This window comes from Salinispora oceanensis, from assembly GCF_000383575.1.
GTDB lineage: Bacteria > Actinomycetota > Actinomycetes > Mycobacteriales > Micromonosporaceae > Micromonospora > Micromonospora oceanensis.
On record NZ_KB911579.1, the window covers coordinates 1,703,791 to 1,760,219 of the forward strand.

Genomic DNA, 56,429 nt, shown 5'->3' on the forward strand with positions numbered 1-56,429 from the left:
ATGTCAACGCCGATGGCAACCCGCGGAACGATCACCATCCGAGGGTACGGGTCAGCGGTCGATCGCCAGCAGGTGCTCGGCCAACGCCAAATCGAACGGGCGGGTGACCTTCAGGGCGTGCTCGGAGCCGGGTACACAGACCACCGGCACCCCGAGCTTCTCGACCAGGCCAGCGTCGTCGGTGAGTGGATCGGTAGCGGCGGCGTGTGCAGTGGTCAGCACCGCCCGCCGGAACCCCTGCGGCGTCTGCACCGCCCGCAGCACGGAGCGATCGACCGTGCCGAGGACCTCTTCGCTGACGCCGACCTCCTTGATGGTGTCGACCACCGGCAGCACCGGGATCACCGCGTCGTGACCGGAGCGGACCGCGGCGGCGACCGACTCGACCAGCTCGGGTGGGGTGAGCGCTCGGGCCGCGTCATGCACCAGCACGATCTCCGGGCCGGCGGGGACCGCGGCGAGCGCGGCGGCGACCGAGGCCTGCCGTTGCGCTCCGCCCGGCACCACGGTGACCGGCGCCACCGGGGCCAACAGTTCGCGGACCGCACCCACCTCCGCCGCCGGGGCGGCCACCACCACCGTGTGCACCGACGCGGCGGCGGCGAGCCGACGAACCGCGTGCACCAGGAGCGGCTCCCCGCCCAGCAGCCGAAGGGCCTTCGGCTGGCCGGGACCCAGCCGTACGCCGGCACCGGCCGCAGGCACGAGGACCGCGACGTCACCGCGCGGATCAAGCTGCGCGGTCACGTCGCGGTCCTCGGTGAATTTCCTCATGGCAGATCGGGTACGACGATCAGGTGCGGATCAGGCTTCGGTCAGCACCTTGTCGAGCAGCGTCTCCGCCTCGTCCTTGGTGCTCTTCTCGGCCAATGCGACCTCACCAACGAGAATGTCCCGGGCCTTGGCGAGCATGCGCTTCTCGCCTGCGGAGAGCCCCCGCTCCCGCTCCCGACGCCACAGGTCGCGGACGACCTCGGCCACCTTCAGCGGATTACCGGAGGCCAACTTCTCAAGATTCGCCTTGTAACGCCGTGACCAGTTGGTCGGCTCCTCGGTGTGCGGAGCCCGGAGAACGTCAAAGACCTTGCCGAGGCCCTCTTCGCCGACCACCTCGCGCACACCCACGATCTCGGCATTCTCCGCGGGAACCCGGACCGTGAGGTCACCCTGCGCGACCCTGAGAACGAGGTACTGCTTCTCCTCGCCCTTGATGACCCGAGTCTCGATTGCCTCGATGAGTGCGGCCCCGTGGTGGGGGTAAACAACGGTCTCGCCGACACTGAAAACCATAGGTTCGAAACCCCTTTCGCTGTGTCTAGGGTAACACGCTCAGACACCGGTGTCTCACCGCTGCCCTGACTGTTGGCGCAGCTCAGGGGCCCTGTGAGAGGGATTTCTTCAGCTTGACAGACAGCCAGACCGAAGCAATGAACACGCTCCGTAACGGCAATATGCCGTTACGGCTGAGTGACGGAACCCGGGATCCAAGGCGATGCGCTCGACTCATGGTAGCCCGCACCGCGGACACTCGCCCATGCCTGGTGGGAGCGGGCCCGGTACGGCAGGCTGAACGAGAGCCCGCCGCCGGCTCGCCATGAATCCAGGGGGTTCGATGGGCAGGCCCGCCGCAGACGACGACTCCGACCTGCCGGACCTACCGCCCGAATGGGGCCGGGTGGTCGTACCGGACAACGCCGCCGAGCTCTCGGCCGAGGCCGCACAGGTCCGCCGGGAACTGAACCGGCCCACCCCGTCCGGTTCGATCCTGCCGGCGCTGCTGGCGCTCCTGATGGCCATGGTCGCCGTACTGGCCGGGCTGAGCGCGACCATCTGGGCCCAGTCCGCCCCCACCCCGTCAACCCCCGCCACCCCCGCACCACCAGCCGACCTGATCGGGCGGACCATGCCCGCGTTCGAACTGGTGGACAGCGGTGAACCGGTGCCGCTGCGGGGTCTGCTGCCCGCCGTGATCCTCCTCACCGACACGTGCGCCTGCCCGACCGAGGTGGCCGACACGATCGCCGTCGCGCCGCCCGGGGTCACCGTGATCGCCATCAACCCCGACCCCGCCGTACGCGAGTCGCCCCCCGCCCTTCGTGCGCTCGACGACCCAGCCGACGGGTTACGCGCCTTCCTCCGCCTGCCGCCCCGGGCCGGCGTGATCAGCGCGCTGCTCGTGGACCGCTCCGGCACGGTGCGGAAGATGCTCCCCGAGCTCCACTCCCCCGCCGACTTCGAACCCGAGCTGGCCCGCCTCGCCAGCTGACCGTTCGAGGAGGCCCGCATACAGGGTCAGGCCCGGGCCGAAGGCCAGCATCACCACCCGTCCCGGCGGCGCGAGCGCTCGATGCAGTCGGTCCAGTACCAACAGCACCGTCGGCGACGAACAGTTGCCATGGTCGGCCAACGTCTCCCGGGACGCTGCCAGGGCGGCCGACGGCAGGGCGAGTTCCCGCTCCACCACGTTGAGGATGCGGGGGCCGCCCGGATGCACCGCCCAGCCGTCCACCTCCGACCGACGCGTGCCGTGTCGGGCGAGCAGGCCGTCCACCAAGGCCCGTACCTGCGTGGAGAGCACCTGCGGCACCTTCGGCGACAACCCCATCCGGAACCCAACGTCGGTGACGTCCCAGGTCATGTGGTCGGCGGTGGAGGTGTCGGTCACCGAGGCGACCTCCCGCACCCCGTACCCGGGGCCACCGGGCACGACCACGGCGGCCACCGCGGCGTCGGAGAAGAGCGCGTGCGAGACGATCTGCTGGGTGTCCACCCGGGCGGTGGAGGGCTGAATGTGCAGGCTGGTCAGCTCGGCGCAGAGCAGCAGGGCGGGTCGGCCCCGGGCGGTCACGAAGTCACTCGCCACGCCCAGCCCCGGCAAGGCGGCGTAGCAACCCATGTGGCCGACGAAGACCCGCTGCGTGCCCGGCGCCATGCCGAGGTCCCGGGCAAGAAGAATGTCCAGCCCCGGGGTCGCGTAGCCGGTGCAGGAACAGACCACGAAGAGCCCGACGTCGCCGGCGGCCAGACCGGCGGCGGTGAGTGCCCGCCCCACCGCCTCCTTGCCCAGTGGCAGCGCCTCCACCTGATAGCGCCGCATCCGCCGCTCGGTCGACCAGTCGGAGACATCCTCCAGCACCGGGTTGACCGCGGCCTGCCGGCGGTTCACCCCCGAGTTGGCGAAGATCCGTTGGGCCAGGGCCCGGGTGGTTCCGGAGAAGTGTCGCGCGAAGAAACCCTCCCACAGCTCACCCTGGTCGGCCGACGGCGGATGCGCCGTGCCGATCCCCGCGATCACCGGCACGGCCATGATGCCCACCCTTCGTTCTGATCTCCCAGCACGTTCACCAACGAGGGGCCGACCCGTCGCGGTCCGGGTCGCCACCGAGCACGGCGATGCCGAGCCAGTCCGCGCAGACGTCGGAGGTGGCGGGGTGCAGCGAGCCGCAACGCGCATCGCGGTAGAGCCGCTCCAACGGATGCCCCCGCCGGGTGGCCGCGGTGCCGGCCGCCTCCAGCACCGAGGCCGCGACGTCGGCCGCGGTGGTGCCCGCCAACAGCTTCGCCCGCCAGACCCAACGGTTCGTCTCGGCGTCACCCGGCGCCTCATCCACCCGCCGGGCCGCCTCCGCCACCACCAGGTCCGCCGCGGCCACCGCCGCGTCGGCGCGACCGAGCCGGGCCCGGACCGCCGGCAGACCGCCCAGGTCACGGGCGTTCAGGTGCTCGGCCGCGGCGTCGATCGCGGCCCGCGCGACCCCGACGTAGACCGCGGCGTAGCTCGCGACCAGCCAGTGCGGCATCAACTGCGCGACGACCAGAGCCAGCCCCTCGACCCCGCCGAGCAGCCGGTCTGCCGGCGCCGTCACCTCCAGGTGCAGGTCGTGCGAGGCGGTGGACCGCATGCCCAGCGAGTCCCAGGTCTCCTCCACGGTCAGTCCCTCCCCCGCCGGGACGAGAAACTGGGAAACCACCGAAGGATCAGCCGCACTACGGGCGGCCACCAGATAACCGTCGGCGTGGCCGGCACCGGAGCAGAAGGTCTTACTCCCCTTGATCCGCCAGCCGCCGGCAACCGGTTCGTACACGGTGCTGAGCCGCGAAAGCCGGGCCCCCGCCCCACGTTCGCTCATCGCCACCGCGTACCAGGAGCCATCCGCGGCGGCCCGCAGCAGCCGGTCCCGCGCCGCCAACGCCTCGTCCGGCAGGCCAAGCGTCTCGGCCAGCTCCTCGGTCACCGCGCCCAGCGCACCGGTAACGGAGGCGTGCATGTTGAACACCAGTGCGGTGGCGCCGTTTCCCCGGGCCAGCTCGGTCGCGACTGCCGCGTACTCCCCGAAGGTGGCGCCCAGGCCGCCGAGCTCCCGCGGCACCATCAGGCCGAACAGGCCCGCCTCCCGGAGGTCGTGGAAATCGGCGGCCGGGAAGGCGCCGTCCCGGTCGTGGTCGGCCGCCCGAGCGGCGAATCGCGGCGCCAACCGGCGGGCCACCTGCACAGCCTGCGTCATACGGCCGTCCCCTCCTCGGATACATCCGTCCGCGTCTGATCGCGCTCGCGCCGACCCCAGCCCTGGTAGAGCACCGCCGTTGACCAGGTCGGCACGATGCGTGGGGGCATCCCGCCCACGCCCCTCGCCCGCCGGGCCAGCCAGCCGAGCACCCGGGTCAACTGCGGTCGAATCCCGCGCAGCCGCAGGTCAACGCCGTACCGGGCACACTCGGCAACCAATGCGCGGGCGTCCACGAACAACCGTGGGTCGTGGATCCCCCGTGGGACCGTGGGCAGCCGCTCACCGATATGGACGGCGAGCAGGCGACTCAGCGCGGTGTCATTGAGCGTGTCGAGGACGAGTAACCCACCGGGGCGGAGTAGTCGGCAGGCCTCGGCCACCACCGTTCGCCAGTCGGGAACGTGCTCCAACAGCTCGCCCGCGGCGACCACGTCGGCACAGCCGGAGGCGAGCGGCACGGCGGTCGCATCGGCCTGGACCACCGCCACGCCATGTGCGGCGGCTTGGCGCAGCGCCGAACCGGTGAGGTCGACCCCAACGTGTCGATAGCCCTTGCCGGCGAGGTGCGGGGCGAGTAGCCCGGCACCGCAGCCGAGGTCGACCAGGAGCGCGGCGGGGCGCGACGCCGCAGGCACCAACGCCGCCCGGGACTCGGCCAGCCAGTGCAACATGGCGAAGGCGCCATCCGGCCGCCACCATTCTCCGGCCAGGTCGTCATACTGGCGCGGATCATTGCGCGGCAGGGTGCGGCCCGCGTCTGGCATGGACCGAGCGTGGCACGACTGCCCGGTAACGACCAGACTTCCCTCATGACCTCCTCAGTGCTACGGCGTGTCGCGCGGGTACTGACCCGGACGGAGCGAGCCGGACTCACAGCCGGCGACGCCGGCTCGGGAGCGACCCGCACCCGGCTGGTAGTCGCCCTGCTCCGGGCGAGTCACCCCGAGCCAGCAGCCGCGGTCACCACCGTGGCCGGCCTGCTCGCCTGGGGCGTCGGGGCCCCGCCGGCAGGGGTGGTCGCCGTCGTGCTCACCGTGGCCGCGAGTCAACTCGCCGTCGGGTGGACCAACGACGCGCTCGACGCGAAGCGGGACATCGTGGTCGGGCGGCCCGACAAGCCGGTCGCCGCCGGTCTGGTAAGCCGTCGCACGACCGCGCTGGCCGCTGCCGCGGCCACGCTCGCCACCCCGGCGCTCGCGCTGACGACGAACCGGGCCGCCGCGGCCGTGGCCACGGTCGGGCTGATCTCCGCGCTGCTCTACAACTGGCCGTTGAAGTCCTCGCCGCTGTCGGTCCTGCCCTACACGGTCTCCTTCGGGTCGTTGCCGGCGTTCGTCGTGCTGGCCCTGCCGGGCGCGGGAACGCCACCGATCTGGCTGGTCACCGCCGCGGCCCTGCTCGGGGCGGGCGCGCACTTCGCGAACGTGCTGCCCGACCTTGAGGACGACGCCCGCACCGGGGTCCGCGGGCTGCCCCACCGGCTCGGTGCCGGCGGCAGCCGGACCGCGGCTATCGGGCTCCTGCTCGCCGCGACCGCCACCCTGGTCCTCGGGCCGCCCGGACCACCGTCGCCGGTCGGGCTCGCCACAGTGACCGCCGCCGTCCTGATACCACCGCTACTCTGGTGCCTGGAGCGCCTCACCAACCGCGCCAGGACCCGGTCGGTGGCCGCCTTCCGAGCGGTCTTGATAATCGCACTCATCGATGTATTCCTGCTCGTGACCAGCGGACCGTTGATCTGAGCGCCCCCACAGCGGTGGCATCCCCGGGTCGGCGTGCGGAACTGGATCAGCCCCAACTACCCTGGAGCGCGGTCTGCACGGGCATGGCCGCCGTGTCCGGCGTACGACCGGGCCCGATCATGACGAGGAGGACCGACGTGACGCGCTCGATCAGGGGTTCCCGCCGGTCGGCCCTGCTACTGGCCGGGTTGGCGACGAGCGGGCTACTGCTCTCCGGATGCAGCGCCGGCCAGGTCGCCGAGACCGCCGGAACCGTACCGTCGGTTCAGGGCGTCAACGTCGCGAGCGAGAACGGCGACTTCGCCGTTCGTAGCCTGCTGATCGCCTACCCGGGGGTGGACGGCTACCAGGCCGGCGACGACGCGAACCTGGACGTGGTCCTCTACAACGACTCGCCGGACCAGGTCACGGTGACCGTCACCACCGAGGGCGCCCGGGACGTCATCCTCAGCGATCCCCACGCCCCGCGCGGTGCGGGCTCGTCCACGGCGCCGACCGAGACCGGGTCTCCCGTTGGCGACTCGGCCCAGATCACGGTGCCACCGCTGAGCTACGTGCAGCTCAATTCGGAGGCGTCAACGGTGCTGCGGCTGATCGGCCTGAACAAGCCGCTGCACGTCGGTGAGGCCGTCTTCGTGACCTTCGACTTCGGCGGTACCACGATCCGGGCAGCGGCCCCGGTCTCGGTGCCACTCAGCCCGGCCGCTCCCCCGGAGCCGATCATCGAGCGCCACACCGGCTTCGAGGAGCTGGAGGACGGGCACGGCGGTGCGGGTGGCGCCGGGCACTGATCACCGACGCGACGGTTAACGTCCTGGTGTGACCACCTCCCGATCCTCCCGCGCCAGCGCGACCGGCGGCCGCTCCCGCGCCGCCCGCGAGCCCCGCCCCGCCTACGAGTGCGACGCCTGCGGCCACCAGCCACCGAAGTGGGTCGGCCGCTGCCCGGAGTGCGGCGAATGGGGTTCGGTCGTCGAGTGCACCCTGACCGGCCCGACCGTCTCCGGCCGGGTGGTCAGTTCCCGGCTGCCGGCCGAGCCCGCGCGGCCGATCGCCACCATCAGCGCCGCGCCGGCGCGCGCCCGCCCGACCGGCGTCAGTGAGCTCGACCGGGTGCTCGGCGGCGGCCTGGTTCCGGGCGCGGTGGTGTTGCTCGCCGGTGAGCCGGGGGTCGGCAAGTCGACCCTGCTCCTCGACGTGGCGCAGCAGTGGGCCGCCGGCGGCGCCAACCCATCGCTCGTGGTCAGTGGCGAGGAGTCGGTCAGCCAGGTCCGGTTGCGCGCCGAACGGATGGGCACCCTGCACGAGCAGCTCTATCTGGCGGCGGAGAGCGACCTGGCCGCGGTACTCGGGCACCTGGACGCGGTCAAGCCGGGGCTGCTGGTACTGGACTCGGTGCAGACGATCTCGACCACCGGCACCGAAGGAGTGCCCGGTGGGGTAACCCAGGTCCGCGCGGTCACCGCGGCCCTGGTGGCGGTCGCCAAGGAGCGGGGCATCGCGACCCTGCTGGTGGGGCACGTCACCAAGGACGGCCAGGTGGCCGGCCCGCGGGTGCTGGAGCACCTGGTTGACGTGGTGCTGCACTTCGAAGGGGACAAGCACTCGTCCCTGCGATTGGTGCGGGGGGTGAAGAACCGGTTCGGCGCGGCGGACGAGGTCGGCTGCTTCGAGATGCACGAGGGCGGCATCAGCAGCCTGGCCGATCCGTCCGGACTCTTTCTCACCCGCTACTCGGAGCCGGTTCCCGGCACCTGTGTCACGGTGGCGATGGAGGGGCGACGTGCTCTGGTCACCGAGGTGCAGGCGCTGATCGGGGCGACGGTGGCCGGGTCGCCTCGGCGGACGGTCTCCGGGCTCGACTCAGCCCGACTCGCGATGGTCCTGGCGGTGCTCCAACGGCGTACCGAGCGGTTGACCCTGCACGATCGGGAGGTCTTCGCGGCCACTGTTGGCGGCATCCGGGTCGTCGAGCCCGCCGCCGACCTGGCGGTCGCCCTGGCGGTCGCCTCCGGCGGGCTCAACCTCGCGATCACGCCACACCTGGTGGCGATCGGGGAGGTCGGACTCACCGGTGAGGTACGGCGGGTGGGGGCGGTGCCGCGCCGGCTGGCCGAGGCGGCCCGGCTCGGCTTTCGGCTCGCGCTCGTACCACCGGGCTGCGGTCCGGAGAGCACCGGCGTCCGCACCGACCAGCTACGAGTGATCGAAGTCAGTGATGTCCGAGCCGCGCTCCAGGCCGTCGCACGGGCATCTGCGGAGTAATCCTCAGCTCCCATCAGTACGGGAAGTATTCCGATAAACCGTCTATAAGACGGTGTAATCGGTTAATCCAGGCAGCACGACACATCACAGTAACCGCGGCAGCACCCAGGGCAGAGCAGTCCGTAGACTGTCCCCGTGCCGACCGACCGCGACACCACCAAGCCTGCCGGCGCGACACCGTACGCCCGCACCGGTGCCGTGGGTTCGCCCGCCCGTCCGATCAGCGTGCACGTGACCGGCGGCGCGGCCAGTGACCCGCTGCGCGCCAACCTGGCCCTGATGGCACCCGGCACCGCCCTGCGGGACGGACTGGAACGGATCCTCCGCGGACGCACCGGCGCCCTGATCGTTCTGGGCTACGACAAGGTCGTCGAAAGCCTCTGCACCGGCGGCTTCCCACTCGACGTGGAGTTCTCCGCCACCCGCGTCCGCGAGCTGTGCAAGATGGATGGTGCCGTGGTGCTCTCCAGCGACGGCAGCCGGATCGTCCGGGCGGCAGTGCACCTGATGCCCGATCCCGCGATCCCCACCGAGGAGTCCGGCACCCGGCACCGCACCGCCGAGCGGGTTGCCCGTCAGACCGGCTACCCGGTCATCTCGGTGAGCCAATCCATGCGGATCATCAGCCTCTACGTCAACGGCCAGCGGCACGTACTGGACGATTCGGCCGCCATCCTCTCCCGGGCCAACCAGGCACTCGCCACGCTCGAGCGTTACAAGCTACGCCTGGACGAGGTCTCCGGCACCCTCTCCGCCCTGGAGATTGAGGATCTAGTCACCGTTCGGGACGCGGTCGCCGTCGTCCAACGGCTCGAGATGGTCCGTCGGATCGCCGACGAGATCGCCGGATACGTGGTGGAGTTGGGCACCGACGGCCGGCTCCTCGCGCTGCAACTCGACGAGCTGATGGCCGGCGTGGACGCCGACCGCACCCTGGTCATCCGGGACTACCTGCCCACCGGCCGCAAGTCACGCACCCTCGACGAGGCCCTGGTCGAGCTGGACCTGCTGACCGCCGCCGAACTGATCGACCTGGTCGCTGTCAGTAGGGCGATCGGCTACCCCGCCGCCGCCGACGCGCTCGACGCCGCGCTCAGTCCCCGTGGGTTCCGGCTACTGGCCAAGGTGCCACGGCTGCCGGTAGCGATCGTTGACCGCCTGGTGGGGCACTTCGGCAGCCTTCAGCGACTACTCGGCGCGACCGTGGAGGACCTGCAGGCCGTCGAGGGTGTTGGAGACGCCCGGGCAAGGGGCGTCCGTGAAGGCCTTTCCCGGCTCGCCGAGGCATCGATCCTGGAACGCTACGTCTGACCGCCGGTGGCATGTTCAGTGATGAGTCGACGCACAATCGGCTCGGTCGGCGTTACCGCCCGCCGGTCAGCCGAGGCGCGATGCGGTCGACCAGTGTACGGCTCGGTCAGCCGGTGACCTTGAGCTCCACGGGCTCGCTCAATTTCGTGCCGACCCGGGCGAAAACCTGATAGGTGCCGGGCGGCGCTTCAGGGCCGACGGCGACCCCACCCTTACAGCGGGTGTCGTCGTTGCCGTTCCAGGTGACCCGATAGGACCGTTCGAGGTCCGGCGTGAACGACTGGACATCCGAGCCCTCGCCGACGCCACAGCTGTCGGAGGACCAGATCTTCGCCGCCCCATCCTTGAGGAACAGCTCCTGTAGGTCCGCACCGACATCCCGGCTACAGGTCCGGCCCGAGCTATTTTGGATCTTCAATTGCAGATCAACGGCACCGCCCTGGTCCACCGACCCCGGCTGGGGGACAGCGGTCACGCGGATCTCGTCGTCACGGCAGGTGCCGTCGTCGGGTACCGGGGGCGCCGGGGGCGGGTCATCCACCTCAGCCCCCTCGGACGACTCGGAGTTGGGCGACTCCTCCCCGCCAGCATCGCCCGAATCCTCCGGCGGGTCCGGCTGCTCAGTGCTCTTCGGTGGGTCGGAGTCGGTCCCGGAGTCACCGGAGGGCTGCTCCTGCCCGCTGGCATTCTTGTTGGCGGGCTCCTCCGAACTGCCGAACGAGGAGTAGAAAACGACAACCAGAAAGAGAAACACCGCTCCGAGCACAACGGCGCGACGCCGCCAGTAAACGGCGGGGGGCAGGGGGCCGACCGTCAGACGCATGATGTCCTACCCTAGCGGCGTCCCGTCCGGCAACCGACAGCGACGCGCCGGCCCAGCCCAAGCCGACGGAAGCATTTCTCCACTTACGACGATGCAGGTTGCCGAAGGTGCAGGCAGCAGAACGGAAGGTGACCTCCGCCGGCGCGGCCAGGTCACCTTCTCCGGCAGACCAGTGGCCGCAGCCGGGCCGGCGATCAGAGGTAAACCTTGCGCTGGTACACCGCGTGGGCACCGGCAACCCGGTCCAAGAACAGCAGACCCGCACAGTGGTCGATCTCGTGTTGCAGGGCCCGCGCCTCGAACGCGTTGGTGACCAACCGAACCGTCGCTCCGGTCCCGGGCAGGGCCCCCTCGACCACCAGGTGACCGGCGCGTTTGACGTCACCGGTCAGATCCGGCACGGACATGCAGCCCTCCCGTCCAGCCTTCCATCGGCTGGCCTCCACCACGACCGCATTGCACAGCACAAACGCACCGTGCACGATGCCGGCCTTCGGATGGCCGGTGACATCCACCGCGAAGACCCGGGCACCGACCCCAATCTGCGGGGCGGCCAGACCGACGCAGCCCGGAGCGACGCGCATCGTGGCGACCAGATCGGCGGCGAGGCGTACCGTCTGCTCCGCCGTCGGATCCACCGCACCGCCCTCCCGGCTGAGCACCGCGGCCGGGGCAGACACCACCGGTCGCACCTGGCCCGGTGGGCCCAGCACGTCCAGCGTCCAGTCGCCGAGGCCGGCGCGCTCCTCGCGGTTCACAACAGGTCCGGGTCGGCCGGCCGAAGGGTGACCTCCACCCCGAGGTCGGCGGCGGTTGCCGCCAACCGGGCCGTCACCTGCTCGACCACACCCGGTGGCAACTCGACCTCAGCGAGGACGACGTAGAGCGCGCCAGCGAGTCGGGTACTCAGGTCCGTGACGTTGCCGCCTGCCTCCGCGAGCACCCGGGTCATGGCGGCGACGATGCCCATCCGATCAGCACCATGCACCGCCAGCACGTACGGCGCACCGTTCGACGTCTGCTCCCCATCCGGCACCACCGCGCGTACCGTCGCCAGTAGCTGACCGTCGGCGGCGAGCGGCGCCAGCGCGGCCTCGGCCTCGGCGACGGCCGGGCCCACGCAGATCAGCGTCATCGCGAAATGCCCCCGGAGCCGGGTCATGGTGCTGTCGGTGAGATTCGCACCGAGCCGGGCGAGTCCCTCGGCGACATCGGCCACGATGCCGGGCCGATCCCGGCCGATGACGGTGATGGCAAGCTCACTCATCCCCGGATTCTCCCCGACCAGCCCCAGAGCACCATCAGGTACTGCCCGGTTGACCACTCGTCGGGACTGGTAGCGGGGCTGGCCGCCGCGGGAGCGCGCCTCCCGGGGCGTGACATGATCGACCGACGATGACTGAACCGACCTTCACCACCCAGGTCAGCCGGTGGTACACCCAGCATGCCCGGGACCTGCCGTGGCGGCACCCCGAGGTAGGCGCCTGGGCCATCCTCGTCAGTGAGGTGATGCTCCAGCAGACCCCGGTCGCCCGAGTGCTGCCCGCCTGGACGGACTGGATGGCCCGCTGGCCCACCCCGGCCGACCTGGCAGCGGAGCCGCCAGCGGAGGCGATCCGGATGTGGGGACGGCTCGGCTACCCGCGGCGGGCGGTTCGACTGCGCGAGGCCGCGGTGGCGATGGTGGAGCGGCACGGTGGGCAGGTGCCGAACCGGCTGGAACAGCTGCTTGCCCTACCGGGAGTCGGCACATACACGGCGCGGGCCGTGGCCGCGTTCGCGTACGGGCAGCGGCACCCCGTCGTGGACACCAACGTACGACGGGTGATCTGTCGGGCGGTCGCAGGTGAACCGGACGCCGGCCCTGCCACCCGCCCAGCCGACCTGGTCGCCGCCGAGGAGCTACTGCCGGCGGAACCGGCCGCCGCCGCGCTGGCCAGTGCCGCCTTCATGGAGCTGGGGGCGGTGGTCTGCACGGCCCGGTCGCCACGTTGCGGGAGTTGCCCGGTCGCCTCGATCTGCGCCTGGCGGGCCTCCGGGGAGCCGGCGCCGGCCGGCCCCACCCGACGTCCGCAACGGTACGCGGGCACCGACCGCCAGGTTCGTGGACTGCTACTCGGCGTACTCCGGGAGGCACCCGCCCCGGTGCCCCGGCAACGCCTGGACCAGGTGTGGGCCGACGAGACACAGCGTTTTCGGGCGTTGGCCGGCCTGGTCAACGACGGCCTCGTGGAGCAGGTCAACGAGGCGTACTTCCGGCTGGCTGGGGACGGACCGCCGATTCTCCTCAGCTGAGCACGAGTAACGGCCCGATGGCGATCGCCATCGGGCCGTTACTCACTCGGCTGGACCTGCCCGGCGCCTATGCCGCGTCGTCCGCCCCCGTCGCGGCGCCGCCAAGGTCGGCTGGGACCGCGTCCGGCAGCTCGGCCGGCTTGTCGGTGCCGCGGAAGGTGAGGCTGGAGGAATCGATATTGGTCGGATCGCCGTCGCAGTCAACGATGACGATCTGGCCCGGGTTCAGCTCGTTGAACAGAATCCGCTCGGAGAGGTTGTCCTCAATGTCGCGCTGGATCGTGCGGCGTAGCGGCCGGGCACCGAGGACCGGGTCGAAGCCCTTCGTCGCCAGGTACTGCTTGGCGTTGTCGGTGAGCTCCAGCCCCATGTCCTTGTTGCGCAGTTGGGTCTCGATCCGGCCGATCATGATATCGACGATCGAGAGGATCTCCCGGTGGCGCAGCTGGTGGAAGACGATGGTGTCGTCGATCCGGTTGAGGAACTCCGGCCGGAAGTGCTGCTTGAGCTCGTCGTTGACCTTCTGCTTCATCCGGTCGTAATTCGAGTCGGAGTCATCAGAGGCCTGGAAGCCCAGCGAGACCGCCTTGGCGACATCGCGGGTACCGAGGTTGGTCGTCAGGATGATGACCGTGTTCTTGAAGTCCACGATCCGACCCTGACCGTCGGTGAGCCGCCCGTCCTCAAGGATCTGCAGCAGCGTGTTGAACACGTCCGGGTGGGCCTTCTCGATCTCGTCGAAGAGGACCACGCTGAACGGCCGCCGACGGACCTTCTCGGTCAGCTGCCCGCCCTCGTCGTAGCCGACGTAGCCGGGAGGCGCACCGACGAGCCGGGACACCGTGTACCGGTCATGGAACTCGGACATGTCCAGCTGGATCAACGCGTCCTCGCTGCCGAAGAGGAACTCCGCGAGGGCCTTGGACAACTCGGTCTTACCAACCCCGGACGGGCCGGCGAAGATGAACGAGCCAGACGGCCGCTTCGGGTCCTTCAGACCGGCCCGCGTACGGCGGATCGCCTTCGACACCGCCTTGACCGCGTCCTCCTGGCCGATGACCCGCTTGTGCAGCTCATCTTCCATCCGCAGCAACCGGGAGGTCTCCTCCTCGGTCAGCTTGTAGACCGGGATACCCGTCCAGTTACCGAGCACCTCGGCGATCTGCTCGTCGTCAACCTCGGTAACGACGTCCAGGTCGCCGGCCTTCCACTCCTTCTCCCGCTGCGCCTTCTGGCCCAGCAGCTGCTTCTCGGTGTCCCGCAGCTGCGCGGCTCGTTCGAAGTCCTGCGCGTCGATCGCGGACTCCTTGTCCCGACGCACCTGCGCGATCCGCTCATCGAAGTCCCGCAGGTCTGGCGGCGCGGTCATCCGCCGGATCCGCATCCGCGCGCCCGCCTCATCGATCAGGTCGATCGCCTTGTCCGGCAGGAATCGATCCGAGATGTACCGGTCGGCCAGGGTCGCCGCCGCCACCAGGGCCGCATCCGTGATCGACACCCGGTGGTGCGCCTCGTAGCGGTCCCGCAGACCCTTCAGAATCTCAATGGTGTGCGGCAACGATGGCTCACCCACCTGGATGGGCTGGAACCGGCGCTCCAGCGCGGCATCCTTCTCCAGGTGCTTGCGGTACTCATCCAGCGTCGTCGCGCCGATGGTCTGCAACTCACCCCGCGCGAGCATCGGCTTCAGAATGCTCGCCGCGTCGATCGCGCCCTCGGCGGCACCCGCACCCACCAACGTGTGGATCTCGTCAATGAACAGGATGATGTCACCACGGGTACGGATCTCCTTGAGGACCTTCTTCAACCGCTCCTCGAAGTCACCCCGATACCGTGAGCCGGCCACCAGTGCACCCAGGTCAAGGGTGTACAGCTGCTTGTCTTTCAGCGTCTCGGGCACCTCGCCCTTGACGATCCGCTGCGACAGGCCCTCCACCACGGCGGTCTTACCCACACCCGGCTCACCGATCAGCACCGGGTTGTTCTTCGTCCGCCGGGACAGCACCTGCATGACCCGCTCGATCTCTTTTTCCCGACCGATAACCGGATCAAGCTTGCCCTCACGAGCCGCCTGCGTCAGATTGCGACCGAACTGGTCCAACACCAAGCTCGTCGAGGGAGCGGCCTCACCCGGCGCCGTCCCCGCCGCCGCCGGCTCCTTGCCCTGATAACCCGACAGCAGCTGGATCACCTGCTGACGAACCCGGTTCAGGTCCGCCCCCAACTTCACCAGCACCTGCGCCGCCACGCCCTCACCCTCACGGATCAGGCCCAGCAGAATGTGCTCGGTGCCGATGTAGTTGTGCCCGAGCTGCAGCGCCTCTCGCAGCGACAGCTCCAGCACCTTCTTGGCCCGCGGGGTAAACGGAATATGACCACTCGGTGCCTGCTGGCCCTGCCCGATGATCTCCTCAACCTGCTGACGCACACCCTCCAGAGAGATCCCCAGACTCTCCAGCGCCTTGGCGGCCACGCCCTCACCCTCGTGGATCAGGCCCAGCAGAATGTGCTCAGTACCAATGTAATTGTGGTTGAGCATCCGGGCCTCTTCCTGGGCCAGGACAACAACCCGACGCGCTCGGTCGGTGAACCGCTCGAACATGCCCTCGTGCTCCTCACATACCGTGCGCCTCGATGATCTAGATCGTGGCGGGGCCGCTGCGTGAACGCCCGGGATGGGCGTCCGTGCCTTTTAACTCTATCGCCGCGGGCCGACTCCGCTGGGGTCCTGTCTCCCCCGGTGGTGCCGGATACGCTCTGTTTTGCCCAACCGTCCACGCTCAGCAGGTGTTCCGGTAGCAGCGCTGCTACGCGCAGAGCGAAATTCGACCGCCGCCGGATCGACCCCGCGACACCCCCGAAACCCGCCACCGGACCAGAAACAGCCCACCCGCCCCAAGCCAAGGGCGACACCGCGGGCCCCACCGGCGGTAGCGCCGCCCAACCCGCCAACGCCGGGCCGAGACACGGCAACGCCGGGCCGAGACACAGCAACGCCGGGCCGAGACACAGCAACGCCGGCCCGGAGTCTGCACTCCGGGCCGGCGTCCGCCAGATGCCGAATCAGTGGCCGGCGCGAGCGTGGTACTCGTCCACGATCTCCTGCGGGATGCGACCCCGGTCGGAAATCTCCTTGCCGGCCTTCTTGGCCCAGGCCCGGATCGCCTTGTTCTGCTCCCGATCGGCGGTGGCACCGCCCCGACCCCGGGCAGCCCGGCCGCCCACGACCACGCCGCCCCGGCCCACCTTCGTGCCGTTGGCGACGTACGCGGCGAATACCTCCCGCAATTTCTCGGCGTTGACGCTCGACAGGTCGATCTCGTACTGAACGCCGTCGAGGGCGAACTTGACGGTCTCGTCAGCGTCCCCGCCATCCAGGTCATCGACCAGCTTATGAATGATCTGCTTGGCCACGTCCCACATTCCTTTCCAGCAGGGTGCAGCGGTTCTGCGAATCCCGCAAGAGCACAATAACCCGGATGCCGCTCCGCGCGTCAATAGGATCCGGTTACGAGTCGGGTAGCCCGACCGTCACTCCGGTCGGACCAGCGGGAAGAGGATGGTTTCCCGAATTCCCAGGCCGGTCAGCGCCATGAGGAGCCGGTCGATTCCCATTCCCATACCACCAGACGGTGGCATTCCGTACTCCAGGGCCCGGAGAAAGTCCTCGTCGAGCTGCATCGCCTCGTCGTCGCCCCGCGCCGCGAGCCGCGCCTGAGCCACCAGACGTTCCCGCTGAACCACCGGATCCACCAACTCGGAGTAGCCCGTACCCAGTTCGAAGCCGAGTACGTAGAGGTCCCACTTTTCGGTCAGGCCCGGCTCAGTGCGGTGGGCCCGGACCAACGGGCTGGTCTCCTCGGGATAGTCCCGCACGAAGGTGGGCGCCAGCAGACCCGGGACGACCAACTCCTCGAACAGTTCCTCGGCCAGCTTGCCCGGACCCCACTTCGGGTCGACCGCCAAGTCCACCTTGTCCGCGTACTCGACCAGGCGGGTCCGCTCCGTACGAACCGTGACCTCCTCTCCGAGCGCTTCGGAAAGAGATCCGAACAACGTCACGGAACGCCACTCACCGCCGAGGTCAAACTCACGACCGTCCGCGTGGGTCACCACCGTCGAGCCGCCGACCGCGAGCGCCGCCCGCTGGATGAGATGACGGGTCAACTCACCGATCGTGTCGTAGTCGCCATACGCCTGGTAAGCCTCGAGCATCGCGAACTCCGGCGAGTGCGACGAGTCAACGCCCTCATTGCGGAAGTTACGGTTGATCTCAAAGACGTGATCTACGCCACCAACGAGCGCGCGCTTGAGAAATAGTTCCGGAGCGATTCGTAGATAGAGGTCAGTGTTGAGGGCATTGCTGTGGGTCACGAATGGGCGAGCAGCCGCACCGCCGTGCAGCAGCTGGAGCATCGGGGTCTCCACCTCGAGGAAGCCCCGATCGTGCAGGGACTCCCGCAGGCTACGGACCGCGGTCGCCCGGGTACGCACCATCTGCCGGGCCTGCGGACGAACGATGAGGTCAACGTAGCGCTGCCGGACCCGGGCCTCCTCGCTGAGCGGCTTGTGCGCCACCGGCAGCGGGCGCAGGGCCTTCGCGGTAACCGCCCACTCCTGCGCCAGCACCGACAGCTCACCGCGCCGGCTGGTGATCACCTCACCGGTGACCCCGACGAGGTCCCCGAGGTCCACCAGCTGCTTCCAGTCCGCGAGCCGCTGCGCGCCGACCCGGTCCAGGGAGAGCATGGCCTGCAGCTCGGTCCCGTCGCCGTCCCGGAGCGTGGCGAAGCAGAGCTTGCCGGTGTTCCGCACAAAGATCACCCGGCCGGTGACCGACACCTGGTCCCCGGTGGCCGTGTCGGTGGGCAGGTCGGCGTAGCCCTGGCGGATCTCGGCGAGCGTGCTGGTCCGCGGATAACCGAGCGGATACGGTTCGATCCCCTCGGCGAGCATCCGGTCCCGCTTCTCCCGGCGGACCTTCATCTGCTCCGGAAGGTCGTCGGCGGGGTCAACTGGTACGGCGTTCTGCTCGATCACGGCGCGCTTCCTCAGGCAGGGAATTCGGGCGGGGTCAGCCCCCGAGCGTACTCAAGGGCTCTCGCGGGGGACATCGGATAGCCAGCCGCCATGACCGAACCCACGCCCGCACCAGCGTCCGGGGGGCGAAGACGACCGATAACGACCGCGGTAGCCGGAGTCACCCAGCGCTGACTACCGGTCGTACCGTACTCGGGAGGTCCTGGCTCACACGTTACGGTCGTAGACCATCCGGAGCCCGATCAGAGTGATCATCGGCTCATGATGGGTGATCGTCCGGCACTCCTGCATCACCAACGGGGCCAGCCCGCCGGTGGCGATCACCGCCTTGACCGTGCCCAGCTCCTCCACCATCCGCTCAACGATCCGGTCCACCTGCCCGGCGAAGCCGAAGTAGAGGCCGGCCTGCAGACATTCGACCGTGTTCTTACCGATCACCGACCGCGGCCGCGCGGCCTCGACCTTGCGCAGCTGGGCGGCGCGGGCCGCGAGCGCGTCGAAGGAAATCTCGATGCCGGGGGCGAACGCCCCGCCGAGGAACTCGCCCCGCCCACTGATCACGTCGAAGTTGGTGGTGGTGCCGAAGTCGACGACGATCGACGGACCGCCGTAGAGGTTGTACGTCGCGAGCGTGTTGACCACTCGGTCGGCGCCGACCTCCTTGGGATTGTCGATGGCGAGCTGTACCCCGGTCCGCACCCCGGGCTCAACGATCATGTGCGGCACATGGGCGTAGTAGCGGTCCAGCATCGTACGCACCGACCGGAGCGCGGCGGGCACCGTCGAGCAGGCCGCCACTCCGCTGATCTCCACGTCGGCGCCGGAGAGCAGGCCCCGGAACATCAACCCCAACTCATCCGCGGTCGACCGCGGATCGGTGTTGATCCGCCACGAGTGCACCAGCTTGTCGCCATCGAAGGTCGCCAGCACGGTGTTGGTGTTTCCGATGTCGATGCAAAGCAGCACACCGACAGCCTAGACAACCGCCAGCGCGGGCCGGAGCCCACGCCGCGGCGGGCCCCCTCGCCCGCCGCCCGATCGCCGGGTCCCACCCCGAGGGCCACCGGACCGACCGGCGGCCCGCTCCCTCACTCCGTCCGTAGGTCCAGCGCGATATCCAGAATCGACGACGAGTGGGTGAGCGCGCCGACCGACAGGAAGTCCACCCCGGTCGCCGCCACCTCGGCCGCCACGGCCAGCGTCAGCCCCCCGGTCGCCTCCAACTCGGCCCGCTCCCCGACCGCGCTCACCACCTCACGCAGCAACTCCACCCCCATGTTGTCGACCAGCAGGAAGTCGGCGCCCGCCTCCACCGCCTCCACCGCCTCGGCCAGGGTGTCCACCTCCACCTGCACCCCCACGCCCGGGAAGGCCGCCCGGACCCGCCGGTACGCCGCGGCCACCCCACCGGCCGCCAGCTTGTGGTTGTCCTTGACCATGGCCACGTCGTGCAGGCCCATCCGCTTGTTGGTGCCGCCGCCGGCACGAACCGCGTACTTCTCCAGCGCCCGCAGGCCCGGGGTCGTCTTCCGGGTGTCCAACACCATCGCCTTCGTGCCGGCCAACGCGTCGGCCCAGGCCCGGGTGTGGGTGGCGACACCGGACATGCGGGAAAGCAGGTTCAGCGCGGTGCGTTCGGCGGTGAGCAGCAGCCGGGTCGGGCCGGTCACCGTGGCCAGCACGTCGCCGCGGGCCACCCGCTGCCCGTCCTGGGCGACGAGCGACACCGCCACCGTACGGCCGGCTCCGGTCACCTCGCCCACCAGCTCGAAAACCGCGGCGGCCACCGGCAACCCGGCGACCACCCCGTCGGCGCGGGCGACCACGTCCGCCGTGTCAACCTGGCTGTCGGGGATCGTGGCGACACTGGTCACGTCGAGAAACTCCGGCCCCAGATCCTCCAGGAGCGCGTCGGTGATCACCCGTCGTACGCGCTCCGGGTCCAGCCCCACCGCCCGCAACAAGCCCTCGGTCTCCCCGGTCACGTTCCCTCCCCACGCTCAGCAACCCCGAACCCCCGCCACCCTTGCATCAGCCGGCCCTGCGGATCAATGGCGCCGACCAGGTGGCCACGCCACCGCTCGTCGGCCACCGGAAAGTCCTCCCGCCAGTGGCAACCCCGGGTCTCCTGCCGCGCGGTGGCGGCAGCCACCAGCACGGTCGCCACGGTCAGCAGATTCGTCGCCTCCCAGTCCGCGGTGCGGGGAACTCCCTCGGCGTCACCGAGCGCGGCCAGGGCAGCCGCCGTGTCGGCCAGGGTGGCCGCCGACCGCAACACGCCCGCGCCCCGCGTCATCGCCCGTTGCAGGTCGGGAACGCCGGCGACGGGGAGCACCCGACCCGTACCCCCCACCCAGGCGCCGGTCGGCGCCGGACGCAGCTGCTCCGGCAGACCGGTCGCCAGATCGACCGCGATCCGGCGGGAGAAGACCAGCCCCTCCAGCAACGAATTGCTGGCCAGTCGGTTCGCTCCGTGTACACCGGTGCAGGCGACCTCACCGCAGGCGTACAGGCCGGGGATGGAGGTCCGGCCGTGCAGGTCGGTACGGACACCGCCGGAGGCGTAGTGCGCCGCCGGGGCCACCGGAATCAGGTCGGTCGCCGGATCCACGCCGATCGCCAGACAGGACGCGACAATGGTGGGAAAGCGGCGGGCAAGGAACGCACCGCCGAGGTGCCGGGCGTCGAGAAAGACATGGTCCGAGCCGGTGGCCAGCAGCACCCGGTGGATGCCCTTCGCGACCACATCCCGGGGGGCCAGCTCCGCCAGCTCGTGCTGCCCGACCATGAACCGCTTGCCGTCGGAGTCGACCAGCTGGGCTCCCTCGCCCCGCAGCGCCTCGGAGACCAGCGGCTGCTGGGCGTGCCGGGCCCCGTCCGCCCGGGCGGACGGCGGGACGATCAGCGCGGTCGGATGGAACTGGACGAACTCCACGTCAGTGACGGTGGCCCCGGCCCGCAGCGCGAGGGCCACCCCGTCTCCGGTGGAGACCGCGGGATTGGTCGTTACCCCGAAGACCTGCCCCATCCCCCCGGTCGCGAGCACCACCGCGCGCCCGAGGATCGCCCCGACGCCGTCCTCGCTGCCCTCACCCAACACATGCAGGGTCACCCCACAGGCGGGGCCGAGCCCGTCCGGACCGTCACCGGCGGCCCGGAGCAGGTCCAGCACCAGGGCGTGCTCGACGAGCCGGATCCACGGATCCCGACGTACGGCGGCGTGTAGTGCCCGCTGCACCTCCGCACCGGTGGCGTCGCCACCCGCGTGCACGATCCGGTCCGCTCGGTGCCCGCCCTCCCGGGTAAGCATGAGCGAGCCATCCGGGTTGCGGTCGAACTCCGCGCCGATCCGCATCAACTCCCGCAGCCGGGTGGGCCCCTCCTCGACGAGGACCCGGACCGCCGCCGGATCGCTGAGGCCCACCCCGGCGACCTCGGTGTCCGAGGCGTGGGCGGCGGGCGTGTCGTGCGGATCGAGCACCGCGGCGATGCCGCCCTGCGCCCAGCGCGTCGAGCCCTCCTCAATGTCAACCTTGGAGACCACCGTGACGTGCAGGCCCGCCTCCCGTAGGTGGAGCGCGGCGGTTAGCCCGGCGACACCGGAGCCGACGACGATCACGTCAGTCGTCTCCACCCACCCGGGCGCGGGCGCCGCCAGTAGCCGGGGCAGGGCCGGCCAGTCACCGGTCGGTAGGTCCATCCCCACAGTCAACCCGAACAACGCACGCAGGAGGCGGCGGGGGCGAGACGAGTGGTTTGGGCAACGCCGTACCCGACCGCGCCGGTCTGCCCTCCGACGAGGCCGAAGCAGAGCGCAGCCAGCTCCCCGTCACCGGTTCCGAACCGGCAACCGGGCCGGACCGGCCCCCCCTGCAGCGACCCGGTCACCCGGCGATCGCTGAGCCACAGGTAACAGCGGACCCCCCGATCGCCGACCTTCCACCGGCCGGCACTGGGTGGACGGACGACCACATCGACCCGCAGCCGTAGCGTCGGGTCGTCGGGCACCTCCGCGAAGCGCGCGATCTCGCTGCGGCAGCCCGCGTAGAGCGGCGCCCAGTCCGCGTCCGCGGTCGGGTACGAGGCCGATGCCGCGCCCGCCCACCAGCGGCGACAAGCGGGCGTGCGGCCTGGTCAGGCCAGCGAGTCCGCCAACGGGTTGGGGACCGGCGCCCCCGCCGTCCCGGGCGCCGCCGTGGCCGCATCCGCGGTCAGGTCGACGATCCGGTTACCCGAATCGACGTGCACGATCCGCGGCTGGTAGGTACGCGCCTGCGCGTCCTCCAGCTGTCCATACGCGATCAGGATGACCAAATCACCCGGGTGGACCAGGTGGGCGGCGGCGCCGTTGATGCCGATCACGCCGCTGCCTCGCTGCCCCGGGATCACATAGGTCTCCAACCGGGCGCCGTTGGTGATGTCCACGATCGCCACCTGCTCGCCCGGGAGCAGGTCGGCGGCGTCCAGCAGATCCTGGTCCACCGTGACCGAGCCGACGTAGTGCAGGTCGGCCTGGGTGACCGTGGCCCGGTGAATCTTCGACTTGAGCATGGTGCGCAGCATCAGACGCCTTTCGTGAGGGTGGGTCAGAAACGCGGGGCGAGCTCGACCGACACGTTGTCGATCAGACGGGTGGTGCCGACCCAGGCGGCCGCGAGCAGCCGCGCCGGGCCGGTGACGGGCCCCGGCTCCAGCTCCGGATCGGTAAGCACCAGGTAGTCCAGTTCGACGCCGGGCGGGCCGGAGTCGAGAGCAGCGTGCGCGGCGGCCAGCACCGCGCCCGCGCCCGCGCCCCCGGCGGCGGCGGCGACCCCCGCCCGCAGGGCCCCCGACAGGCTCAGCGCAGCCGCCCGCCCGTCGGGCGACAGGTAACGGTTTCGGCTGGACAGGGCCAACCCGTCCGGCTCCCGGACCGTCGGCACGCCGACGATCTCCACCGGCACCTCCAGGTCGCGCACCATCCGGCGGACCAGGGTCAGCTGTTGATAGTCCTTCTCGCCGAAGAACGCCTGGTCCGGCCGGGTGAGCTGGAGCAGCTTCAGCACCACGGTCAGCACCCCGTGGAAGAAGCCCGGGCGGCTCTGCCCCTCCAACTCCTCACCGAGCTGGCCCGGGTTGACCCAGACCCGGGGCTGGCCCTGCGGGTAGAGCTCCGGTGCGGCTGGCGCGAAGACCACCGCCGCACCGGCCCGACGGCAGATCTCCAGGTCCTCGTCGAGGGGGCGGGGATACCGGTCGAAGTCCTCGTCCGGCCCGAACTGGAGGGGGTTCACGAAGATCGTGACCACGACGTTGTCCGCCTGCTCCCGGGCCGCCCGCAACAGGGTCTCGTGCCCGGAGTGCAGGGCACCCATGGTCATGACGACGCCAACGGTGCCGGTCAGCGCCTCCCGCGCCGCCGCCAGGTCGGCACGGGTGTGTACCAGCTTGGTCACGCAGCCACCTCCCGATCCCGCCCACCCAACACCTCCAGCACCGGCTGCGCCGCCGCGGGCTGCAGCCGGCCGGCCGCAATCACGCGGTCCGCCGTCCGTCGAGCCAACGCCAGGTAGGGGCCCACCGATTCCGGCGCGGTCGCTCCGAGCTGGGTCAGGTGCCGCTGCACGGTGCCGGCGTCACCCCGGGCGATCGGTCCGGTCAGCGCATCGTCCCCGAGCCGCAGCGCGTTGTCCAAGGCGGCCCGCAACAGCGGGGCGAGCACCCGCTCCGGCTCGGTCACCCCGGCGTCCCGCAGCCGGTCGGCCGCCTCGTTGACGAGGGTGACCAGGTGATTGGAGCCGTGCACGAGGGCGGCGTGGTAGAGCCCTCGGTCCGACTCGGCGACCCACTCCGGTACGCCGTTGAGGTCGGCGACGAGCCGGGTGGCGAACGAGCGCAGCCGCGCCGGGGCGGTCAACCCGTACGAGACGCCGGGCAGCCGGGTGAGATCGTCCGGCGTACCGGTGAAGGTCATCGCGGGGTGCAGGGCCAGCGGGCTGGCCCCGGCCCCCACGACCGGCGCCAGTACCGCCAGGCCGTGCGCGCCGGAGGTGTGCGCGACCACCTGACCCGGACGCAGTGCCCCGGCTTCGGCGAGGCCGGCGACGACCCCCGCGAGGGCGTCATCCGGCACCGCCACCAGCAGGAGATCGGTGGCAGTGCAGGCTACCGAGGTGGCCGGCCGCCGCGGCACGTCGGCCAGGAGCAGCGCCATCCGCGCGCGTGAGGCGGCAGAGCCACCCGCCGCGGCGACGACCCGGTGCCCGGCGGCGGCGAGAGCGGCGGCCAAGACGGCACCGACCCGGCCAACGCCGATCACGCCGATGGTCAGAGAACGGGGAATGGGAGCGTCAACGGCCTGATCGGCAGGACGCGGAGGCAGCGAAGCACTCATCACGATGATCCAGTCCTTGGAGGGGTACCGGTCGTTTGCAAGTATGCGTCGCGGTGCCGGAACCGGGACAGGGAGGTGTGAAAACGTTCACCACCGGTGGTTCGGGGAGACTCGTTCGCCACCGAAGGCGACGAGCGGGGCCGCTCCAGAAGCGGGGCGGCCGGACCGAAGGAGGAGCTGATGTCGATCCGCTGGCGGGACGCGATGGAGCGGGCGCTGTACGGGCCAACCGGCTTCTTCGTCTCCGGTGGTGGCCCGGCCGACCACTTCCGGACCAGCGTGCACGCCTCCCCGGCGTTCGCGGCGGCCCTGCACCGGCTGATCGCCACCGTTGACGCCGCCCTGGACCACCCGGACCCGCTCGCGGTGGTCGATGTCGGAGCGGGGCGGGGCGAACTACTGCGCACCCTGCGGGCCAGCACCGCCGCGGCCACCGACACATCCCTCGCGCGCCGGCTACGCCTCACCGCCGTCGAACGCGCGCCGCGCCCCGCGGAGCTTCCCGCGGAGATCACCTGGACACCGGAGATCCCCGCGGGCGTCACCGGCCTCCTGCTGGCCACCGAGTGGCTCGACAACGTCCCGCTGGACCTGGCCGTGGCCACCCCGGCAGGCTGGCGGTACCTCCTGGTGGACCCCGCCACCGGCGAGGAGGCGGTCGGCAGCCCGGTCAGCCCGGAAGACGCGGACTGGTTGGCCCGGTGGTGGTCGCCGCCGGCCGACAGCCCCGGCACCCGCGCCGAGATCGGCCGGACCCGCGACGACGCCTGGGCGGACGCCGTCGGGCGACTCGACCGTGGGCTGGCGGTCACCGTGGACTACGGGCACCTCCGGCAGGCGCGACCGCTCGTCGGGACCCTGACCGGCTACCGGAACGGGCGGCAGGTCCCACCCGTACCCGACGGATCGTGCGACGTCACCGCGCACCTCGCCGTCGACTCGGTCGCCGCCGCCGGTACGCAGGTCGCGCAGCTCCCGTACACCCTGGTGGCACAGCGGACGGCGCTGCGGGCGCTCGGCGCCGACGGCCGCCGCCCACCGCTGGCGCGAGCCAACACCGACCCCGCGGGATACCTCCGGGCCCTCTCCGCGGCGTCGGCGGTGGCCGAGCTGATCGACCCGGCGGGCCTCGGTGGGCACTGGTGGCTCCTCCAGCCGGCCGGCATCACCCTCGACCCACTCGTGGCACCATGACAGGCATGACCACGGACGCCGATCTCCGCGAACTGACCGTCGGCACCGGCGCCGGTGGGGAACAACTCGGCACCGACATGGTGCTCAACATCGGTCCGCAGCACCCCTCGACGCACGGCGTACTCCGGCTGCGGCTGGTGCTCGACGGCGAGCGGGTGGTCAGCGCCGAACCGATCGTCGGCTACATGCACCGGGGCGCGGAGAAGCTGTTCGAGGTCCGCGACTACCGGCAGATCATCGTGCTGGCGAACCGGCACGACTGGCTCTCCGCGTTCGCCAACGAACTCGGCGTGGTGCTCGCCGTGGAGCGGTTGCTGGGGATGGAGGTTCCGGAGCGGGCCACCTGGCTCCGGATGGCGCTCGCCGAGCTGAACCGGGTCCTCAACCACCTGATGTTCCTCGGCTCGTACCCGCTGGAGATCGGGGCGATCACCCCGATGTTCTACGCCTTTCGGGAACGGGAGACGCTCCAGGCGGTGCTCGAGGAGGTCTCCGGCGGGCGGATCCACTACATGTTCAACCGGGTCGGTGGGCTCAAGGAGGAGGTGCCGGCCGGCTGGACCGGGCGGGCCCGGGCGGCCATCGGCGAGGTCCGGCAAAGCCTGCCCGACCTGGACAACCTAATCCGGCGCAACGAGATCTTCCTGGCCCGTACCGTCGGCGTGGGGGTGCTCTCGGCGGCCCAGGCCGCCGCGTTCGGCGCCTCCGGACCGGTCGCCCGCGCCTCCGGCCTCGACCTCGACCTCCGCCGGGACGAGCCCTACCTGGCGTACGACCAGCTCGACGTGCCGGTGGTGACCCGCACCGCCGGTGACTGCCACTCCCGCTTCGAGGTGCTGCTCGACCAGGTGTACGTCTCGCTCGACCTCGCCGAGCAGTGCCTGGACCGCGTGGACCGGCTCACCGGCCCGATCAACACTCGGCTACCGAAGGTGCTCAAGGCGCCCGAGGGGCACACCTACGCCTGGACCGAGAACCCGCTCGGCATCAACGGGTACTACCTGGTGTCCCGGGGGGAGAAGACGCCGTGGCGGCTCAAGCTGCGCACCGCGTCGTACGCCAACGTGCAGGCGCTGGCCACCCTCCTGCCCGGTTGCCTGGTGCCGGACCTGGTCGCCATCCTCGGCTCGATGTTCTTCGTGGTCGGCGACATCGACAAGTGAGCGGGCCGGCCGCGCCCGTTCGGCGTTGCCGCAACCGTCAACGCCACCGGTCGTCCCCGCTGCCGTACCGGCCCGGCTCCCGCTGGCGCGGAGGCTCTGACCGCCACCGGGGCTCGGGCTGAGGCCCGGACTGCCACCGGGGCTCGGGCTGAGGCTCTGACCGCCACCGGGGCTCAGGCTGAGGCCCGGACTGCCACCGGGGCTCAGGCTGAGGCTCTGACCGCCACCGGGGCTCAGGCTGAGGGCCGGACTGCCACTGAGGCTCGGGCTGCCACTGAGGCTCGGGCTGACGTTGCCGGGGCGGCCCCCACTCGGCGGACGCCGGGGGCAGCGCGGATCTATCCGCCGGTTCGGACCACCCGCCCCCGCCATCGGCGTGGCCGCGCGCGGGATCGGCGTGGCCGCGGCCGGGATCGTCCCGACGGACCGTGGCCCACCGCTGGTCCACCCGGTATTCGGCACCGCCGCGATCCGTCCGCACCTGCGCCCGCTGCTCACCCAGCCGCAGTTCGTGCCCCCGCTCGTCCTCGCGGACGGCGGCCCAGCGGTTTCCGGCCCGCAGCTGCGACCAGTAATCGCCCTCCACGTCGCCGCCCGCCGCAAGCTCCCCGCCCTGCTGGTGGCCCCCATGCTGGTTGCCGCCGCCGCGGTCAGACCGCTCACCGCCCCAGCCCGGGCCGTCGGGCTGGTTGGCCCAGCCCTGGTCGTCCCACTGCGCTTCGGCCCGGGCGACCTCCGGCGGCTCGCCCAACCCATGATCGGCGCGCACCCGCCCGCCCCGGTCCGACCACGACCGGTCAACGGAGTCGCCGGCGCCCGGCCAGGAGCGGCGCTCCGGGTCCCGGGTCCCGGCCTCGGCCCCGGAGCGGCGCTCCCCGCCCTCAGACCACGAGGGTCCGTCTGGGCCGGACGCCCATCGTCGGTCATAGTCGCCGACGGGGGCGCTAGCGTGGCTCCCGCCGCCGTCAACCACGGTGTGCCGGGTGACATGCACCGTCTCGGTATGCCGCACCACGCCGCGCAGGTGAGCCGCGTGCCGGCCATCCGGCTCCGGCGACCAGGCACCACCGTCGGTGCCGCCATAGGTGCCGGCGGTGCCGCCATGGGTGCCGGCGGTGCCGCCATGGGCTCCGGCGGCCCGCTCGGTGCCGGGCTGACCGGCGAAGCGGTCGCTGGCCCCATGCTCTCCGGCCGACGGGCGGAACGCGGCGTACGCCCCCGCCGCCCCGGCCGCGGAGTGGCCGCCCGGGGCGGGCGCCCGGGGCGGCGGGTCATCCGCGCGGCTCCGGTCGCGCTCGTGGTCACCCCGGTGATCGGCATCCGGAACGGCCGCCCGCCCGGCCGGCACGTCCACCGGAACCCGCGCCCGCTGCGCACCTCCGGTCTCGGCCGGTGCGGTGACACCGGCGTCGAGGCGTCGGCCGAGCGCGACAACCGCCTCCTGGGTGCGTTGCGTCTGGTCGAGCGCCTGATTGCCCCGTTGGGCGGCAGCCACGATCTCACCGTGCAGCTCATGGCGAAGCCGTTCGATCTCGCCCCGCAGCTCCCCGGCCCGGGCACCGCCGTCGGGACGCAACGCGATCGACAGGCCGATCAGCACGACGGCCAGGATGGCCAGTACGGCGGCGACCCGTAACAGCCCGTTGCTGTCGGCGATGAGCAAGACCAGCGCCGCCACCGGGGCGCACGCCACCCCGACCCGGAACAGTGCCGTGGGCAACCGCGCGTTACGCGGGTCATCGGTCACGGCCGGGACGGGCATGGCTGTGCAGCCTACCGAGAGTTGCGCCGCGTGGGAACGCCAGCGCAGCTCGCCCTGCTCCTACGGGACTCAGCCGGCGGTGAGGTCTCCATCGGAGGAGAAGACCAGACCCACGCTGACCTCGCCGGTCCGCAGAGCGTTCTTCGTCTGCGGTCCGCCGGCGTCGAGTGAGCTGAACGACCCGGCCCGGAAGTCATAAACCTCGATCAGCCCGGCCTGGCACTTCGGCCGCTGCGGGCACTCCGGCGGACCGGCCAGCACGGTCTCCTGGCCAGAGCACTTCTCGGCCAGCTCGGAGAGCGTCCGCACGCCGTGCTGGTCGGCGAAGGCACGCGTGACGGCGAAAGCGTTCTGGGTCTGGGCCGCGGCCGGCGCGCCGAGGGCCAGGTTGGCCTCCGCGCCGAGCGCCTTCAACACGGCGACCGTCTCGTCCAGGTCCGGCGAGGAGACCGGCTCGGCGTCCTCGCCGTTCGCCTTCGTGTTGAGGAACTCGGCCAGGGTGGCCGCGTACTCGGGGAAGACCTGGATCTCGCCCTTCTCCAGGGCGGGCTCGTAGAGTTCCCGGCTGCCAATCTGCTGCACCTCGACCTGGTAGCCGGCGGCGACCAGCACGATCTTGTAGAGCTCGGCGAGGGTTTCGCTCTCGCTGAAGTTGGCGGCACCGACCTTGATCGTGCCGCCGGGCCCCTTCGCGAGGCCGGCGGTGAGGTCGTGGGCGGTGGCGAACTCGGCCGCCGCGACCGCGGGCGTCTTGCGGTCCTCGTTCACGGCCTTGTTGAGCTGGATCAGCTTCGGCGTGTCCAGCGCGGCGGAGACCTGATCCAGGGCGGCGATGAGCGGCGGGGCCGCGGCATCGGCGTTGACCACGGGGATGATGTTGTCGCTGTTCTGCAGCGACTTGTCGTCGGCCAGCACGACCAGCTCGTCACCGGCGACCGGGGCACAGCCCACCCCCGTCGCCGCTGTCTCGGGCGCGTCCGTGCCCGACGAACCGGCCTCGCCGCAGCCGGTCAAGAGCCCGGCCGTGGTCAGGGCGCCGACCGCGCCGATCGCCAACCGTGTGCGTGCGTGCATGCCTGCCCGCCTTCCGTGTCCCGGCACGGCTCCTGCGCCGGCCGCGTGTCCGACGGGCGATCGGTGCCCGCGCTTCCACCCAACATCCTCCAGCCGGGTACGACAAACTCCGGTCGGACTTCGTCACCGGATCGTCACCCGGTGCCGGGGCGAGGGCCCGGGCCAGCCGATGCGCGCTGCGAACGCGGTCAGGCGCCGCTGACCGCGTCGGCCGCGCGCCGCCCCGCCCGCCGGCCGCGGTTGCGCAGCGGGCGCGGGGTGACCAGCCGCTCGACCCGCGCCAACACCAGCTCCACCAGCAGGGCGAGCCCCGCCACCAGCAGCCCACCGGCGAGGATCTGCCCGCCGCCGGCGGCGATGTCCAGGCCGAACCCGGCCCGGATGATCTGCCCCAGGCCGCCCCCGTTGACGAAGGAGGCCAGCGCGGCGGTCGCCACGACCTGCACCGCAGCGGTGCGAAACCCCGCCGCCAGGTACGGCACGGCGAGCGGCAGCTCGACCCGACGCAGCAGCTGCCCGCCGGAGAAGCCCATGCCACGGGCCGCGTCCCGGGCCTCCGGATCCACCGCACGCACCCCGGTGTACGCGTTGGCCAGCAACGGTGGGATCGCGAAGACCGCGAGCGCCACCACCACCGGGGGCCGGCCAAAGCCCAGGAAGGTCAACGGCAGGATGGTGAGCAGGGCCAGCGTCGGCACGGCCAGCGTCAGGTTGGCCACCAGCACGACCAGCCCGCCGCCGCGCCCGGTGTGCCCGAGCCAGAGCCCGATCGGCCACGCGACCAGGCAGCCCAGCAGCACCGCCGCCGCGGAGATGGCGAGATGCTCGCCGGTCCGATCCAGGATGCCGCCCGGATTTGTCCAGTTCAGCGGGTCGTTGAGCCAGACCACCGCCGCCTCGATCGGCCCCGCCGCCGCGGTCATGCCGCGCTCCGGCGACGCAGCCACGGGGTGAGCAGCCGCCCGGCACCGGCCAGGGCGAGGTCGAACACCAGGGCGAGCAGGACGCAGAGCAGCGTACCGGTCATGATCTGCGCCTTGTAGAAGTTGTTCTGGAAGCCGGCGAAGATCAATTGACCGAGCCCGCCCCGCCCCACGACCACCCCCACGGTGACCAGCGCCACCGTCGAGACCGTCGCCAGGCGCAGCCCGGTGAGGATGCCCGGTAGAGCCAGCGGCAAGTCGATCCGGAACAACCGCCCCCAGCGGCCGTATCCCATGCCCTCCGCCGCCTCCCGCACCTCGGGCGGCACCTGGGTGAGCCCGGCGAGCGCGTTACGGACAATCACCAGCAGCGCGTAGAGCACCACCACGGTGAGCACGGTCACCACCCCGATCCCCAGGTACGGCGCGAGGAAGGCGAACAACGCCAGCGACGGAATGGTGTAGAGCACACCGGTGACGGCCAGGATGGGCCCGGCCAGAGCGCGGAACCAGTACGCGGCCACGGCCAGCGGCACCGCGATCAGCACCGCGATGAGCACCGCCCGCACGGTAAGCGAGGTGTGCTCGCGCAGTGCGGTGAGGATCGTGTCAGAGTTGTCCCGCACGTACTGCCAGGAGAACCACGGGTTACCCGGGTCGGCCCGGTAGCTCAAGCGGAAGGACATGTGTGGACGCTACCCCGCGGGGATCCGCCGCCGACGAGGCGCGTGCGGCCTCGATCTCCCTTGACAAGATCGGCAAGCGTTACCCGGACGGCACCGAGGCGGTCCACGAACTGACCCTGGAGGTCGCCGCCGGTGAGCTGGTGGTGCTGATCGGCCCCTCCGGCTGCGGCAAGTCGACCGTGCTCCGGATGGTGAACCGCCTGATCGAGCCGACCGGCGGCCGGATCCTGCTCGACGGGGAGGACGTCACGCGAGTGGACCCGGTCCGGTTGCGCCGCCGTATCGGCTACGTGATCCAGAACGTCGGCCTCTTCCCGCACCAGACCATCAGCGCGAACGTCGCCACCGTTCCGCAGCTGCTCGGCTGGCCCCGCGACCGCCGCCGGCAGCGAGTCACCGAGCTGTTGGAGCTGGTCGGTCTGGACCCGGCCCAGTTCGGCACCCGCTACCCGCACGAACTCTCCGGCGGTCAGCGGCAGCGAGTGGGGGTGGCCCGGGCGCTCGCCGCGGACCCGGTGGTCCTGCTGATGGACGAGCCCTTCTCCGCGGTCGACCCGATCGTCCGGACCCGGCTCCAGGAGGAGTTCCTGCGGTTGCAGGCCGAGGTTCGCAAGACCATCGTGCTGGTGACGCACGACCTCGACGAGGCGGTTCGGCTAGGCGACCGGATCGCGGTGCTCTCCGAGGGCGGCCGCCTGGAGCAGTTCGACACCCCGGCCGCCGTGCTTGGCGCGCCGGCCACCCCGTTCGTCCGGGAATTCGTCGGTGCCGACCGGGGCATCCGACGCCTGGCCGTCACCCGGGTCACCCGGGAGACGGTCGAGCCGCTCTCCGCCGCCCCGATCTCCGCCGGACTCCCCACGGTGCCGCTCGGAGCGTCCGCGTACGACGCGCTGGGGGTTCTGTTGACCTCCGCGGCGGACCGGGTGGTGGTGACCGACCAGGAGCAGCCCGTGGGTGTCCTCACCCGATCCCGCCTGCTCGACCTGGGCCACCCCGACCACCAGAGCCGGCCCCCCGTTCCCAACGGGGCGGTCACCCCCGCAGATAGTCGATGAAGGCCGCTCGCAGCAGCGGCGCCGACTCCTCGTAGCCGTGGCCGGTCAGCTCCCGCCACAGCGCCACCGCCTCGTCGACGGTCGGCCCGACCGAGTTCGGCGCGCCATCCAGAGCGGCGGCCTCGTCGGCGTTCGGCAGGTGCCGCAGAACCGACCAGAAGAACCGCACGTCACGGCGCTCCCGCGCCACCGCGAACGCCTGGTTGCGCAGCTCCTCGGTGGAGAGTGCGTCCAACTCCCCGAACGACCGGCCGGCGGGGAAGGTCGAAGGTGTGTCGGTCATGCGGCCGAGCCTAACCGTCGAACTCCCCGCCGACCTGCCAGAACGCGGGTCCGCGCCGACCTGCTGGACGGGTCAGCGGCGACCTGTTGGACGAGGTCAGCGACGGCTGGGGTCCCAGTGCCGTCCGGTCCCCCAGTCCGGGAGCTCCCACTGATCTGTCGGGCTCTCGGCCGGCTGGGGCGGCAGGGCCGCGGCCCAGTCCGGGAGCGGCTCGGGCCGCCGCACGTTCCAGTCGGCGGGCAGCTGCTCATCGACGTCGGGGCGGTCGGCGGCCGCCTCCCGATCGTCCCGCGACCCCCCATACGCCTCGACCAGCCGGGTGACCACCAGCCCCACCCCGAGCACCACCGCCCCGACCGCCCAGCGACTCGCCGAGAGGCCGCTCGCCCGCAGGTCCGCGAGGACGAGCGTGACCAACGAGACGGCCAGCAGGGTACCGAGGACGCCACCGCGGCGGCCGAAGGCACTGGTGCCGGCGAGCAGCGCCGTTCCCACCGCCAGGACGGTCCAGTCCAGCCCCGACCCCACCGCGACCGAGCCGACAGCGGGAGTCCCCAGTAGGGAGCCGGCCAGCACGGCCAAGACGCTGGAGCTGACCAGCGCCCAGCCGGCCACCACCGGGGCCAGCACGCCCTGCCGGCGGGCCGGATCGGTAACCGGACGGAACCGGCCGACCAACCGACGGATCGGCCGTAACGCGCCGAACAGCCCGCCGAGCACGGCGAGCGCTGCGAACCCGGCGAACAGAAAGAGCGCGTCGCTCGTCGGGTCGTAGCTACCCTGCGGCAGAACCGGGTCACTGTGCCGCTCGATGTACCCGACCAGCGCCGCGCCGGCGGCGAGGCTGGCCGCCCAGGCGGGGACGTGCAGCACCGTCACCACGAACGCCAGCAGCAGCCCGCCGAGCACCCCGACGGCGATCGCCGGGCCGAGGGCGGCCAGCGCGCCCCGGTCCCCCTGCTCCGCCATGTGCAGCGCCGCCGCGACGGCCGCCGGCCCGATCGCCAGATTCACCGCCGCGGTACGCAGGCTCAGCCCGGCGGCGAGGGCCAGCAGCCCGAGGACGGCACCGTCAACGAGCAGCGACCGCAGGCCGTCACCCCGCAGGGTGTCCGGGTTGTCCCGCCAGAGCAGGTACGCGACTCCGGCCGCGCCCACCAGGAGCAGGAGCTCCCAGACGAGGTGCACGCCGAGCCGGTCCCGGCCAGACTCGACCTGGACGGGATCCGGGCCAGGGACGACGGGGTGGGCACCGGGGGAGAGCTCCGCACTGCCTCGCACCGACTCGTCGTACCCCATGCAGCCGCCCTCCACCTGGCCGTCCGTCCCGGGCCCGATGCGCGAAACGGTCCGGGGGCAGCCGTTACTCTCCGGTGGCAGGCACCGTACCCGCGCGGCAAGCGCGGCGGAAGCCCAGGCTCAGCGCTGGCCGGAGCGGCCTTCCCGGTCGCCGGGCTCGCGGTCCTGGTCATCCTCCTGCTCCGGAACCCGGCAGGAGCGCTCCAACCAGAGCGCGGCGGCCACCAGCGCCAGGGCGGCGAGCAGGCTACTCCCAGCCACGTTCCGGTCGCTCGCCGCGACCTGGGTGGACTCCACGAACAGCCACCCGGTCAGGCCCGCGTAGAAGCCGACGAAGATCGCCCCCGCCAGCGCGGACGCCTTCGCCAGCACCACGAGGCGGGCAACCAAGAGCGGGTTCACCGGCTCCTTCCCCGGCCGGCGCGCGATCCGGGCCCGGGTGTTCACCGCGGCGTACGCCTCCAGCACGGCGAGCCCGGCCAGGGTGACCACCGGCAGCCAGGGCAGGTCGCCGGGGAGGTAGTCGTAGTAGAAGAAGCTGATCAGCAGCCACGCCACCCCGGCGGCGGCGAGGCCGGCGACCACCAGTGTGGAGACCCGGGTGGGGCCCAACCGGCCGGGGCCCGCGCCGTCCGGAGGTGATGACCTCGACCGCGTCATGCCCGCCGGCTCCGCTGCCTCATGCCGTTGACTCTAGCCCCACTTCGGGGCAGGGACGCAGCTGCAACGCGTCCGCACCGACCGGCGCCGAGTTCAGCAGGTCGGTTACCCAGCCGTGGCCCGGCAGCCGCCCGTACGGTTGCAGGTCGAGCCAGGGCCGCAGGACGAAGGCGCGCAGGTGGGCGCGGGGGTGCGGCAGCGTCAGCTCGGGATCGTCCCGGAGCACCGGCGTGCCGTCCTGGGTCCAGACCGCGATGACGTCAACGTCGAGGGTGCGGGGCCCGAACCGCCGCGCCGGATCGCGCTCCCGGCCGGCCGCACGCTCGGCCGCCCGGGCCCGCGTCAGCCAGTCCTCCGGCGCCGCTGCGGGATCTACGGCCAACACCACGGCGTTCAGGTACGCGGGCTGGTCGCGGTCGCCCCAGGGCGGAGTCTCGTAGACGCCGGAGACCAGAAGCACGGACTCACCCAGCGCGGTGACCGCCGACCGCAGGTGGTCGGCCCGGTCGCCGAGGTTGCTACCGAGCGAGAGCAGGGCGCGGGTCACGAGACGGACCTGGTCATGGTGACGGCCACGTCGGTGAAGCTACCCGAGATCGGAGCCTGCGGCTTGTGCACCGTCACCGTGGCGCTACGGACCCGGGGGTCGGCCAGACAGACCGTGAGGAGCCGGTCGGCGAGGGTCTCGATCAGATTGACCGGCTCCCCGGCCACCACCGCGGTCAGCCGCTCGGCCAGCTCGCCGTAGTGGACGGTGTCGGCCACCTCGTCCGAGCGGGCGGCCGGGGCGAGGTCCAGCTCCAGCAGCGCGTCCACGACGAAGTCCTGCCCGTGCGCCCGCTCGAAGTCGTACACCCCGTGCCGGCCGTGCACCCGCAGGCCGGTCAGCTCGATCCGGTCGGCCATCACTACTCTCCCCCGGCCCGGGCGCCGCCGGTGGCGGCCGGCCCGGACGATCTGGTGCCGGCTGGCCCGGACGACCTGGTGGCGGCCAGCCGGGGTGATCCGGTGGCCCGCCAGACGGCCAGCGCGTCGGCGGTGGCGCGGACGTCGTGCACCCGTACTCCCCAGGCGCCGGCCGCGACCGCGAGCACGCTGGTGGCGACGGTGGCGACCTCCCGACCCTCGGTCGGCCGCGGCGTGCCGTCAACGGCGAGCAGCGCGCCCAGGTGGGACTTGCGGCTGGCGGCGAAGAGCAACGGGTAGCCGAGCGCCAGCAGCTCCGGCAGCCGGGCGCTCAGCTCCCAGTTGTGGGCGGCGGTCTTCGCGAAGCCGAGCCCCGGGTCGATGACGATGCGGTCGGCCGCCACCCCGGCGGCGAGGGCCGCCTCGACCCGCTGCGCCAGCTCAGCCTTGACGTCGGCGACGACGTCGCCGTAGCGGGCCAGCTCCCGCATCTCGCGGGAGTGCCCGCGCCAGTGCATGAGCACCCAGGGGCAGCCGGCGTCCCGGACCACCCGGGCCATGTCCGGGTCGGCGAGCCCACCGGAGACATCGTTGACCACCTGCGCCCCGGCGGTGAGCGCCAGCTCGGCCACCCGCGCCCGGGTGGTGTCGATGCTGACCGGCACGCCGGCGGCGGCCAGCTCCCGGATCACCGGTCGCACCCGGGCCGCCTCGATGTCGGCGGCCACCCGGTCTGCCCCGGGTCGGGTGGACTCGCCACCCACGTCCACCAGGTGGGCACCGTCGCCGTGCAGCCGCACGCCGTGTGCGATGGCGGCATCGAGATCGGCGTAGCGTCCGCCGTCGGAGAAGGAGTCCGGCGTGACGTTCAGGATGCCCATCACCACCGGGGACGCGGCCTGCACCAGATCGGTCACAAGGAGACCGTACCGGTCCTCGTTGGCGCTCCCGCGGCACCCGGCCCGGGGGCGCTGACGTGCGGTTCGGTGCAGGTGTGGGGTCGGACGACAGAGTCGGATCGGGGTCATTCTTCGTGGCTTGTCGCAGACAGTGGGTGGCCGTACGCTTTGGAATTGCCGAGCATCGAGATGGCGAAGCCTGGAGGGAGGGCCGAAGCGGGAAAATCCGCCCAGGACCCACCCGCTCGTGGTGGGTGACGACCGCGGCGGCCTAGCCGCAACGTGAGCACCGTTCCCGCCAGGCATGCCTACTGCACCGCCGCGGCGCCGCCGGCCGCGAAATGGGGAGGTTTTCCAGTGATCGCCATCGAGCTGACGGAGGCGGCATCGTCCGCCGCCCACGCTCTCACCGCCCTGAGCTCGACACCGCTCGCCGAGCCGGCGCCCACCGGCATCGACACCGAAGGCGTCGTCGGCTTCTTCGCCAGCAAGATCGCCCCGATCCTGTTGGCCGTCCTGGGCGTCATCTTCATCGGGCGGGCGAGCCGGGGCGAGATCTCCAAGGTGCTGACGAGCTCGGCCATCGCGATCGTCGGCCTGGCCTTCATCGCCGGGGCCGCCACCCTCTTCTTCGTCGGTGACTACCTGATCGACCTGATCTTCGAATAGGCGCGGGCACGAGCATGCGGCTGCGCACCGACGACGACATCTACCGGGCTCGCCTGGTCTACCTCGGGCCCCCCGGCTACACCCTCCCGGTCCACCTCCCGTACGCCCAGTACGGGCTCTTCATGCTGCTCGTTCCCCTCTACATGTTCGTCCACTGGTTGTTCACGCTGCAGGTCGAGCTCTTCCCGGCGTGGGAGATCGCCCTCGCGATCGTGACCACCTCGTTCGTCTTCCGGTACGTCGACCCGGACCGGCCCGCGCGGATGGTGATCCACACCGCGCTGACCGACTGGCGACGCACCCGGGAGCCGGCCGCCGAGCAACGTGACCCCCGCCTGGTCGGCAGCCGGATCAGGATCCGAGAGGAACTGGCATGACCGGGCAGTGCAACGACGCGGGTGAGGCGGTCGCATGAGTTCCCACTACGCGCCGGGATCTCCGGCCGGGCAGTCGGCCGCGACCCAAGGTGACGCAGCGCAGTCTGTTGGCTACGCTGCGGAGCTCGAGGAGGCCCACCACGACCCGACCCGGGCCACCTCCCCGGGCCACGGCGGAGTCGGCGTCTTCCAGGCCCCTCGCCCACTGCAGCAGCGGACGCCCACGGATCCGTCGCCGACCGCCGGCACCGACATCGACTCCCCCTTCCTCGACCTGTTCGGCGCGACCCGCCCAGCGCGATCCACCCCGAGCCGGGTAGCGACGCGCGAACAGCAGCCGACCATCCCCCAGCAGCTCGGCGCCGGAGATCCGCCCGCCGCATCGACCGCTCCCGCTGCACCACCCGCTCCCGCCGCACCGGCCGAGGTGGAGCGGTCGCCCGCCGGGTCGCCCCGGCGCTCCACCCGGGTACCACACCAAATCGGCGAACGGCTCGCCCCGACAGAGACCGGGGCAGCGCCGCTGCCGGCAGAGACCGGGGCGGCGACCCCACCGGTAGAGACCGGGGCGGCCGACCCGCCGCCGGCCGACACCACGCCGCGGCGCCACCCCGGCGAACGGTCCGATCCAGACAGCCGAGACGCGCCTCCGTCCAACCGGCGCTCCACCGGCCGTCGGGACCGCACCACCAAACCGGCACGAGTCCGGCCACCAAAGATCAAATTCAAGGACCGGGACCCGTCGGTGGAGCTGGCCATCACCGAGATCGCCGGCCACCTGACCTTCACCCCCAACACGGTCACCGCCTGGTACTGGCTACCCGAGGTGCGCTGGGCCTTCCGCCCCGACGCCGAGCGGGAGGCACTGCTCGCGGCGATCTCCGAGCAGTACGCCGGGCTGGCCGGATTCCGCCTGCACCTGCGACGCACCACCCGCCCCTTCCCGGCCGACGAGTGGGCCCGCACCATCGACACCCACACCCGGGCACCGCTCCCCGACGTCCCGGGGACACCGAGCTGGGCAGATCACCTGGTCGCCGCGCAGCGGCACCTGCACTCGGTCAACCACGCCGAGGGACAGACGTACCTGGGGGTGACCTTCGCCCGGCGCTCGTTGGGCGACTCGCTGGTGGAGCGGGTACGACGCAGCTTCGGTCGCGGCGTCGCCGAAGGCGAACGACGCAAACTCGGCCGCACCGTCGAGCAGTTCGACGAGGTGCTGGGCGCCTTCGGTATGCGCGGACGCCGGGTCACCACACCGGAGCTGGAGTGGCTTCTCTACCGCTCGGTGGCGCTCTGCATGGCCCCGCCCGGGCGGCTCTCTCCGGTCACCGACGGGCACTGGGAACGCGGCGACCTGCTCGCCCTGACCGAACAGGTGGAGCGCTACCGCACCCCGTACGGGTCCACGGTCAAGCTGGTCAACCGGATGACCGGGGAGGAAGGGCACGTCGCCGTCCTCGCCGTGGGTCGGATGGAACCGCTGGAGATCCCCGAACGACACGAGCCCTGGCTGCACTTCCACGAGCGCCTGCCCTGGCCGATGGAGCTGTCCAGCCGGGTCGACATCCTCGGCTCCGGCGACTCCTTCCGGAACCTGGAGCACCGGCTGCGGATGATCCGCTCCCAGCAGCTCGACTACGCCGAACACGGCATCGACGCCCCACCCGAGTTGGAGCGCCTCGCAGAGCGAGCCCTCGTCATCGGCGACGAGATGACCACCGGGCTGCCGGTTGAATCCGCCCGCGCGCACGGCTGGCACCGGCTCGCCGTCGGCGGGCGGACCCGAGAGGAGTGCCTGGAACGCGCCCGACGGCTGATCCAGCTCTACTCCCGAGAGCTACGGGTCTCGCTCCAGCACCCGAAGAACCAGGACTGGCTGGCCCGCGAGTTCATCCCCGGAGAGCCGATCGCCAACACCGGCTACGTCCGCCGGATGCCGGTCAACCTCTTCGCCGCCGCGCTCCCGCAGGCCGCCTCCACCGTCGGCGACCGCCGGGGCGACCTGATCGGACGTACCGCCGGCACCTGCCGCCGGCCAGTCTTCCTCGACCTGCACTTCCCGATGGAGGTCCGGGAACGCTCGGGGCTCGGGGTCTTCGTGGCCGAGCCCGGCGGCGGCAAGTCCACCCTGCTCGGCGCCCTCGGCTACCTCGCCGCCCGCCGCGGCGTACAGGTGACGCTGCTCGACCCCTCCGGCCCGCTCGCCCGGCTCTGCGCCATGCCGGAGCTGGCCCCGTACGCACGGGTGCTGAACCTGACCGGCTCCGAGCCCGGCACCCTCGCCCCGTACTCGCTGATCCCCACGCCGCTGCGCAGTGAGTTCAGCACCGGTGACGCGGGCGATCGGGAGTTCGAGATCGCGGTCTCCAACGCCCGGGCCGAGCGCCGGATGCTGGTCCAGGACATCTGCATGATGCTGGTGCCGCCACAGGTCGCGCGGGAGGCCTCCACTGCCACGCTCTTCCGGCACGCCGTACGCCAGGTGCCGGCGGAGGAGACCGCCACGCTGGACGATGTGGTCGCCACCCTGGGCAAGCTCGACGACGACGCCGGCCGGGAGCTGGCCAACCTCCTGCTGGACACCGCCGAGATGCCGCTGGCCATGCTCTTCTTCGGTCGCCCCCCGGCGGGGCTACTCGGGCCGGATGCCACCCTCACCGTCATCACGATGGCCGGCCTCCGCCTCCCCGACCTCAAGATCGAGCGAGAGTACTGGTCGGCGGAGGAGGCGCTCGCCCTGCCCATGCTGCACACCGCGCACCGGCTCGCCGTCCGCCGCTGCTACGGCGGCTCGATGTCCTCGCGCAAGCTGGTCGGGCTGGATGAGGCGCACTTCATGGAGGGTTGGCGTTCGGGACGGTCGTTCCTGGTCCGGCTGGCCCGGGACTCCCGCAAGTGGAACCTGGCCGCGTTGGTCGCCTCGCAGAACCCGAAGGACATCCTCGGCCTCGACGTACAGAACCTGGTCTCCACGGTCTTCGTCGGGCGAATCGCCGAGGACGAGGAGATCGCCTCCGAAGCGCTGCGCCTGCTGCGGGTCCCGGTCAACGACGGGTACGAGGCCACCCTCGCCTCCCTCTCCGCCGCCGACAGCTCCTCGGCCGCCCGCCTCGGCTACCGCGAGTTCGTCATGCGCGACGTGGACGGGCGGGTGCAGAAGGTCCGGGTCGACGTCTCGTACGTCGATGGGTTGCTCGACCACCTCGACACCACACCGGCGGCGATCGCCGCCGCGGCTGGAGTGCTACCCGTCGTAGCGGATCTGGAGGCGTGAGATGGCCGGGGCCCGGGCTCGGACGGTGGCGCTCCTGCTGGCTCTCGGCGTCCTCGCCGGGGCCACGGTCAGCTGGCCGGGGGTCGGCGCGGCGGCGGCACCGGGCCCGGAGCTATCCACCCAGGCCCCAGCCGGCCCCTGCACCACCGAGGAGTGGCAGGCCGGCTTCCGCGCCTGTGTCGCCCGGCTCGCGGAGGTCGCCGAGGACGACGTCACCTGCCGCAACGCCCCGACGCCGACGGCGCCGGACTCCGGCCTCGCCGGCTGGTTCGCGGCTCGTCCGGAGGCCGCGAAGGAGCCCGGCCCGAAGGGGTTCTACAGCGACTACGGCTACGCGGGATACAGCTACTCCACCTACGACATCGACACCGGCTGCGCCACCGCGGTGCTGCACCCGGACTACAAGTTCACCAACACGGTCGCCAACGGCGAGTTCATGATCGCCACCGCGATCATCGGCGCCTCGAACGCCCTGCGGGAGCGGGCCTGGGACCCGCGGTCGATGTGGGGCTGGGCCGATCCGTTGGTGGAGCAGGCCACCACGGCGGTCTACCAGAAGGTGTTCAGCGTCTTCGGGATCGTCACCCTCTGCGTGGTCGGGCTCTACCTGCTCTGGCGGTCCCGCCAGTCGGACATGAGTAACGCCATGACGACCGCGGGCTGGGCCCTGCTCGTGATGGTGGCGGTGACCGCGCTGGCCGCCTGGCCGGTGAAGTCCGCCAACGTCGCCGACGGCACCCTGGTCACCACGCTGGGGGTGGTGCACGACGCGGTCGGACCGGCCACCCGGGACGCACCACCGGGCCAGTGCGTGCTTCCAAATCCGGAGGCCTGCATCGACAAGCGGCCACCGGCGGTGCGGGCGAGCGACACGGCCACCGAGACGATGCTCTACCGCAACTGGCTGCGCGGGGTGCTGGGCTCGGCCGACAGCGAGACCGCGAAGAAGTACGGACCGGCGCTCTACGACGCGAAGTCCTTCTCCTGGCAGGAGGTGGAGAAGCTCCGAGAGTTCCCCGCCACCCGAGAGGCCACCGTCCGGGCCAAGCAACAGCAGTGGGCGCGGGTCGCGCAGCAGATCAAGCAGGAGGATCCGGAGGCGTACGAGTACCTGCAGGGGCTCCGGGACATGGACCGGGTCGGTGCCGGCTTCATCGCGGTGCTCGCCGCGCTGCTCTTCGCGATGTTCGATCTCACCGCGTCGGTGCTGGTACTGCTGGGCTTCCTGCTCTTCCGCTGGGCGGTGATCGCCGCGCCGATCCTCGGCACCGTCGGCCTGCTCCGCCCGGCCAGCGCCGGGCTGCGCCGGCTGGGTAACGCGGTGGTCGCGGCGGTCTTCAACATCGCCATCTTCGGCACCGGCGCCGCGATCTACCTCTTCGCCGTGGACCTCATCATGAGCACCCCGACCCTGCCCGGCTGGCTCCAGGTGGTGCTGGTCTGGCTCTGCGGCGTGGTCGGCTGGCTGCTGCTGCGCCCCTACCGACGGGTCACCCAGCTCGGCGGCAAGGGCGGGAGTGCGCCGGGCGGCCCAGCCAGCTCCTGGCACCGCCGGTTCTTCCGGGACATGCGCGCCGCGTCCCGCCTCGACGCGGAGCCCCGCGGTGCCGGCGAGCCGAGCTCGGGTCGCCGCGGGGCGGTGGTGGCGGAGCAGAGCAGGCTGCGGCCGGAGGCCCGGCACGAGGAGCTGGTGCCCGCGACCGCGGCCCGGTCGGAGCACCGCGAGCGGCCGGACGGGGCGTCGGCGTCCGGGGAGTCGCGTTCCCCGGACCGCACCACCCCCGCCCCGCGGCAGCGGCGGGCGCCGGCGAGCTGGACCGAGCCGGAGGGCCCGCAGGAGAGCCCCTCCTTTGTCATCTACCGACCCGGTGCGACGAAGCCCGCGCCGGAACGGAGCACCCCCCGGATCCGCTCCGAGGCCCGGTGATCGCGGTGCGGCGGGCAATCGAAGAGCTCCTCACCCGGGTGTTCCGGTCTCGGGTGGGGATCGCCCTGGCGCTCGCCGTGGTGGTGGTGGGCATCATCGGCACCACCCGGCTGGTCGTCGGGGCGGGGGAGCCGGGGAGCGGCCTCAGCAACCGCCCGGAGCAGCCGATCACCACGGTGCACCCGACGGTCGGCGACGACGGGCTGATCGACGAGCGCGCCCCCACGCCGGTGACCGCGCCCGGTGCGGCGACGCCCGAGCAGGTCGCCGACGAGTTCGTCACCGCCTGGAAAGGGCGCCCGGGAATGACCGCCGCGGCCTGGCACGCCGGGCTGCGTCCCCTGGCCACTCCGGCGTTGGCCGAGCAGCTCGCCGAGGTGGATCCGGTCGAGGTCCCGACCGGTGAGGTGGCAGGCACCGTGACGGTCACGGCCCGGTCGGAGCGGGTGGTCGAGGCGCGGGTGCCCTTCGACACCGGCCGGCTCCGGCTGGAGCTGGTGGCGCCGGACGGCCGGTGGCGGGTGGACGCGGTGGACTGGGAGCAGGCATGAGCGACGCAGTCGAGCCGAAGCACGGTCGCCTGCGCCTCGGCGTGCTGGCCTTCGCACTCACCGCGACGCTGACCCTGCTCTGCTGCGCCGGCGGCGCGGCCGCCTTCTTCCTCACCGAACTCGGCGGCGACGACGAGCTCCGGCTCACCAACCAGGAGTGCACCGACGACTTCCGGGTCGAGGTCGCCGGGGCGATGCCGCAGATGTCGCAGTACGGTGAGCTCCAGCTCCGCAACGCCGCCCGGATCATCCAGGTCGGGCAGGAGCTGCAGGTGCCGCCCCGCGGGTGGGTGATCGCCGTGGCGACCGCCATGCAGGAGTCCCGGCTGCGCAATCTCGCCAACCCCACGGTCCCCGGGTCGGAGCAGCTCCCCAACGAGGGCGTCGGCTCGGACCACGACTCGGTGGGGCTGTTCCAGCAGCGGGCGGGCTGGGGCTCGGTCCAGGAGCGGATGACGCCGGAGTACGCGGCCCGCAAGTTCTACGAGAAGCTGGTGGAGGTCCCCGGTTGGCAGCAGCTGCCGCTGACCCGGGCCGCGCAGGCCGTGCAGGTCAGCGCCTTCCCGGACGCCTACGCGAAGCATGAGGCGCTGGCGTCGAAGATCGTCAACTCGCTGGCGGGTGGCGCGGCCCGGACCGTGCCGGTCGACGGCGGGCACGCCTGCGACGCCGCGGAGGATGGCCGGATCGCCGCCTCCGGCTGGACCGCTCCGATCCCCGGTGACGTCGGCTCCGGCTTCCGTACCCAGGAACGGCCGGCGCACCAGGGGGTGGACATCGCCGCCGACAAGGGCACCCCGATCCAGGCCGCCGCCAGCGGGCGGGTCCTGGTCGCCCGCTGCGACCCGGACCGGGCCGGGGAGCTGAGCTGCGACGTGGACGGCTGGCCGGGCAAGGGCGGCTGTGGCTGGTTCGTCGACATCGCCCACGCCGGGAAGATCATTACCCGCTACTGTCACCTGGCGGAGAAACCCAAGGTCAGCGCGGGCGATTCGGTGCGCGCCGGGGAGGAGATCGGGGTGATCGGCAGCAGCGGCAACTCCTCCGGCCCGCACCTGCACTTCGAGGTGCACACCGATGGTGACCGAAGCAGCGACGGCGCGATCGACCCGGTGCGCTTCATGCGGGAGCAGGGCGCGCCGCTGCGGAGCGTGGAGTGAGGCACCGACGGCGATGACAGACCCCCTCCCCGACCCCTTCCTGGACCAGCCGGACTGGACGCCGCTGCCGCCCCGACCGATCGCGGTGCTGCCGGCCTCCGGCCGGGTCGAGCTGCGCGGGCGTCGGGTGCGGGTCGGCCAGCCCGGGCTGGGCTGGCGCGGCGACCTCCGCGCGGACGACCGCGTGGTCCAGGGCGCCCGCACCTACGTGCCGGTCATCGCCGAGCACGAGTGGTACCGCGCCGAGGCCGATCAGGTCGAGGTCTTCGCCCCTCTCGTCCCGGTCGACCGGGTCTGGGTGGAGACAGTCGGGCAGCGGCCGGAGCTGCCGCCCGCGGAGGCCGACCGGCTGGTCTCCCTGGACGCGCCGACGCACCGGGCGCCGACGCCGGTCTTCGAGGCCGACGCCGTCGCCGGCCGGCGGGTCGTGCACGTGGAGGGCGCGGCCGAACACCGGGACCTACGCGCGGTCACCGAGACCTACTCGAGCGCCGAGGGGGACATCTGCGTCCGGGTTACCCCCGAGGTGGAGTGGTATCGGTGGGCCTGGCGCGGGCAGACCCCGACCACGCTCGAGGTCCCCGTCCACCTGCTCTGGATCGAATAGGGTCAGTCCATCCGCGCGCCGGCGCAGACCCGCCAGTCCTCGCCCAGCCGGGTGGTGAAGCGCCACGGCTGCTGGTCACTCTGGAAAACACCGTCAACGTGAGCGGAGATCACCAGTTCCAGCTCGACGACCGCCTCGTCGCCCTCGCGCCCAATCACGAGATTTCCCCAGCTGACGGAGATCGGCACCGCGAACCGCGCCTCCCGCGCGACCAGGTCCTCGCGCAACGCCCCCAGCTCGGCGAGGGACGCTCCCTCGGCGCAGACGAACAGATCGGCGAGTGTGTCATTCCGATCCACGAGGAACGCGCGAAGGTAGTTGTCCACGACTACCTCCGGGGCGCTGCGGTCGGGGGTGGTGGCCCGGTCGTAGAGGACGTAGCCGCCGACGATCCCGCCCAGCACGAGCGCCGTCAGCACGGCGGCGGTCACGGTGAGGACGGTGCGAAGTCGTTGCCGCCGCGGCGGGACCGGCGTCCCCGCTCCTGGTGCGGGCGCCGCTGGTGGGGCCGCCAGCTGCTCCGAGGGAGGCCGCTGCGCCGGTAGGCGGGACACCTGGGAACCGGCGGGGGGCTGCACTGATTCCACCCCCTGAGGCTAGCGGCTGCCGGCCGCTGGCCCAATGCCCAGATTAGGCAGATCGTGACGGCTTCCTCCCCGCTGGTGACATCGGCAACAACACCGAAGCAGCACCGCGGCGCCTCCGTCGGAACCGGCTCGTCCTGCGCTACGGTCTTCGCGCGGGGTGGGTCGCCGACCTCGCGAAAAGGGGGTGGACGCGGTGGGTCCGAGGAGGCGGGCAAACCGGGCCGCCGCCCTACACCGGCAGGCTGCCGCCACCGCGCTCGCCGCCGCCGACGTTCTCGACGACATCCGCCCCGCTCCCGCCGACCACGCCCGCCAGTACGAGCTCGCCGACCGGCTGCGGAGCGCCGCCAGTCAACTCGCCCCCGGCTGGGCGGGAGCCGCGCTGGAGACCCTGCCGGCGGAGACCCTCGCCGGGGAGGGGTCGCCGCGCTTCGTCCGGGTCGGCACCGCCGCCCCGCTCGACGAGGCACGCTTCCCCGCGCTGGTCCCGCTGATCGGCGCCGGGAACCTGACGATCGACGCCGACACCGGGGATCCGCGGGTGGCCGGCCTGGTCCGGGCCGTCCTGTTCCGACTGCTGGCGGCCACGCCGGCCGGGGCGCTGCTGGTACGCGCCGTTGACGGTACGGGTACCGCGCTGGCCCCGTTCGCGGCGCTCGCCGACGCCGGCCTCCTGCCGCCTCCGGTTACGGACGTCGCCGGCCTGCGGGCGGTGCTGGCGGAGGCGGAGCGGTGGGTGGCCCCGGCCGGAGACGACCGACGCCGGCACGACCGAATCCTGCTCCTGGTCGTCGCCGCGCTGCCCGAGTCCACCGGCCCTACCGACCTGGCCCGCCTGGAAGCGCTCGCCGAGCAGGGCAGCGCGAGTGGCCTGCACCTGCTGGTGGCGGGGTGGCCGGCGGGCCTCGCTCCGCTGCCACGCGCCGCCGCGCTGGCGGTCCGCAGTGCGTACGCGCTACTCACTGGCCCGCCCGGCACGGTCTTCGGGGCTCCGGAAGCAGACCCACCAGGCGGGTTGAACTCGCCGGTCTTCCTCGAGCCGGACCCCCCGGCAGGCCTCGTGGACAAGGTCTGCCGTCGCCTCGCCGAGCAGGTGGAGGAGGGTTCCCGGCTGGCCCTGGCCGAGCTGCTTCCGGAGCCGAGCGAGCCGGTGTGGACGACGAGTTCCCGGGCCGGGATGGCGACGACGGTAGGGGACGCCGGGGGGCGACCGGTCTCCCTGGGCTTCTCCGAGCTGACGCCGCACTGGTTGGTGAGCGGCCGCTCCGACACCAGTCGATCGACGTTCCTCGCCACCGCCCTGCTCGGTCTGACCGCCCGCTACGGTCCCGAGGAGCTCGTCCTCTACCTGGCCGACCTCGGCGCCGGGGAGTCCTTCACCGAGTTCCTCCAGACCGAACGCGACCGCTCCTGGATTCCACAGGTCCGGGCCGCCGCCATCACCGCCGACCGGGAATACGTGCTGGATCTCTTCGACCTCCTGGCCACCGAGGTCCGCCGCCGCGAGGAGGCCGGTGCGCGAGCCGGCGGGCAGCGCTACCAGGAGCTGCGGCAACACCGGGAGCTGCCCCGGATCGTCGCCGTGGTGGACGGCCTACCGCGGCTACTCACCGGCCGGGACCGGATCGCCACCAAGGCCCGGGCCCTGCTCGAGGCCGTGGCGCGCACCGGCCGGTCGTACGGCGTGCATCTGCTCCTGGCCGGGGAGGGAGACCTGGGCCTTCGGGCGCGCGGTGAGCGGGATCCACTGCTCGGGCAGTTCCCGGTACGGGTGGCGCTTCCCGGCGGGGGCGCGGTGCTGGCCTCGACCAACGACTCGGCGGCTGGGCTGGCGGTGGGGAGTGCGGCGGTCAACACCGCGGGCGGCCTCGGGGGGCCGCGGGGCGCCATCCGGGGACACGAACGGGTGGTCCGCTTCCCCGATCCGCTGGATCACTGTGCGGTGGTGGAGGGCCTGCGGCACCGGCTCTGGGCGGCCCGCCCGGAGCGAAGCGCCCCACCAGTCGTCTTCGCCGGTTATGCCCAGCCGCAGCTCCGCAACGATCCCCGCTACCGAGCGGCGGTGGCCGGTGGGGCGACCGGGCCGGTGGCGTTGCTGGGCCGGGCGGTGGATGTGACCCGGTCCACGGTGACGGTGTCGCTCGACGCCGCCCCGGGGCGCAATCTGGCGGTACTCGGTGGCAGTGTGGCGGCAGCTGGCCTGCTGGTCACCGCGGCCCGCAGCGTCGCCGCCCACCACCAGCCGGGTTCCGCCCGGTTCGTGGTGGTGCCTTCCGCGGACGAGGCGGGGCCGCTCGCCGCGGCACTCGCCGCCGAGTTGGCCACCCAGCACTCGGTCGAGGTGGTGGATCAGGCTGACCTGCCGGCCGCCCTCGACTCGGCCGAGCCGGCCTACCTGGTCGTCTTCGACCTGGGCGGGCCGGGCTCCGGGCCGGTTCCGCCGGAGCGACTCGCCACCCTGCTCCGGGAGGGGCCACCGGCCGGTCGTCACCTGCTCGGCCGGTGGGGCACCGTACCCTCATTCGCGTCCCTACTCGAGCCAGGAGACGAGTTGACCAAACTCGCCACGGTCGCCGTCGTGGACGTGCCGGGGGCCCAGCTCGGGGCGCTCTTCGGCCGGCCGGTGGAGTGGCGTCCTCGACCAGACCGCGCGCTGCTCTGGGACGGCCACAGCGAGCAGGGCGTCGTCCTGGTTCCGTTCGCCACGAAGCCGGTCCTGACGTGAGCCGGATACCCATCCAGGATCGGGGCCCGGATCGGCAGCAACCGCCGACCGCCCCGCCGCCGCCGATCCACGTACCGCAGCCGGTCCATCCGCCGGCGGCGGCCCACCAGCCGCTGCCCGACCACGAGCCGGAGCCGGAGCCGGCCCACAACGAGGAGCCGACCCACCAGCCGGAGCCCACCCACGACGGGAAGGCCCAGGAAGAGGCGGCGGCACACGACGAGGCGGCGGCCCAGGACGAGGCGGCGGCACACGAGCCGGTCGAGGTGGCGTGGGCCGAATACCTCGCGGCGACCCGGCAGCTCGACGAGGTACGCCGAAGTGCAGCCACCGTCGCGGGCGAGCAGGCTCGCGCGGTCGCGGCCGCCCGGGAGGAGTTGGCGACAGTCCGGGCCCAGCTGGCCGGGCAGGAGGCGCGGCTGCGCGAGTCCGGCGTACCGCCGATCTCGCTGGCACCGACGCCACCGGAGCTCTCGGCGGCGAGCCGGTCGATGGCGAGTGGGCCGGCGACGGTGCTGGCCGCGCTGCGGGAGGCGGCCGGCCGGGTGGAGTCGGCGGACGCCGCCCTGGCCGCCCGCGGGCTGGTCAACCTGGCCGGCTGGCCCGTCATCGCCCGTAACCTGCTCTGCTACGCCCCGCTGGCTCTGCTGATGCCGTTGGTCCAGCTGATCCTGCTCGTCGTCACCGGCCCCAGCACGGTGAGCGCCGCCGCGCTGGTCGTCGGGCTGGCGACGCCGGCGGGGGCGTTCGCGGTGGGCTGGTGGTGCGTGGGGCGCCTCGCCGGGCCGGACGCGGCCGGGCAACCGGACCGCACTCCCCGGCTCGGGGCGTTGGTCTGCCTCGTCCCGGCGGTTCTGGCCAGTGCGGTGCTCCTGCTCGCCCTGCTGGGCTGAACTCGGCGGAGACGTAGCGGTGTCCCGGGGCGGCGGTTGACCCGCCGGGTGGGCGGGGTCAGCGCGAGTTAATCAGGGCCATCGCCTCGGCGCGGGTCCTCGCATCCGCTTGCAGGCTGCCGCGTACGGCGGAGGTGATCGTGCGGGCTCCCGACTTCTGGATGCCGCGCATCGCCATGCACATGTGTTCGCACTCCAGGACGACGATCACGCCACGCGGCTGGAGCTGCGCCATCAGCAGGTCGGCGACCTGCGCGGTGAGTCGCTCCTGCACCTGGGGACGACGCGCGAAGACCTCTACCAGCCGGGCCAGCTTGGAGAGACCGGTGATCCGGCCGTCCGTGCCGGGAACGTACCCGATGTGGGCGCTGCCCCGAAACGGCAGCAGGTGGTGCTCGCAGAGGCTCATCACATCGATGTCCCGGACCAGCACCAGCTCGTCGTGGCTGGCCTCGAAGGTGGTGCTGAGCACCTGCGCCGGATCGACCCGGAGCCCGGCGAACAACTCGGCGTAGGCCCGGGCGACCCGGGCCGGGGTCTGCTGGAGCCCGTCGCGGTCCGGGTCTTCGCCGACCGCGATCAGGATCTCGCGGACCGCCTTCTCCAGCCGGGCCAGGTCAACGCTCTCCTCGACCGGACGGCCGGCGAGCCGGCCGCTGACCAGCCGAGCGGCGACGTGGTCCAGGTCGCCGTCGGGCTCGGTGGCGGAGGTGGAGGTGGCCAACCCCGGCGGGAGGTTGGCCACCTCGTCGTCGCTGTTCAGTGCGGGCCGTCCGAGTTGTTCGAGGCGGCGCCGCTGATGGAGGCGGTGTCGGCCGAGCCCTGCGCCTTGAGCGCCTCGTTCTCGGCGGGCGTCAGAACCGGCGGCTCGGTGGAGGGCTGACGTTTGCCAAACCCGTTGTACGGAGCCATCGGCGGGCGCTTCGCCACCCGGTCGCAGATGCGAGCCATGTCGGCCGTGGAGAGCGTCTCCTTCTCCATCAGCTCCAGCACGATGTTGTCCAGGACGTCGCGGTACTCGACCAGGATCTCCCAGGCCTCGTCGTGCGCCAGCTCGATCAGGGCCCGCATCTCGGCGTCGATCTCGGCGGCGACGGCGTCGGAGTAGCCCCGCTCGTTGCCCATGTTGCGGCCCAGGAACGGCTCGTCACCGCTGCTGCCGTACTTGAGCGCACCGAGCTTGGAGCTCATCCCGTACTGGGTGATCATCGCGCGGGCCAGCTGGGTGGCCTTCTCGATGTCGTTGCCGGCGCCGGTGGTCGGCTCGTGGAACACGAGCTCCTCGGCCGCCCGGCCACCCAGCGCGTAGGCCAGGGTGTCGACCATCTCGGCCCGGGTCTGGGTGTACTTGTCCTCGGTCGGCAGGACCAGGGTGTGCCCCAGGGACCGGCCCCGGGACAGGATGGTCACCTTGTGCACCGGAGCGGCGTGCGGCAGCGCCCAGGCGACCAGTGCGTGCCCGCCCTCGTGGTACGCCGTGATCTTCTTTTCGTTGTCACTCATCACCCGGGTACGGCGCTGGGGGCCGGCGATCACCCGGTCGATCGACTCTTCCAGCGACTCGTCGGTGATCGCCCGCTTGTCCCGGCGGGCGGTGAGCAGCGCAGCCTCGTTGATCACGTTGGCCAGGTCGGCACCGCTGAAGCCAGGGGTGCGCCGCGCCACCGCATCGAGATCAACATCGGGGGTGAACGGCTTGCCCTTGGCGTGCACCCGCAGGATCGCCTTACGACCCTCCATGTCCGGCGCGTCCACCGGGATCTGCCGGTCGAAGCGGCCCGGCCGCAGGAGCGCCGGGTCGAGGATGTCCGGCCGGTTGGTGGCGGCGATCAGGATGACGCCGCCCTTGGTGTCGAAGCCGTCCATCTCGACGAGGAGCTGGTTGAGGGTCTGCTCCCGCTCGTCGTGACCGCCGCCCATGCCGGCGCCGCGGTGCCGGCCGACCGCGTCGATCTCGTCCACGAAGACGATCGCCGGGGCGTTCGTCTTGGCCTGCTCGAAGAGGTCCCGGACCCGGCTGGCGCCGACACCGACGAACATCTCGACGAAGTCCGAGCCGGAGATGGAGTAGAAGGGCACCCCGGCCTCCCCGGCGACCGCGCGGGCCAGCAGGGTCTTACCGGTGCCGGGCGGGCCGAAGAGCAGCACACCCTTCGGGATCTTGGCGCCGAGCGCCTGGTACTTCGCCGGGTTCTGCAGGAAATCCTTGATCTCGTGCAGCTCCTCAACGGCCTCCTCGGAGCCCGCCACGTCAGCGAAGGTCGTCTTCGGCGTGTCCTTGGTGATCATCTTGGCCTTGGACTTGCCAAAGTTGAGCACCCGGGAGCCGCCGCCCTGCATCTGCGACATGAAGAACACCAGCAGGGCCACCAGCAGCAGGATGGGGAGCAGGCTGACCAGCAGGGTCATCCAGATGCTGTCGGACGAGACCTCCGTGTCGGCCGGGCCGGTGACGCGGTTGTTCGCCTTGGCGTCGAGGACGTCGTCCCAGACCTGGGCGCCGTTCTCGTACGGGAACTGTGCCTCGATCCGGTTGGTGGTGGTGTCACCGAACTTGGCCTGCTCGGCCAGGTCAAGCCGGATCGTCTGCTCCTTGTCGGCGAAGACGACCTTCTCAATGCCACCCTTGTCGAGCTGCTCCAGCGCGACGGAGGTTTCCACCTGGTGGTATTCGGGCTCATTGAAGGCCACGGCATAGAGAAAATACGCGCCGACGATGACCAGCAAGATCCAGAACACCGGTCGGCGGAAGAAACGCGTACGTTCCATACTATTGTCGAGCGCCGAGACGCTCGCATCCTCCTGATCGACGTCTGGACCGTCTGAAAGGTGTCGCCGCCAGCGCGGCGGCTGGGCCGCCGTGCGGGCCGATCTGACCCCCCGGGGCACCACATCGCGCCACGGTCACTCGACCGTACACCGTTCGTGCCGGATGCGAGCATGCCAGCCCCAGCACTTACGCGTAGGGCGAACCGGGGTTCCCGCCAGCGGGGCGGGAGCTCCGCACCCGGCTCCGCAACCGCCCGGTCCCGCGGTTGAGGAGGTCGGGCGGGGAGATTTGCTCCACGCCGCCGGTCTCCACCCTAGTCCGTGCGGCTGAGAGTCCGCTGAGCGTCGAAGCAAGCGCTCCTACCGGGCGTAGACCTCCGGTCGGAGTACGCCGACGAAGGGCAACTCCCGGTAGCGCTCGCCGAAGTCGAGCCCGTAGCCGACGACGAACTCGGTCGGGATGTCGAAGCCGACGTACTTGACCGCGACCGGCACCTTCACCGCCTCCGGCTTGCGGAACAGCGCGACCACCTCGACGCTCGCCGCCGAGCGGGACTCCAGATAGCGCAGGAGCCAGGAGAGGGTCAGCCCGGAGTCGACGATGTCCTCCACCACGACCACATGCCGGCCGGCGATGTCCCGGTCCAGGTCCTTGAGGATCCGCACCACGCCGGAGGAGGTGGTGCCCTGCCCGTACGAGGAGATCGCCATGAACTCCAGCTCGGCCGGGGGGCCCTGCCGGCCCAGCTCCCGGGCGAAGTCGGCCATGAACATCACCGCGCCCTTGAGGACGCAGACGAGCAGCAGCCCGTCCTCAACGTCGGCGTAGTCCGCCGATATCTGCTTGGCCAACTCCGCCGTCTTTTCGCGGATCTGCGCCTCCGAAATGATCACGTGGTCGATATCGGCGTCGTACCAGGAGCCGTCAGCCATGGCTCCTAGCCTGCCGTACGCACGATGGTCTCCGTCGGCGGGGCCGCTCCTTTTATACGACCCAGGCCGGGTTTCTCCGCAAAGACCGGCAAACAGGACCGGCCCCGCTCCGCTGACCAGGGAAACTCCTCCGGTCACCCCTGCGCGTCCGGGTTGACCGCGGCGAGCCGACCCGCCCGGCGGAGCACCCGTAGCCCGCCCGGCAGGTGCGCCGCCCCCTGCCCACGCCAGCCGGTGATCAAAGCCTCCAACGCGCCCACATGCCGGTGCGACAGGGCGGCGGGGCGCGCCCCCAGCTCCCGGGCCCAGGCGTGCAACACCCGCCCCCGGACCGCCGGCGCCAGCTCCGCGAGCCCGCCCACGCAGAGCCCGCCGTCAGGGTGCCGTACCCCGTCCAGCGCAGCGCTGGCCTGCTCGTCCAGCGCCGCCGTGTCAACGGCGACCAGCCGGGCGGTACGGGCCAGGTTGTCCAGCACGGCCGGGCCGAGGGCCCGCACCAGCACCGGCAGTACCTCGGCCCGGACCCGAGCGCGGGCGTACGCCGGATCGGCGTTGTGCGGGTCCTCCCAGGGGTCGAGCCCCAGCGCCGTACAGGCCGCCCGGGTCTGCTCCCGCCCCACCTCCAGCAACGGGCGCAGCAGCAGCACCGGGCCGAGCCGCCGCTGCGCCGGCATCCCGGACAGGCCGCGCGGGCCGGCGCCGCGCGCCATCGCCAGCAGCACCGTCTCCGCCTGATCGTCGCGGGTGTGTCCGGTGAGTAGCGCCGCCGCCCCAACCCCGCCGGCCACCTCGGTCAACGCCCGGTAGCGGGCCGCCCGGGCGGCGGCCTCCGGGCCCCCGGGCCGCCCAGACACGTCCACCCGGACCACCTCGACCGGGGCGAGGCCGGCCGCCCGGGCCCAGTCGGCCACCGCCGCCGCCCGCTGCGCGGAACCCTCCTGCAGGCCATGGTCAACGGTGACCAGACCGGCGGATCGCCCGAGTCGGGGTGCCACGAAGGCGGTCGCGGCGGCGAGAGCGAGCGAGTCGGCTCCCCCGGAACAGGCCACCAGGACCGGCCCCGGACCGGGTAGCTCGATCAGCGCATGCCGGATCGCGCGGCGGATCGCGGCGACCGGTGGGGCGAGTGCGGCCACGGGCGGTCGGTCAGTCGCCGGCCGGGAGCGGGCCGGCCGGCCCGTGCACCCGGGCCACCCAGGCGTCCGGGTCGCTGAGCTCGGCGAGGCGGGGCAGGGTCAGCGGTGACGCGAAGACCCGGTTGAAGCCCGCCATGCCAACCCGCTCGACGACACCGTGGACGAACCGCCGCCCCTCGGCGTACTGACGCAGCTTGACGTCCACCCCGAGCAGCCGACGGAGCGCCTTCTCCACTGGGTTGCCCGACTCCCGACGGCGGTTGAACGACGCCCGGATCCGCTCCACGCTCGGGATCACCTGCGGCCCCACGCCATCCATCACGAACTCGGCGTGCCCCTCGAGCAACGTCATCAGCGCGGTGAGTCGATCCAGCACCGCCTTCTGGGCCGGGGTCTGGACGATGTCCAGGACGCTGCTGCGACCGGCCGGCTCCCGCACCGCGTCGGCGAGGAGGGCGACCCCGCGCCGCAGCCGCTCGACCAACGGGTCCGCGCCGGCGCTGGAGGCGTCGACGAACGCCTGTACCTCACCGAGAAAGTAGGCCCGCAGCCACGGCACCGCGGTGAACTGGGTGCGGTGGGTGACCTCGTGCAGACAGACCCAGAGCCGAAAGTCGCGGGGCTCGGCGGCCAGCTTCCGCTCCACCTCGACGATGTTCGGCGCGATCAGCATTAGCTGGCCCGGTTCGCCGGAGAAGACCTCGTACTGGCCGAGGACCCGGCCGGAGAGGTACGCCAGCACCGTGCCGGCCTGCACGCCGGTGATCCGGGAACCGATCGCCTCGGTCAACACACCGGGCTGCTTGTCTCCCGCGAGGCGACCGACCAGGGGGCCGATGACCTCGCGCAGCCCGGCGATGTTGGTCGCCGCCCAGTCTCGACGGTCCACCACCTGCACCGGCGGATGCGACACCTGCGATCGGAGCCCGGTGAAGTCGCCGACGTGCTCGGCCGCCTCGTCAGTCAGCCGTCGCAGGTCGCCGACGACCTCCGTGGCCTCGGCGTAGGAGACGCGCGGGCCCGTCTTGCCGAGCGTCCCCGCGGTCGCCGCGGCCAGATCCCAGTCCACGAACTGCGCCATGGGCCCACCGTACCCGTGCGCTCGTGCGCCGACCGGGCCACGACGGTCGCGACCCGGTCCCTCCCCACCGCGCCGGAGCGCACCGGGCCGAGGTCAGCGGCAGCCGCAGGAGGCGAGGGCCGCGGCGATCCGGTCCAGCTCATACCGGGTCGCCTTAAGCCCGTCGCTGGGTGCCCGGTCGGTGAGCACCGCGAAGGTGAGCAGGCGCCCGTCCGCGGTCGTTACCAACCCGGCGATCGCGTGGACTCCGGTCAGCGTGCCGGTCTTGGCGCGGACCATCCCAGCCCCGGCCTGCGCCGCGACATCGGTGTAGCGATCGGCGAGGGTGCCCGACCAGGCGGCGACCGGCAGGCCACCGAAGAGCGTCGCCAGCTCGGGACGGCTGCCGTCGGCGGCGAGCCGGATCAGTTCGGTGAGCAGCGACGGGCTGATCCGGTTACTGCGGGACAGGCCACTGCCGTCGGTAAGGGTGAGCGCGTCAACCGGCAGCCCCAGCTCCCCCGCGACCGCCTCCATCGACTCCCCCGCACCGGAGAAGGACGCCGGCTGCTCCCGGGCCAGGGCCACCTGCCGGGCCAGGGCCTCGGCCACCACGTTGTCGCTATCGGCGATCATGATGTCGACCAGTCGCACCATCGGCAACGACTGCACCACGCCCAGCTCGCTACCGGGCGCACCCGCCGTCGCATCCGCGCCGGCCTCGGGCGCCGGGCCCAGCTCGACCGCCTCCACCGGTACGCCCAGCAACCGGGCGAACGCCTCGCCGGCGTGCAGGTCCGGCTCCGGCACCCGTTCGGCGGCGTGGGCACCGTTGTCGTGGTCCCGTTTCGCCTGCTCCAGGTCACTGCGGGCGCCGTCGGTCATCAGCGCGGTGATCGCCGAGCCGTACCCGCCCGTAGGAATGTCGTCGTCCCAGCCGGACGCGTGCACCGGCCCGGAGTACAGCGACGAGTCGACCACGACCCGGGTCGGGGCGACGCCACCAAGCGCGGCCTTCACCTGCGCGGCCAGCTCATCAAGGCGCGCCGCGCCCGGGTAGAAACCGGCGTCGTCCACGGCGAGCGTCGGGTCGCCGCCACCGATGAGCACGACCTCGCCGGGGGCCGTCCCGGCGACCGCCTGGGTGGGGATCCGGTGCCCCGGGCCACGCGCGGCGAGTACGGTCGCGGCGGTGACCAGCTTGGTCACGGAGGCGGGCACGGTGCCGTCCCCAGCACCCTGGTCATACAGAATCGTCCCGGTCGCGACGTCGGCGACGGAGACGTTGACCCGGTCGCCCAGCGCGGCGGAGCCGACCAGCGGGTCGAGCACGGCACGCACCTCGGCGGCGGCAGGCTCGGGCGCGTTCTGGTCGGCCACGGCCAGCACCGCCGGCGGCGGCGCCGCGGCGGGCTGCTCCCCGGCATCGCCGGCACGCCACTCGGCCGCCGGGCCCGACCACACCACGGTCACCCCGACCGCGGCCAGCGCGAG

General features: G+C 72.0%; 52 protein-coding genes and 1 pseudogene (2 of these 53 only partly in view). 17 read left to right on the plus strand and 36 right to left on the minus strand.

What is annotated here, in order from left to right:
• The 6 genes from ispF to SALPAC4_RS0107920 form a co-directional block, all read right to left on the minus strand.
• Positions 1-38, minus strand: partial view of a 2-C-methyl-D-erythritol 2,4-cyclodiphosphate synthase gene (gene ispF, locus SALPAC4_RS0107890; protein WP_018217440.1) — the beginning only. It extends 448 nt beyond the left edge of the window; 38 of the gene's 486 nt are visible here — the first part of the coding sequence; its start codon is at positions 36-38; its stop codon lies off the left edge, out of view.
• Between the two features lie 13 nt (positions 39-51).
• A complete protein-coding gene (ispD, locus tag SALPAC4_RS0107895; RefSeq protein ID WP_027644295.1) occupies positions 52-747 on the minus strand; it encodes a 2-C-methyl-D-erythritol 4-phosphate cytidylyltransferase in 696 nt (231 codons plus the stop codon).
• A gap of 57 nt (positions 748-804) precedes the next feature.
• Complete coding sequence (locus SALPAC4_RS0107900; protein ID WP_012015454.1) at positions 805-1,290, minus strand: CarD family transcriptional regulator; 486 nt, start codon at positions 1,288-1,290, stop codon at positions 805-807.
• 832 nt (positions 1,291-2,122) lie between these two features.
• Complete coding sequence (locus tag SALPAC4_RS0107910) at positions 2,123-3,307, minus strand: type III polyketide synthase (protein WP_223874720.1); 1,185 nt, start codon at positions 3,305-3,307, stop codon at positions 2,123-2,125.
• Between the two features lie 34 nt (positions 3,308-3,341).
• Complete coding sequence (locus SALPAC4_RS0107915) at positions 3,342-4,505, minus strand: acyl-CoA dehydrogenase family protein (protein ID WP_019869865.1); 1,164 nt, start codon at positions 4,503-4,505, stop codon at positions 3,342-3,344.
• Positions 4,502-5,272 (minus strand): methyltransferase domain-containing protein, encoded by a 771-nt coding sequence (locus tag SALPAC4_RS0107920; RefSeq protein ID WP_019869866.1) that lies wholly within the window; start codon positions 5,270-5,272, stop codon positions 4,502-4,504. The genes SALPAC4_RS0107915 and SALPAC4_RS0107920 overlap by 4 nt, the downstream gene beginning before the upstream one ends.
• Positions 5,273-5,317: 45 nt before the next feature.
• Between SALPAC4_RS0107920 and SALPAC4_RS0107925 the strand changes: the two genes are divergently transcribed.
• From SALPAC4_RS0107925 to disA, 4 genes are all read left to right on the plus strand, one after another.
• Complete coding sequence (locus tag SALPAC4_RS0107925) at positions 5,318-6,250, plus strand: UbiA family prenyltransferase (RefSeq protein WP_019869867.1); 933 nt, start codon at positions 5,318-5,320, stop codon at positions 6,248-6,250.
• Positions 6,251-6,387: 137 nt separating this feature from the next.
• Positions 6,388-7,041, plus strand: coding sequence for an LPS-assembly lipoprotein LptE (locus tag SALPAC4_RS0107930; protein ID WP_019869868.1), 654 nt, complete (start codon positions 6,388-6,390; stop codon positions 7,039-7,041).
• Between the two features lie 28 nt (positions 7,042-7,069).
• Positions 7,070-8,515 carry a DNA repair protein RadA gene (gene radA, locus SALPAC4_RS0107935; RefSeq protein WP_019869869.1) on the plus strand — a complete coding sequence of 482 codons (1,446 nt, stop codon included), beginning with the start codon at positions 7,070-7,072 and terminating at the stop codon, positions 8,513-8,515.
• Positions 8,516-8,650: 135 nt separating this feature from the next.
• Positions 8,651-9,826: a DNA integrity scanning diadenylate cyclase DisA gene (disA, locus tag SALPAC4_RS0107940; protein WP_019869870.1), complete on the plus strand. Its 1,176-nt coding sequence runs from the start codon at positions 8,651-8,653 to the stop codon at positions 9,824-9,826.
• A gap of 106 nt (positions 9,827-9,932) precedes the next feature.
• Here the strand turns inward: disA and SALPAC4_RS0107945 are convergent, their stop codons facing one another.
• The 3 genes from SALPAC4_RS0107945 to SALPAC4_RS0107955 form a co-directional block, all read right to left on the minus strand.
• On the minus strand, positions 9,933-10,649 hold the full coding sequence (locus tag SALPAC4_RS0107945) for a hypothetical protein (protein WP_019869871.1): 717 nt from the start codon (positions 10,647-10,649) through the stop codon (positions 9,933-9,935).
• A gap of 194 nt (positions 10,650-10,843) precedes the next feature.
• Positions 10,844-11,407, minus strand: coding sequence for a peptide deformylase (locus SALPAC4_RS0107950; RefSeq protein ID WP_018731424.1), 564 nt, complete (start codon positions 11,405-11,407; stop codon positions 10,844-10,846).
• Complete coding sequence (locus tag SALPAC4_RS0107955; protein WP_018737266.1) at positions 11,404-11,916, minus strand: glycine cleavage system protein R; 513 nt, start codon at positions 11,914-11,916, stop codon at positions 11,404-11,406. The genes SALPAC4_RS0107950 and SALPAC4_RS0107955 overlap by 4 nt, the downstream gene beginning before the upstream one ends.
• 128 nt (positions 11,917-12,044) lie before the next feature.
• Here SALPAC4_RS0107955 and SALPAC4_RS0107960 point away from each other — a divergent pair, with 128 nt between their 5' ends.
• On the plus strand, positions 12,045-12,944 hold the full coding sequence (locus SALPAC4_RS0107960) for an HhH-GPD family protein (RefSeq protein WP_018737265.1): 900 nt from the start codon (positions 12,045-12,047) through the stop codon (positions 12,942-12,944).
• A gap of 67 nt (positions 12,945-13,011) precedes the next feature.
• Here SALPAC4_RS0107960 and SALPAC4_RS0107965 read toward each other — a convergent pair whose 3' ends face one another.
• The 10 genes and pseudogenes from SALPAC4_RS0107965 to SALPAC4_RS0108015 all read right to left on the minus strand — a co-directional run bounded on the left by SALPAC4_RS0107965 (position 13,012) and on the right by SALPAC4_RS0108015 (position 24,357).
• Positions 13,012-15,546, minus strand: coding sequence for an ATP-dependent Clp protease ATP-binding subunit (locus SALPAC4_RS0107965; RefSeq protein ID WP_019869872.1), 2,535 nt, complete (start codon positions 15,544-15,546; stop codon positions 13,012-13,014).
• Between the two features lie 461 nt (positions 15,547-16,007).
• Complete coding sequence (locus SALPAC4_RS0107970; RefSeq protein ID WP_033660423.1) at positions 16,008-16,358, minus strand: histone-like nucleoid-structuring protein Lsr2; 351 nt, start codon at positions 16,356-16,358, stop codon at positions 16,008-16,010.
• A 117-nt stretch (positions 16,359-16,475) separates the two neighbouring features.
• Positions 16,476-17,984, minus strand: a complete 1,509-nt coding sequence (gene lysS, locus SALPAC4_RS0107975; RefSeq protein ID WP_019869873.1) for a lysine--tRNA ligase — start codon at positions 17,982-17,984, stop codon at positions 16,476-16,478.
• Positions 17,985-18,191: 207 nt separating this feature from the next.
• On the minus strand, positions 18,192-18,950 hold the full coding sequence (locus SALPAC4_RS0107985) for a type III pantothenate kinase (RefSeq protein ID WP_018217457.1): 759 nt from the start codon (positions 18,948-18,950) through the stop codon (positions 18,192-18,194).
• A gap of 122 nt (positions 18,951-19,072) precedes the next feature.
• A complete protein-coding gene (gene nadC, locus SALPAC4_RS0107990) occupies positions 19,073-19,969 on the minus strand; it encodes a carboxylating nicotinate-nucleotide diphosphorylase (RefSeq protein ID WP_019869874.1) in 897 nt (298 codons plus the stop codon).
• The gene (locus SALPAC4_RS0107995; RefSeq protein WP_019869875.1) at positions 19,966-21,684 is read right to left on the minus strand and encodes an L-aspartate oxidase; all 1,719 of its coding nucleotides are present in this window, start codon (positions 21,682-21,684) and stop codon (positions 19,966-19,968) included. Before SALPAC4_RS0107995 ends, nadC begins: the two co-directional genes overlap by 4 nt.
• Before the next feature lie 129 nt (positions 21,685-21,813).
• Positions 21,814-22,079 (minus strand): annotated as a pseudogene (locus SALPAC4_RS26265) (septum formation family protein); the annotation flags it as partial.
• Between the two features lie 39 nt (positions 22,080-22,118).
• Complete coding sequence (gene panD / locus SALPAC4_RS0108005) at positions 22,119-22,547, minus strand: aspartate 1-decarboxylase (protein ID WP_018255233.1); 429 nt, start codon at positions 22,545-22,547, stop codon at positions 22,119-22,121.
• Between the two features lie 23 nt (positions 22,548-22,570).
• Positions 22,571-23,419, minus strand: a complete 849-nt coding sequence (panC, locus tag SALPAC4_RS0108010; RefSeq protein ID WP_019869877.1) for a pantoate--beta-alanine ligase — start codon at positions 23,417-23,419, stop codon at positions 22,571-22,573.
• Positions 23,416-24,357 carry a Rossmann-like and DUF2520 domain-containing protein gene (locus SALPAC4_RS0108015; protein WP_027644297.1) on the minus strand — a complete coding sequence of 314 codons (942 nt, stop codon included), beginning with the start codon at positions 24,355-24,357 and terminating at the stop codon, positions 23,416-23,418. Before SALPAC4_RS0108015 ends, panC begins: the two co-directional genes overlap by 4 nt.
• Positions 24,358-24,537: 180 nt before the next feature.
• Between SALPAC4_RS0108015 and SALPAC4_RS0108020 the strand changes: the two genes are divergently transcribed.
• Positions 24,538-25,551 carry an SAM-dependent methyltransferase gene (locus SALPAC4_RS0108020; RefSeq protein ID WP_027644298.1) on the plus strand — a complete coding sequence of 338 codons (1,014 nt, stop codon included), beginning with the start codon at positions 24,538-24,540 and terminating at the stop codon, positions 25,549-25,551.
• Positions 25,548-26,714 (plus strand): NADH-quinone oxidoreductase subunit D, encoded by a 1,167-nt coding sequence (locus tag SALPAC4_RS0108025; protein ID WP_188116845.1) that lies wholly within the window; start codon positions 25,548-25,550, stop codon positions 26,712-26,714. Before SALPAC4_RS0108020 ends, SALPAC4_RS0108025 begins: the two co-directional genes overlap by 4 nt.
• Before the next feature lie 37 nt (positions 26,715-26,751).
• On the opposite strand, the gene SALPAC4_RS26270 is transcribed toward SALPAC4_RS0108025, so the two are convergent.
• The 4 genes from SALPAC4_RS26270 to SALPAC4_RS0108045 form a co-directional block, all read right to left on the minus strand.
• Positions 26,752-28,476, minus strand: coding sequence for a hypothetical protein (locus SALPAC4_RS26270; RefSeq protein ID WP_080640866.1), 1,725 nt, complete (start codon positions 28,474-28,476; stop codon positions 26,752-26,754).
• Between the two features lie 69 nt (positions 28,477-28,545).
• Positions 28,546-29,550 carry a glycine betaine ABC transporter substrate-binding protein gene (locus SALPAC4_RS0108035; protein ID WP_019869880.1) on the minus strand — a complete coding sequence of 335 codons (1,005 nt, stop codon included), beginning with the start codon at positions 29,548-29,550 and terminating at the stop codon, positions 28,546-28,548.
• Positions 29,551-29,738: 188 nt separating this feature from the next.
• Complete coding sequence (locus SALPAC4_RS0108040; protein WP_018731410.1) at positions 29,739-30,473, minus strand: ABC transporter permease; 735 nt, start codon at positions 30,471-30,473, stop codon at positions 29,739-29,741.
• Entirely contained in the window at positions 30,470-31,159 is a 690-nt protein-coding gene (locus SALPAC4_RS0108045; protein WP_018731409.1) for an ABC transporter permease, read from the minus strand. Before SALPAC4_RS0108045 ends, SALPAC4_RS0108040 begins: the two co-directional genes overlap by 4 nt.
• 2 nt (positions 31,160-31,161) lie before the next feature.
• Here SALPAC4_RS0108045 and SALPAC4_RS0108050 point away from each other — a divergent pair, with 2 nt between their 5' ends.
• On the plus strand, positions 31,162-32,217 hold the full coding sequence (locus tag SALPAC4_RS0108050; RefSeq protein ID WP_019869882.1) for an ABC transporter ATP-binding protein: 1,056 nt from the start codon (positions 31,162-31,164) through the stop codon (positions 32,215-32,217).
• Here the strand turns inward: SALPAC4_RS0108050 and SALPAC4_RS0108055 are convergent.
• The 6 genes from SALPAC4_RS0108055 to folP all read right to left on the minus strand — a co-directional run bounded on the left by SALPAC4_RS0108055 (position 32,195) and on the right by folP (position 36,282).
• Positions 32,195-32,500, minus strand: coding sequence for a hypothetical protein (locus SALPAC4_RS0108055; protein WP_018731407.1), 306 nt, complete (start codon positions 32,498-32,500; stop codon positions 32,195-32,197). The genes SALPAC4_RS0108050 and SALPAC4_RS0108055 overlap by 23 nt on opposite strands.
• Positions 32,501-32,596: 96 nt before the next feature.
• Positions 32,597-33,799: an ABC transporter permease gene (locus SALPAC4_RS0108060; RefSeq protein ID WP_033664158.1), complete on the minus strand. Its 1,203-nt coding sequence runs from the start codon at positions 33,797-33,799 to the stop codon at positions 32,597-32,599.
• 120 nt (positions 33,800-33,919) lie between these two features.
• On the minus strand, positions 33,920-34,459 hold the full coding sequence (locus tag SALPAC4_RS0108065; protein ID WP_033664138.1) for a DUF3180 domain-containing protein: 540 nt from the start codon (positions 34,457-34,459) through the stop codon (positions 33,920-33,922).
• Between the two features lie 19 nt (positions 34,460-34,478).
• Entirely contained in the window at positions 34,479-35,006 is a 528-nt protein-coding gene (gene folK, locus SALPAC4_RS0108070) for a 2-amino-4-hydroxy-6-hydroxymethyldihydropteridine diphosphokinase (protein WP_019869885.1), read from the minus strand.
• Complete coding sequence (gene folB / locus SALPAC4_RS0108075; protein WP_018745201.1) at positions 35,003-35,365, minus strand: dihydroneopterin aldolase; 363 nt, start codon at positions 35,363-35,365, stop codon at positions 35,003-35,005. The genes folK and folB overlap by 4 nt, the downstream gene beginning before the upstream one ends.
• Positions 35,366-35,367: 2 nt before the next feature.
• Positions 35,368-36,282, minus strand: a complete 915-nt coding sequence (gene folP, locus SALPAC4_RS0108080; RefSeq protein WP_019869886.1) for a dihydropteroate synthase — start codon at positions 36,280-36,282, stop codon at positions 35,368-35,370.
• Positions 36,283-36,621: 339 nt separating this feature from the next.
• Between folP and SALPAC4_RS0108085 the strand changes: the two genes are divergently transcribed.
• Genes SALPAC4_RS0108085 through SALPAC4_RS0108115 form a run of 7 tightly spaced genes read left to right on the plus strand, consistent with a single transcriptional unit; the run spans position 36,622 to position 44,832 of the window.
• On the plus strand, positions 36,622-36,933 hold the full coding sequence (locus tag SALPAC4_RS0108085) for a hypothetical protein (protein ID WP_018737253.1): 312 nt from the start codon (positions 36,622-36,624) through the stop codon (positions 36,931-36,933).
• Between the two features lie 14 nt (positions 36,934-36,947).
• Positions 36,948-37,310, plus strand: coding sequence for a hypothetical protein (locus SALPAC4_RS0108090; protein WP_018217477.1), 363 nt, complete (start codon positions 36,948-36,950; stop codon positions 37,308-37,310).
• Positions 37,311-37,344: 34 nt separating this feature from the next.
• Positions 37,345-40,587: an ATP-binding protein gene (locus SALPAC4_RS0108095; RefSeq protein ID WP_019869887.1), complete on the plus strand. Its 3,243-nt coding sequence runs from the start codon at positions 37,345-37,347 to the stop codon at positions 40,585-40,587.
• A gap of 1 nt (position 40,588) precedes the next feature.
• On the plus strand, positions 40,589-42,514 hold the full coding sequence (locus tag SALPAC4_RS0108100) for a hypothetical protein (RefSeq protein WP_019869888.1): 1,926 nt from the start codon (positions 40,589-40,591) through the stop codon (positions 42,512-42,514).
• Positions 42,511-43,065, plus strand: a complete 555-nt coding sequence (locus tag SALPAC4_RS0108105; RefSeq protein ID WP_019869889.1) for a hypothetical protein — start codon at positions 42,511-42,513, stop codon at positions 43,063-43,065. Before SALPAC4_RS0108100 ends, SALPAC4_RS0108105 begins: the two co-directional genes overlap by 4 nt.
• Positions 43,062-44,225, plus strand: coding sequence for a M23 family metallopeptidase (locus SALPAC4_RS0108110; protein WP_019869890.1), 1,164 nt, complete (start codon positions 43,062-43,064; stop codon positions 44,223-44,225). The genes SALPAC4_RS0108105 and SALPAC4_RS0108110 overlap by 4 nt, the downstream gene beginning before the upstream one ends.
• Positions 44,226-44,238: 13 nt before the next feature.
• Positions 44,239-44,832, plus strand: a complete 594-nt coding sequence (locus SALPAC4_RS0108115; protein ID WP_019869891.1) for a hypothetical protein — start codon at positions 44,239-44,241, stop codon at positions 44,830-44,832.
• A 2-nt stretch (positions 44,833-44,834) separates the two neighbouring features.
• Here the strand turns inward: SALPAC4_RS0108115 and SALPAC4_RS25210 are convergent, their stop codons facing one another.
• Positions 44,835-45,410: a hypothetical protein gene (locus SALPAC4_RS25210; RefSeq protein WP_033664746.1), complete on the minus strand. Its 576-nt coding sequence runs from the start codon at positions 45,408-45,410 to the stop codon at positions 44,835-44,837.
• A gap of 193 nt (positions 45,411-45,603) precedes the next feature.
• On the opposite strand from SALPAC4_RS25210, the gene SALPAC4_RS0108125 reads away from it, so the two are divergent.
• Positions 45,604-48,144: an FtsK/SpoIIIE domain-containing protein gene (locus SALPAC4_RS0108125; RefSeq protein ID WP_019869893.1), complete on the plus strand. Its 2,541-nt coding sequence runs from the start codon at positions 45,604-45,606 to the stop codon at positions 48,142-48,144.
• Entirely contained in the window at positions 48,141-49,037 is an 897-nt protein-coding gene (locus tag SALPAC4_RS0108130) for a hypothetical protein (protein ID WP_019869894.1), read from the plus strand. Before SALPAC4_RS0108125 ends, SALPAC4_RS0108130 begins: the two co-directional genes overlap by 4 nt.
• 58 nt (positions 49,038-49,095) lie before the next feature.
• Here SALPAC4_RS0108130 and folE read toward each other — a convergent pair whose 3' ends face one another.
• The 6 genes from folE to dacB form a co-directional block, all read right to left on the minus strand.
• Positions 49,096-49,782: a GTP cyclohydrolase I FolE gene (gene folE / locus SALPAC4_RS0108135; RefSeq protein WP_019869895.1), complete on the minus strand. Its 687-nt coding sequence runs from the start codon at positions 49,780-49,782 to the stop codon at positions 49,096-49,098.
• A 14-nt stretch (positions 49,783-49,796) separates the two neighbouring features.
• Positions 49,797-51,806: an ATP-dependent zinc metalloprotease FtsH gene (gene ftsH / locus SALPAC4_RS0108140; protein WP_019869896.1), complete on the minus strand. Its 2,010-nt coding sequence runs from the start codon at positions 51,804-51,806 to the stop codon at positions 49,797-49,799.
• Positions 51,807-52,166: 360 nt separating this feature from the next.
• Positions 52,167-52,739 carry a hypoxanthine phosphoribosyltransferase gene (gene hpt / locus SALPAC4_RS0108145; RefSeq protein WP_018731390.1) on the minus strand — a complete coding sequence of 191 codons (573 nt, stop codon included), beginning with the start codon at positions 52,737-52,739 and terminating at the stop codon, positions 52,167-52,169.
• Positions 52,740-52,873: 134 nt separating this feature from the next.
• Complete coding sequence (gene tilS, locus SALPAC4_RS0108150) at positions 52,874-53,875, minus strand: tRNA lysidine(34) synthetase TilS (protein ID WP_019869897.1); 1,002 nt, start codon at positions 53,873-53,875, stop codon at positions 52,874-52,876.
• Positions 53,876-53,885: 10 nt separating this feature from the next.
• Complete coding sequence (locus tag SALPAC4_RS0108155; RefSeq protein WP_019869898.1) at positions 53,886-54,956, minus strand: zinc-dependent metalloprotease; 1,071 nt, start codon at positions 54,954-54,956, stop codon at positions 53,886-53,888.
• A gap of 93 nt (positions 54,957-55,049) precedes the next feature.
• Positions 55,050-56,429: the 3' portion of a D-alanyl-D-alanine carboxypeptidase/D-alanyl-D-alanine endopeptidase gene (gene dacB, locus SALPAC4_RS0108160; RefSeq protein WP_019869899.1), read on the minus strand. It continues 21 nt past the right edge of the window; only the last 1,380 of its 1,401 coding nucleotides appear in the window; the start codon falls outside the window, past its right edge — the gene reads right to left on this strand; its stop codon occupies positions 55,050-55,052.

Bases quoted from the DNA above. Each gene is read 5' to 3' on its own strand.
- SALPAC4_RS0107900 (WP_012015454.1), bottom strand. From the start codon at position 1,290: ATGGTTTTCAGTGTCGGCGAGACCGTTGTTTACCCCCACCACGGGGCC.
- SALPAC4_RS0107910 (WP_223874720.1), bottom strand. From the start codon at position 3,307: ATGGCCGTGCCGGTGATCGCGGGGATCGGCACGGCGCATCCGCCGTCG.
- SALPAC4_RS0107915 (WP_019869865.1), bottom strand. From the start codon at position 4,505: ATGACGCAGGCTGTGCAGGTGGCCCGCCGGTTGGCGCCGCGATTCGCC.
- SALPAC4_RS0107920 (WP_019869866.1), bottom strand. From the start codon at position 5,272: ATGCCAGACGCGGGCCGCACCCTGCCGCGCAATGATCCGCGCCAGTAT.
- SALPAC4_RS0107925 (WP_019869867.1), top strand. From the start codon at position 5,318: ATGACCTCCTCAGTGCTACGGCGTGTCGCGCGGGTACTGACCCGGACG.
- SALPAC4_RS0107945 (WP_019869871.1), bottom strand. From the start codon at position 10,649: ATGCGTCTGACGGTCGGCCCCCTGCCCCCCGCCGTTTACTGGCGGCGT.
- SALPAC4_RS0107955 (WP_018737266.1), bottom strand. From the start codon at position 11,916: ATGAGTGAGCTTGCCATCACCGTCATCGGCCGGGATCGGCCCGGCATC.
- SALPAC4_RS0107960 (WP_018737265.1), top strand. From the start codon at position 12,045: ATGACTGAACCGACCTTCACCACCCAGGTCAGCCGGTGGTACACCCAG.
- SALPAC4_RS0107965 (WP_019869872.1), bottom strand. From the start codon at position 15,546: ATGTTCGAGCGGTTCACCGACCGAGCGCGTCGGGTTGTTGTCCTGGCC.
- SALPAC4_RS0107995 (WP_019869875.1), bottom strand. From the start codon at position 21,684: ATGGACCTACCGACCGGTGACTGGCCGGCCCTGCCCCGGCTACTGGCG.
- panD (WP_018255233.1), bottom strand. From the start codon at position 22,547: ATGCTGCGCACCATGCTCAAGTCGAAGATTCACCGGGCCACGGTCACC.
- SALPAC4_RS0108015 (WP_027644297.1), bottom strand. From the start codon at position 24,357: ATGAGTGCTTCGCTGCCTCCGCGTCCTGCCGATCAGGCCGTTGACGCT.
- SALPAC4_RS0108020 (WP_027644298.1), top strand. From the start codon at position 24,538: ATGTCGATCCGCTGGCGGGACGCGATGGAGCGGGCGCTGTACGGGCCA.
- SALPAC4_RS0108025 (WP_188116845.1), top strand. From the start codon at position 25,548: ATGACAGGCATGACCACGGACGCCGATCTCCGCGAACTGACCGTCGGC.
- SALPAC4_RS26270 (WP_080640866.1), bottom strand. From the start codon at position 28,476: ATGCCCGTCCCGGCCGTGACCGATGACCCGCGTAACGCGCGGTTGCCC.
- SALPAC4_RS0108035 (WP_019869880.1), bottom strand. From the start codon at position 29,550: ATGCACGCACGCACACGGTTGGCGATCGGCGCGGTCGGCGCCCTGACC.
- SALPAC4_RS0108040 (WP_018731410.1), bottom strand. From the start codon at position 30,473: ATGACCGCGGCGGCGGGGCCGATCGAGGCGGCGGTGGTCTGGCTCAAC.
- SALPAC4_RS0108045 (WP_018731409.1), bottom strand. From the start codon at position 31,159: ATGTCCTTCCGCTTGAGCTACCGGGCCGACCCGGGTAACCCGTGGTTC.
- SALPAC4_RS0108055 (WP_018731407.1), bottom strand. From the start codon at position 32,500: ATGACCGACACACCTTCGACCTTCCCCGCCGGCCGGTCGTTCGGGGAG.
- SALPAC4_RS0108060 (WP_033664158.1), bottom strand. From the start codon at position 33,799: ATGGGGTACGACGAGTCGGTGCGAGGCAGTGCGGAGCTCTCCCCCGGT.
- SALPAC4_RS0108065 (WP_033664138.1), bottom strand. From the start codon at position 34,459: ATGACGCGGTCGAGGTCATCACCTCCGGACGGCGCGGGCCCCGGCCGG.
- folB (WP_018745201.1), bottom strand. From the start codon at position 35,365: ATGGCCGACCGGATCGAGCTGACCGGCCTGCGGGTGCACGGCCGGCAC.
- SALPAC4_RS0108090 (WP_018217477.1), top strand. From the start codon at position 36,948: ATGCGGCTGCGCACCGACGACGACATCTACCGGGCTCGCCTGGTCTAC.
- SALPAC4_RS0108095 (WP_019869887.1), top strand. From the start codon at position 37,345: ATGAGTTCCCACTACGCGCCGGGATCTCCGGCCGGGCAGTCGGCCGCG.
- SALPAC4_RS0108100 (WP_019869888.1), top strand. From the start codon at position 40,589: ATGGCCGGGGCCCGGGCTCGGACGGTGGCGCTCCTGCTGGCTCTCGGC.
- SALPAC4_RS0108110 (WP_019869890.1), top strand. From the start codon at position 43,062: ATGAGCGACGCAGTCGAGCCGAAGCACGGTCGCCTGCGCCTCGGCGTG.
- SALPAC4_RS0108115 (WP_019869891.1), top strand. From the start codon at position 44,239: ATGACAGACCCCCTCCCCGACCCCTTCCTGGACCAGCCGGACTGGACG.
- ftsH (WP_019869896.1), bottom strand. From the start codon at position 51,806: ATGGAACGTACGCGTTTCTTCCGCCGACCGGTGTTCTGGATCTTGCTG.
- hpt (WP_018731390.1), bottom strand. From the start codon at position 52,739: ATGGCTGACGGCTCCTGGTACGACGCCGATATCGACCACGTGATCATT.
- SALPAC4_RS0108155 (WP_019869898.1), bottom strand. From the start codon at position 54,956: ATGGCGCAGTTCGTGGACTGGGATCTGGCCGCGGCGACCGCGGGGACG.